The organism is Parafrankia sp. Ea1.12, assembly GCF_900465275.1.
Taxonomy (GTDB): domain Bacteria; phylum Actinomycetota; class Actinomycetes; order Frankiales; family Frankiaceae; genus Parafrankia; species Parafrankia soli.
In genome coordinates, this window is the sequence record NZ_UBIZ01000230.1 from 1 (window position 1) to 41,675 (window position 41,675).

Below are 41,675 nucleotides of genomic sequence, written 5' to 3' on the forward strand. Positions count from 1 at the left end.
GCTGTGCCCGCCGATGCCCGGTGACCGGGTGATCGGCTGGGTGGCCGCGCTCGCGGTCGACGCCGTCGACGGGCCGGCCGGGGACGGGGAGGACGAGCCGGCCGCGGAGGGGGAGTACGTCCCGGTCGGCACTCCGGCACCTGATCCAGCCGTGTGACGGTGGCGGCAACTCGGCCGTGAACGCCGCGTCAGCGGCTCCTGGTGAAGACATGCCGGGTGTGGGTGAAGGCGCCCTTGCCGAAGGCGAGGACCTTCCTCATCCAGCTGAGCTGGGCGGACTCCTGGCCCACCGGCACCCGCCCGGCCTTGAACCAGCCCGTCGGTATGCTCGCCCGACTATGCCCGAAGGCCACACTGTGCACAGGTTGGCGGCCGTCCACCAGCGGATGTTCCGTGGCCGGCCGGTGACCGTGTCGAGCCCGCAGGGCCGGTTCGCCGACGGCGCGCACATGCTGGACGGGCGGGTGCTGACCGAGGCCGAGGCGCACGGCAAGCACCTGCTGCTGGGATTCGGCGACGAGCAGATCCTTCACATCCACCTGGGTATCTACGGCACCTACGTACTCGGTCCCGGCCCGGCGCCCGTGCCGACGGGAGCCGTCCGGCTGCGGCTCACGGCCGACACCGGGTACGCCGACCTGCGTGGGCCGAACGTCTGCGAGCTGCTGGCACCCGGTGAGGTGAAGGCGCTGCGCGACCGGCTGGGCCCCGATCCGCTGCGCGCGGACGCCGATCCGGCGCTGGCCTGGCGCCGGATCGAGCGCAGCCGCACCCCGATCGCCGTGCTCCTGCTGGACCAGAAGGTCGTCGCCGGGCCGGGCAACATCTACCGGGCCGAGGTGCTGTTCCGCGCCGGGATCCACCCGCTGCTACCGGGCCGGGAGCTGACCCGCGACCAGTGGGCCGAGATCTGGGCCGACCTGGTCGCGCTGATGGCCGACGGGGTGCGGACGGGCCGGATCGACACCGTGCGCCCCGCGCACACCCCGGAGGCGATGGGCCGCCCACCGCGCGTCGACGACCACGGGGGAGAGGTCTACGTGTACCGCAGAACAGGCCATCCCTGCCTGGTCTGCGCCGTCGAGGTGCGCACGGTGCAGCTGGCCGGCCGGAACCTGTTCTGGTGCCCCGGCTGCCAGCCACCCGTTCCGGGCTGAGCGCCGATCCGGGCCTCAGGGGGCGACGATCCAGCCGGGGAACCACATGCGGTCGCGCCAGGAGCTCAGCGGAATCGTCTGGGCGGCGAGGATCGGGTAGAAGTAGGCGAACATCAGCACGACGGCGGCCAGGTAGAGCCCGAACGACAACGCCCCGATCATGCGGCGGGTGTCCGACGCGTCGCGGGGGCCGAGCGCGAGACCGGCGGACGCGGTGATCCCGAGGATCAGGAACGGCAGCGACGGCAGGGCGTAGAAGAAGAACATCGTCCGGTTGGGGAACGCCAGCCATGGCAGGAACGACGAGCCGAAGCCGACGAGTACCAGGGCGGCCCGCCAGTCGCGCCGGCTGACCCACAGCGCGAGCATCGCGACCAGCGAGGCTGTGCCGACCCACCAGACCGCCGGATTGCCCAGGGCCAGCACCTCGCGGGAGCAGCCGGCGGCGGCTTGGCAACCCCGCTCGCCGAGCTTCGGGCTGTCGTAGGCGTAGACCACCGGCCTGGCGAGCACCAGCCAGCTCAGCGGCGTGGACTGCGCCACGTGCGGCGCGCTCAGGTGCTCGTGGAAGTCGAGGATGTCCTGCTGGTAGTCCCACCAGCCGTGCCAGGCGGCGAAGAACCCGTCGCCGTACCTGTGCCGGTTGTAACCGCCGTCGGTGACGAACCAGCCCGTCCAGGTGGCCAGGAACGTCACGATCGGCAGCAGGATGTAACAGCCGGACCAGGCCGGCAGGTCGCGGCGCAGCGCCCCGCGCACCGGCCGCCGCGCGCCCGCGGTGCGCCGGGCACCGACATCCCAGGCCAGGGCCAGTGCGGCGAGACCGACCAGCGTGTAGAGCGCGCTCCACTTCACGCCCATCGACGCCCCGAGGCACAGCCCGGCGGCGATCCGCCAGGGCCGCAGCCCGGCGCGCGGCCCGTAGCGGACGAAGCGTTCGGTCGCCCTGGACGGCGCGCCACCGGACGGCGGGCCCGCGGCGACGCGCGCGGCGAGCGCGGCCCGGCCGTGATCGCGGTCGAGCACCAGGCAGGCCAGCGCGAGCACGAGCCCTGTCATCAGGAAGATGTCGAGGATGCCGATCCGGCTCTGGACGAACTCCAGCCCGTCCAGGGTCAGCAGCAGGCCCGCGAAGCAGCCGAGCACGGTGGACCGGAACATCCGCCGTGCGGTGCGGGTGAGCACCAGCACCGCCAGCGTGCCGAACAGCGCCGAGGCGAACCGCCATCCGAGCTCTGGGCTGCCGTGCGCGACGCCGGCGCAGTCGGTGTAGCCGAAGATCTTCTCGGAGGCGGCCATGAACCACTTGCCCAGGGGCGGATGCACCACGAAGGCGGGGCCGGTGCAGGTCTCGCTGTTCACCTCGTAGCCCGAGGTCATCAGGCCCCAGGCGTCCTTGGTGTAGTAGACCTCGTCGAATTTCATGCCCCGCGGCTCGGTGAGCTGCCAGAACCGCAGGATGCCCGCGACGGCGGTGACCGCGAGCGCGGCCACCCAGCCGATCACCCGGTCACCGGGCATCGGCGGGCACAGCCGCATCCGCAGCGCGTCGGCCGCGGACCCGGTCGGGCGCCGCCGGTCGGAACCGGCCTGGTCGGTTCCGGAGCGGGAGAAATCAGCTGTTGCTGCTGCCGTCACATGGCCAGGCTAGGGACTGCGCCGACGAGACGGACAACTGGTGGCACTCGGGTCCGCGCCGCACGCGGGGATCGCTGGTCTCCGCGTCGAGGAGGCCTCTCCGCGTCGTGCGCGGCCCGGGATGTGCCCTCGCGGCGGAGACGTCCGGACTGGTCTAATAGCAGCAGAAGGGACGTGGATGACCAGCTTGCAGATGAGGGCCGTCGCCGCGATTCTGCGGCTGACCAGAAAGCCGGGGACGGCCACCGTCGAACGGGCCCACCGGCGGATCGCGGCGCGGAAGCGGCCGTCGGCGCCGCCGGCGGCCCTGCGCCGGCGGCACTCGGTGAGCAGCCGGCAGGTCGAGGGGTTCCCCTGCCACACCGTCGCCCCGAAGGGCCGGCCCGCCGCGCGGGGGGCGGTCTACATCCACGGCGGCTCCTACATCAACGGCATGGCGCCACAGCACTGGACGCTGGTCTCCCGGCTCGCCGACGCCGGGGTGCGGGTGGACGTCCCCGACTACGGCCTCGCGCCGGGGCACACCTACCGCGAGGCGTATCCGTTCCTCACCACGGTCTACCGGCGGCTGCTCGACGAGATGGACCCGGCCACGGTCACCATCGCCGGGGATTCCGCCGGCGCCGGGTTGGCGCTGGGCTTCGCGCAGACCCTGGAAGACCACGGGCTGCCGCAGCCACGTGGCCTGGTACTCATCTCCCCGTGGCTGGACCTCACCCTGGGCGACCCGGCGGTCGCGGCGGCGGAGGCCCGCGACCCCTGGCTGACCCGCATCGGCCTGGTGGAGGCCGGTCGCGCCTGGGCCGACGGCGACGACCCGGCCGCACCGCGGCTCAGCCCGATGAACGGGCGGCTCACCGGCATCGCCCCGACGCAGGTGTACGTCGGCACCCGCGACCTGCTCTACCCCGACGTCCTGCGTTTCCAGAAGCGGGCCGCCGCCGAGGGCCTCCAGGTGGAGCTCACGGTCCGCGACGGTGCCGTGCACGTCTACCCGCTCATCCCGGTACCGGAGGGCCGCGCGGCGTCCCGCGTGATCGTGCGGGACGTCGCCAGCTGACCGTGGCGGCACCGCCGACCCCGCGGCCGGACCGGGATGGGACGATTTCCGCCATGCCCTCGAGAGCCGTGCCGCCGAGCCGGCGGGTGCTGCTGGCCTTCGCGGCGACCGCGGTCGGCGGGGGCCTCGCCGGATGCTCGGACGGCTCCGGTGCGCCCGCCCCGCCCGCGTCGCCCGCGTCGTCCCCGTCAGCGGCACCGGCTTCGGCGGCGACCACTCCGGTGGCGGGTGCGGGCACGCCGGCCGCTTCGGCGGTCGCGGCCGGCCCCGTGGAGGTCTCACGGGTGACCTTCGCGAGCGCGGCCAGGGGCCGGCAGGTCGGCATGGTGGTGATCGCGCCGGGCGGGTCCCGGGACGGGCTGCCGGCCTGCCTCGTCCTGCACGGCCGGGGGGACGACGCCGAGCGGTCGGTCAGCCTGCTGAACCTCGACCGGTATCTCACCGCGGCCCTGGCGGTGGGCGTGGCGCCGTTCGCCCTCGTCGCCGTCGACGGCGGCGAGACCTACTGGCATCGCCGCGCCTCGGGTGACGACCCCGAAAAAATGATCATTGACGAGGTGCTGCCCCGGTTCGCCGGGCTGGGCCTGCGGGCTACCCGGCTGGCGGCGACGGGATGGTCGATGGGAGGGTACGGCGCGCTGCTACTGGCCCGTCGCCATCCCGGACTGGTCGTGGCGGTCGCGGCGAGCAGCCCGGCGATGTGGCCGTCCTACGGGGCGAGCGCCCCCGGCGCCTTCGACTCCAGGGCCGACTTCGCGGCCCACCCGGTCCTCGGGACGCCACCCGTGCCGGGCGTGTCGTACCGAATCGACTGCGGCGCCGCCGACCCGTTCCTCGCCGTGTCCCGCCAGGCCGCCCGTGACCTGGCGGCGAGCGAACAGAACTTCGGCCCGGGCGGTCACACCCCCGAATACTGGCGTTCCGTCGTGCCGGCGCAGCTCGCCTTCCTCAGCGGCGCGCTGAGCCGCGCGGCCTGACGGACGCGCGGCCGGCGGCCGGCCTCGCCCCGCGATCGGGCGGGACGAGACCGGTGACGTGATCGATCAGGGAGCGTCGGCGTAGCGCAGGTAGGGCTTGGTCTCCTCGACGTTCTGGAACCGCTTCTTGGCGTCCTCGGTCGAGACCGAGATCGCGACGATCACGCGGTCGCCGGGCTTCCAGTCGGCCGGGGTCGCGATGGGGTTCGCGTCCGTGGCCTGGAGCGCGTCGATGACGCGGATGATCTCGTCGAAGTTGCGGCCCACCGACTTCGGGTAGGTGAGGGAGAGCCGCACCTTGTTGGCGGGGTCGATGATGAACACCGAACGCACGGTGGAGGTGTCGCCCTCACCCGGGTGGATCATGTCGTACAGCTCGGCGATGCGGTGGTCGGGGTCGGCCACGATCGGGAAGTTGAGCGCGCTGCCGGCGACCTCGGCGATGTCCGGCGCCCAGGCGTTGTGCTGGTCGACCGGGTCGACGGACAGCGCGAGAGCCTTGGTGTTCCGCTTCTGGAACTCGCTCTGCAGCGCGGCGGTGCGGCCCAGCTCGGTGGTGCACACGGGGGTGAAGTCGGCCGGGTGGCTGAAGAAGACCGCCCACGAGTCCTTCTTCCACTCGTGGAAGGTGATCTCGCCGTCGGTGGTCGTGGCGGTGAAGTCGGGAGCGGTGTCGCCCAGGCGGAGACCCACGGGCCGTCCTTTCGTCGTAGCGTCGGGTGGTTGTTCAGGCCAGGCCAAGGCTACGGTCGATCGGCCGCGACCGTATGTGCGAGACCTCATGTGGCCGCCGGACGAGCCTTTTCTTCCCGTGCCGGGGGAGCGTCGGTGGCTACTGAGCCGAGGTGACGCTCAGTGGCATCGGGACTTCGGCTGCGACCGGTGCCGGGCCCTGCGGCGCGGCCGGCGCGTCCGTGTCGAGCGCCCTGATCTCCGACTTGAAGATCCGCAGGGACCGGCCGAGGGACCGGGCGGCGTCGGGAAGCCTCTTGGAACCGAAGAGGACCAGGACGACCACTGCGATGATGAGCAGCTCGGGAGTACCGATGTCAGCCATGGAACCATCCTCTTCGGGACGAGTACGTGTCCGCCTTGCCGGGCCAGATCGGATGCTACGTGCTCCGGACCCGGGCCTGCTCTCAGCGCGCGGCCACCGCGGCGCGGCCGGCCGACGGCGCCAGCGCCCGCCGGAGAAAGGAGATCTGGTGGGCGAGCGCCGGCTCGTGCCACGGCTTGCCCGCGTGGAGATCGAAGTGGTCGCACGGGTAGTGCCGGACCTCGGCCCGGCCACGGACGCGGCCTTGGCCGTCGCGTGCGGCGGCGCGGCGCGGTCGAAGTCGGCTATCTGTACGAACCACCGGGTCCGCAGCACCTGGACCGCCGACCGGCCCGGCCGGAACGAACCGATCTCACTGCCCAGGGTGGCCGCGACCTCGTTGCGCCAGGTCGGCCCGGCGATCGCGAGGTAGTCGTCGTAGTAGCCCACCGGGGTGAGCGCCGCCGTCCTGCCGGGTGGCCCGACCACCGGGATCATCGGGGCCGGGCGGCCGGCCAGCGCCGTGAGCCGGGTGGCCAGGCCTGCGAACGACGGCGATGCCCGCGTCGCGCCCATCGGTCGAGGTGATCCGTTAGGTAATATATTGCCCATCGTGACCGGTGTTGCGCAGCGCGTGGCTTCCCTGCAAGCGGGGGCCGGGGCGGTGGACCTGTGGCCGTACGGTCGTCGGTGCCGGTGGTCGACCGGTCCGGTCCGCCTGATCCGATCCTGGGCTGACACGCCACGCCAGCTCGCGGCGGGCGCCGTGGCCGTCGCCGTCTGGTTGGCGCTGCTCTCGGGCCTCACGACCTTCGTGGCGTTGTCGCGGCACGCTGCCGTCAGCGATGCCCGTGACCGTGCGGGCCAGGTGGTCGTCGAGGCCCAGTTCGTTCGGGGCGAGCTGTCGAGTGCCGACGCGGCCGCCGCGGCGTCGGTGTTCAGGCACGCCCTCTTCGACGTCCAGGCCTCCGACGCGGCCGGGCTGCGCGCCGTGTACGGGCAGATGAGAGACGAGCCCCGGATCGACGAGCGGATCGGGGCGGCGGGGGAAGGAGTCGTCCGGCTGCAGCAACTCGGTGTGCGAAGCTGCCTGGACGCCGACCCGTCCGCCGGGTCGGCTGGGTCGTCCGGGTCGGCGTGCGCCGACGAGATCCTGACCGAACTGGGCCAGCTGATTCCCCGGTACGCGAGTCTGGTGAGCGCCGGCCAGGCCAACAGCCAGACGGGCGACTCGGTCGCCGAGGCGTACCTGCGGGCGGCCTCGGACCTCGTACGGGACCAGATCATCCCCAAGGTCGACATGTTGCTCGAGCTGGGTGGGCGCGACGTCGACGTGGACTTCCGGCGCGCGACCGACGATGCGGTCGAGACAGCGCTGCTCCTGCTCTTCGCCGGCGGAGGAGCCGGGCTCACCGCGCTCCAGGTCCACTACTGGCGGCGAAGCCGCCGGGTGTTCGAACTCCGGCTGCTCGCCGCGACGGTCTGCCTGTTGGCCGCGGGTGGCCTGTTCGCCGCCGGCGCGCTGGCTCAGCAGGCCCGGGTCCAACACGGCGTCGACGACGGTTACATGCCCATGGTGACCCTCGCGCAGGCGCGGGTCTTCGCGTTGCAGGCCCGGGCCGAGGAGAACCTCGATCTGATGTCCCTGGGAATCGGAACCGAGTACGACGAGGGCCTCGACACGGCGGTAGAGGCCCTCGGATACGACGCGGCGACCGGCGACCGGCTGCCGCCCGGCGCACTGCCCGGCCGCAGCGGATCCCTGGTCCTGGCGCTCCGCATGCTGCCTGGGGACGTCCTCGACCCGGCCGTCGAGGGCCACCTTCGGACGTGGCTGACCAACCGGAATGAGGTCGTGTCGTTGCTGGGGAGTACCGAGGGAACCGACGCGATCAGCTCGGGGGCGAACTCCTTCGAACGGGCGGCCCGGCTGACCGCCGGCCCTGGAGCGGACGCCTTCGGCGCGCTCGACGACGAGCTGGCCGGCGGGATGGAGGTCAGCACCCAGCGGTTCCGCGACCGGATGTCGACCGCCGCCACCCCGCTGACCTTCCTCGGGCTGGCGGCCGGCGTGCTGCTGGCCGTGGCGGCCGGCCTGGTCGTGTGGGGCATGCGGCGACGACTCCGCGAGTACCGGTAGTGACCGCCCTGCCGGGCGAGTCGCGTCGTCCGGGCGGTTCGCGTCGTCGTCGTGGTCGACGACGGCCGGCCGGGCTCGTCGCGGTGCTCACCGCGGCTGCCATCGCCGCCACTGCCGCCGCCTGCGGGACCACCAGCGCGGAGCTGCCGGATGATGCGCGTCCGGTCCCGTCGGCTCCGGCCGTCACCGACCGAGCCGCGGCGCCGGCCGACCCGCGTCCCGCCGGGCCGCCGGCCGGGCCGGACACCGGACAGGTCTGTGCCGATGGCCGGCCGGTACGGGCGAGCCTGCCACCGGTGGGGCCACTGCCTTCCCCCGGCTGGTTCCGCCCGGGTTCGACGATGGCAGCCATCTACGACGGCGGGAACGGCTATCTGGACGTCGGGATCACGACCGACGTGCCCCCGGCCGGTTCGATGAACTGGCGGACACTCAAAATCGAGGGCTTCGACGTCGACATAGCAGCACAGATCGCCACCGCGCTGTTCGGTCCGGCGGGCACCGACCGGATGAAGTTCCACGCGGTCACCACGAGCGAGCGCGGCATTCTCATCATGGACGACGCCGATCCCGCACACCCGGACGCGGATACGGCGACCGACTCGGCGTCCGGGCTGGATCTCGTCATCGCGACCTACACGATCACCTGCGAGCGGAAGGCGGACATCCTTTTCTCCGGGGTGTACTTCGAGTCCAGCTTCAAGTTGCTCATCCCGAAGAACGCCGGATTCCACTCGATCGGCGACTTCGCCGGCCTCACCGTCTGCTCCACCCAGGAGAGCACGTCGGTCGAGAAACTGCGCGAGGCGGCCGCCGGGGCGCCGGCGGCCACGCCGTCCCGGCCACCGATTCCCGGCCTGACGGTCATCGAGCTCCCGCGCGCCGCCGACTGCCTCGTCGCGGTCCAACAGGGCAGGGCGGACGCCGCGGCGACCGATGACGTCGTTCTGGCCGGCATGGCCGATCAGGACGAGTACCTCGAGGTGGCCCCGTCGGCCTTCGACAGGGTGTTCGGGACCGACTCCGCGACCCTGGACGAGCCCTACGGGGTAGCCCTGTGGCGCAGCGGGAATCAGGCCCAGGACGACGAGTTCGTCAGATTCGTCAACGGTGTGCTCAAGAACATGATGCTGAGCGGGAAGTGGGACCGGATCTACAACCTGTGGTTCGGCGCTCTCGGTCCCCGCGACAGTCCGCTCGCGCGGAATCCGTCCTGGCCGGAGGCGGTTGCGGCAGGGGCGGTTCCGTCACAGCGCGAGCATGCCAGCTGCGTCGGCCCGCCATCCGCCGGGCTGATCGGGGGCGTCCGTGGTTGTTAGATCGGCGTCGCTGGGAAAGGGTGTGGTTATGCCGAAGCAGGTCTCCGCGCAGCACCCGACGCCGCGCCGGTCACCGGCCCGCAGTGTCGCCGACCCGGGCGCGCTCGCGCGTGCCTTCCGGCGTCATGCCGCAGGCGTGACGATCGTGACGATGGCGGGGCCACGCGGTCCGGTGGGGTTCACGGCGACGTCTGTCGCCTCACTGTCCGAGCGCCCACCGCTGGTGTCGCTGGCGTTGTCCGTGCGGTCGTCCATCGCGCCCGTGCTCGAGGCCAGCGAGACGCTCATGGTCCACATGCTGTCGGAAGGGCAGCATGAGCTGGCGGCCCGGTTCGCGCAGCCGGGCGCTGACCGGTTCGGCCCGCCGACGCGGTGGCGGGCGCTCCCCGGCGGCGAGCCGCTGCTGCTCGACGCCGCGGTCTGGCTGCTGTGCCGCATCCGGCGCCGCACCGTCGAGGGCGACCATCATCTCGTCGTCGCCGAGGTGCTCGACAGCCAGACCGGCCGGGCCGAGGCCCCGCTGGTCTACCACGACGGCGCCTACGGCACCGTCCAGACGACGTCGGCGGGCGCGACGTCGGCGGGCACGGCGGCAGCGGGCACGGCGGCAGCGGGCACGGCGGCAGCGGGCACGGTGCCGACGAGCACGGCGCCCGCGAGTTCGACGCGAGTGTGTGCGAGGCCGGTGCCCTCGGCGGTGCTGTCGGCGGGTGGCGCGGGCCCTCGACCGGGTGCCGGAGAGCCGGATGGGACGATCGGCGACGGCGATCTGAGTATCCGCGGCGCGTGCTGAGGAGCGTGCGCTCCGCGCGGCTGACCGATCGACCGCCTCCCAGGCGTGCCTCCGCGTCAAGGCGCGCCGTCGACCAGCTCGTGCCGTGGTGCCGAGCGGAACCAAGGAGAACCGTCATGCGGACCCGCCCGCTGGGCAGTGCCGGACCAGCCGTCTCGATCGTCGGGCTGGGCTGCAACAACTTCGGGGCCCGGCTCGGTGCCGCCGAGAGCGCGGCTGTCGTCCACGCGGCCCTCGATCTCGGGATCACCCATTTCGACACGGCCGAGATGTACGGCGACGGCGCGTCGGAGGAGTTCCTCGGCGCCGCGCTCGGTTCCCGCCGCGACGCCGCGGTCATCGCGACCAAGGTGCGCCCGCGCCCGCGGGGCGAGGCGTACACGCCCGGCGCGTTGCGGCGGCGGATCCTGGAGGGGTGCGAAGGCAGCCTGCGCCGCCTCGGCACCGACCGCATCGACGTCTACTACCAGCACTTTCCCGACGCCGAGGCGCCGCTGAGCGAGGCGATGGAGACCTTCGAGGAGCTGGTGCGCTCGGGCAAGGTACTCAGCATCGCCTGCTCGAACGTCAGCGCCGAGCAGATCGAGGCGCGGGCGGCGTTCACCACCGAGCGGGACGTCGCTCCGTTCGTCGCCGCCCAGATCGAGTGGAGCCTGCTCCGGCGGGCCGTCGAGGCGGAGATCGTCCCGGCGGCGCTCAAGGCGGACATGGGGATCGTGCCCTACTTCCCGCTCGCCTCCGGGATGCTCAGTGGGAAGTACCGGGCCGGTGAGCCGTTCCCGGCCGGCAGCCGGCTGGCCTCCAGCTCCTACTTCGCCGCGATGGCGACCGAGGAGAACTTCGCCTACCTCGACGCCCTCATCGCGTTCGCCACCGACCGCGGCCGCTCCGTGCTGGAGCTGGCGATCGCCTGGCTCGCCGCCCAGGACGGCGTGGCGTCGGTGATCGCCGGTGCGACCAGCCCCGAGCAGGTGTCGGCGAACGCCGTCGCCGCCGGGTGGTCGCTGACGGAGGACGACCTGGCCGCGCTGCCCCAGCCCGCCGCGGGCTGAACAAGCCGGCGCCCGCCTGACCGGCGCGTGCTCGACCGGCGTGCCCGTTGCCGGCCTGAGTGCGCGCCGGTCCGCTCCACTCGATATGTCACCTATCGTGCACAGGTGGGAGGATCGGTCGCCCGGTGGCCAGGATGCCGGTTCGCGAACGAGTGGAGGGCCCTCGGATGAACGTGGGAGACCGGGTCGGTGACCTGTCCGGTGTCGACGAGACCGGCGCCGAACTGCGGCTGTCGGACCTGCTGGCGAAGGGGCCGCTGGTTGTGTTCTTCTACCCGGCGGCGATGACCCCGGGTTGTACCAGGGAGAGCTGCCACTTCCGCGACCTGGCGAGCGAGTTCGCGGCGATCGGCGCCGGCATCGTCGGCGTCAGCGCGGACGACACCGCCAAGCAGGCCGAGTTCAGCGCCAAGCACTCCCTCGGCTTCCCGCTCCTCGCCGACACCGGCCGGACGATCGCGGACGCGTTCGGGGTCCGCCGCAGGTTCGGCCCCAACAAGCGGGCCACGTTCGTCCTCGACCGGGACGGAACGGTCGTCGCCCGGATCGACTCGGAGTTCGCGATGAACCGGCACGCGGACAAGGCGCTCGACGCGCTGCGCGCACTCGGCTGAGGCCTGACGTCAGGGCCGGGTCGTGAGGCCTGAGGCCACGCCCGCGGACCGCCGCACCACCCGGTGAGCGGTCAGCCCGACCCCGCTCCGTCGTGCCGAGACCTGCCTCACGCCGGACGCGACACGCCTCTCAATCTGAACCGACCGGTTTCGTCGTCGATGCCGTGATGGAAATTTGGTCCTGCCTATGGGCTGGAGGCATCTCAATCTCCATCACCGTGGGCATCGGAATGAGGGCGGAGAGTGGAGAAATGCGGGCACTTGTGACGGACGGGTCAGCGGCCAGCGGGCTGCGGCTTGGGGAGGTGCCCGATCCGGTACCCGGGCCCGACCAGGTGCTGATCAGAACGGCGGCGATCTCGCTGGTCGACCGCGACACGGGCTATGCCGCGGCGATGCTCGGCGACGGCGGAGTCTGGGGGTTCGACGCGGCGGGCGGGTCGACGATGACCCGGGCGGTCGACCTGCTGGCGGAGGGCGGCACCGCCCTCGCGGTCGGCGCGATCTCCGGGGAGCGGATGGTCTTCCCGCCGGCGGCCTTCGCGAGCCCGCTGCGCCGACGTGTCCGCGGGTTCTGGGGCAGCTGGCCGGTCGGCGGCGACCTGGCCACGGTCGTCGAGCTGGTCGCCGCCGGGCGGCTGTGCCCACGGCCGGGCTGGCGCGGTGGCTGGGGTGAGGTCGCGGGTCTGCTCGAGAGCTTCGCCGCCGGCCGGACCCGGCGCCGCCGGGCCGTGCTCGACGTCGTCTGAGAACCCGCACCCCCTATCGTCACCGGGGCCGCGGCCGTCCCGTGCCGCGTCCCAGACGAAGGGCAGAGGCTGTGACCAGGCCGATCGACGCCACCGCCGACGAGATCTTCCACCCCGCGGGTGAGGACCCCTACTGGAAGGAAAGCGCCTGGTTCGGCTTCGCCATCCCCGAGCGGGGCATGAACGGCTTCGTCTACTACTTTCACGACGTCCGGACCGACGTCTCCGGTGGCGGGCCCGCGCTGTGGGATGCCAGTGGCGAGGAGACCTACGACTGCCGCTTCTACGACTGGCGCTGGACCCAGCCGGCCACCGGCCCGCTCGACTTCCGTGACTTCCGGCTGCCGAACAGCCTCCGCCAGGAGGTGGTCGAGCCGTTACGGAGCTACCGGCTGTCCTACGCCGAGCTCGGCCTGGAGCTCGACCTCGAGTGGACGGCGCTGATGGCGCCGCACGAGATCCGCTACAGCGATCTGGAGACGATGACCGGGGCCCGGCACTTCGACCAGCCCGGGCGCGCCACCGGGTGGCTGGTGCTGGACGGCGAGCGGATCGAGATCGACTGCTACTCGCTGCGCGACCGTACATGGGGCCCGCACCGCCCGGGCGCGTCGCGATCCGGGGACTACCTCTGGGCCATCGCCGCACCGGACTCGCACTGGCACGCGATCTCCATCGCCGACGACGAGCCCGGCGTGGATCTGGTGATGAACGGTTATCTCGTCCGCAACGGTGAGCTGGGCGAGCTCGTCCGCGGTGAGCGGCGGGTGCTGGAACGGCGTCGCGGCGCACCGACGAGGGTCGTGCTCGACGCCGAGGACGACCGCGGGCGGTCGCTGCACGCCGAGGGCGAGGTGGTGACCGCCCTGCGCTGGTTCGGCTGGCCCGGCAGGCTGGCGTTCTGGACGTTGACCGACTGGCGCTGGGACGGCCAGCAGGGCTGGGGTGAGAACCAGGAGTTCTTCCCGCGGGAGCAGGTCCGGTCGCTGCTCCGCCCCTGAGAGGCGGTGACGCCAGGCCCGGTCAGGTCAACGAGTGCGCAATGGATCGGCTATCGGTGGCGTGGCGTGGCGTGGCGCGTGGCCACCCGACGGTGCGCCACGGGGCGCCGTCGGTGTGGCCCGCCCCGGGTCCCGGGGCGGGCTGCGGCGGAGGTTCTCATGACAGAGCATCAACCCAGGTCAGCGGGTATCTGTTGAATCGCGACCGCTGTTTCGGTCATATTGTTCGCGTCCATCGGAGCATAGTGTCCATGCACGCCGGAGTGATCATTCGCGAGGTGGTATAGGCGCGCCGATTCATAGTTGTGAGCAGGTCGTTACCCATGTTGGACGTCCGGGATACGGTGGCTGCAAGAATCGGCTCGATCCCCGGGAGGCTTGCATGGCGACAACTCGTTCACTGTCGTGGTTGTCCGCCGTGCTGTTATGCGCCGCCGCTCTGACCGGCTGTCAGGGCGGCGCGGCGCAGAGCGCGACGTCCTGTACCACCGAGGGTGTCACCGCGGACGAGGTCAAGCTGGGGCTGTTGTTTCCGGACACCGGGCTCGGCGCGGTGACGTTCAGTGCCGCCCGGGCCGGAATCGACGCCCGACTCGGAGCGGTGAACGCGGCCGGCGGTGTGCACGGGCGCCAGATCGTCTATGACTGGCGAGACGACACGGCCAAGGTGTCGGTGAATCTCACGATGGCCCGCACACTGATCGAGCGGGAAAACATCTTCGGCATGCTCGAGACGAGCACGGTGGCCTCGGGCAGCGCCGCCTATCTCGCGGAGCGCGGGATTCCGGTGCTCGGGATCGCCGTGGAGGACGCGTGGGCGAAGTACCGGAACATGTTCTCCTTCAACTACAGTTTCACGGCGAAGGGCTCGGTCGACACGTTCGGCAAGTTCGTCCATGAGCGCGGCGGGACCAAGGCGATGATCCTGTACAACCCGCTCGACGCGACGGTGTCGACGCACATCGCCGAACAGTTCACCTCCAGTTTCCGGTCGGTGGGGATCGCGACGACCTCGGTCAGCACCGACAACAACCCCGTCACGGCCCAGGCGGACCAGCTCGCGCGGCAGATGGCCGAGGAGGGCATCGACACGCTGGCCGGCACGCTGAGCACGGAGGGCCTGGCCCAGGTCGTCGCGGCCGCGCGGCGCCAGGGCGTCCCGCTCAAGGTCATCCTCAGTAGCAGCCCCGCGCCGAACGCCGAGCTGTTGGAGACCTACGGCTCGCAGCTGGCGGGTCTGACGACGTTCGCCGCCTACATACCGCTGGAGACGAAGTCGCCCGCGCTCGACTCCTACCGCGCCGCGATGGCCACCCACGCCCCGCAGCTGCAGGACACCGACCAGACGCTGGCACTGGTCGGCTACATCATCGCCGACATGTTCATCCGGGGCCTGGAGGAGGCGGGGGACTGCCCGACCCGGCAGGGCTACATCGACGGCCTCCGGGCGGTGAAGGGCTACAACGCCGGTGGCCTCATCGGCGACATCGACCTCGAACGTGACTTCGGCAAGCCCGCCGAGTGCTACTCGTTCGTCGAGGTGAACCCCGAAGGCTCCGCCATCGAGATCGTCAGCCCGAACTACTGCGGACATCGGCTCGCCGACTGACGAGCCGGTGCCGCCCGCGTGCGATCCGTGTACTCCGAACGAAGGAAACCGCCCGACCATGAAACGTCATGGCCGCCGCCTGCGCTGCCTGGCCATCCTGCTTGCCGTCGGCGCTCTGGTCGCCGCCTGCTCGAACTCCTCCGACCCGAACACCGCCGCCCCCGCCTCGTCCGCCGGTGGCGGCGCGGTACCGGGTGTCACGAACGCCGAGATCCGGTTCTCCGTCCTGGGGACGCGAACCAACAACCCGCTGGGCACCTGCCTGCTGGACTGCTTCTCCCAGGGGATCAAGGCGTATTTCGACTACCGGAACAGCGAGGGCGGCGTCCACGGCCGCAAGCTCGTCGTCGCCCGGGAGCTCGATGACGCGCTCGGGCAGAACCAGCAGAAGGCGATCGAGATCGTGTCGGCGAAGGACACCTTCGCGACCTTCAGCGCCCCGCAGCTCGCCAGCGGATGGCAGAACTTCGCGGACGCGGGGATCCCGTTGTATGGATGGGACATCCACCCGGCGCAGATGATCGGCCGGAAGAGCATCTTCGGTAACGCGGCCCCGCCCTGCCTGGACTGCATGGACCGCACTTTCACCTACGTCGCAGAACTGGCCGGCACCAAGCGGATCGCGGCGCTCGGGTACGGCGTGTCCGACAACTCGAAGCAGTGCGTCACCCAGATCACCGACACGATCGAGCGGTACGGTGCGGCCACCGACCAGGAGATCGTCTACAAGAACGACACCCTGGCGTTCGGCCTGAGTAACGGGGTCGGTCCGGAGGTGGCCGCGATGAAGCGCGCGGACGCGCAGCTGGTCATCACCTGTCTCGATCTGAACGGCATGAAGACCCTGGCCCAGGAACTCGAGCGGCAGGGCATGGGCGACGTCCCGATGTACCACCTGAACACCTACAACCAGAAGTTCGTCGAGGAGGCCGGCGCGCTTTTCGAGGGTGACTACGTCAGCGTCGGGTTCCGGCCGTTCGAGGCCGATCCCGCGGACACCGCCATGGCCACGTTCAAGAAGTGGATCGGCAAGGTGGGCGGCCGGCCCGACGAGATGGCGATGTACGGATGGATCAACGCGGACCTCGCCTACCAGGGCATCCTCAAGGCGGGGCCGGCGTTCACCCAGGCGTCCGTGATCGACGCCACCAACCACCTGACCGACTACACCGCGGATGGCCTGACCGTTCCGGTGGACTGGTCGCGCCAGCACGGCCAGCGTTCCAAGGCCGACCCGGTCACCAACGGCTACAAGCTCGACTGCCGGGCGCTCGTCCGCGTACGGGGCGGGAAGTTCGAGATCGTCGGTGGAACGAAGGACAAGCCGTTCGTCTGCTGGCCGCCGAAGGACACCACCTGGTCCGAGCCGAAGCCGACGAGCTTCGGCTGAGGTGACGGGTCACGGCGGCGGTCCCGGCCGCCGCCGTGACGGGCGGTGTGCGGGGTCGGGATGTCGATCAGGAACGGGTTGCTCGCGCTGCTGGCCGAGCGCCCGATGTACGGCTACCAGCTGCGAGCGGAGTTCGAGTCCAGAACCGGGTCGACCTGGCCGCTGAACATCGGGCAGGTCTATACGACGTTGCGCCGCCTCGAGCGCGACGGGCTCGTCGAGGGTGCTGAGGACCCCGGCCCGCAGGCGCCCGCCGGTGGGGAGGGCCGGGGCATCGTCTACCGGCTCAGCGCGTCGGGCCACGCGGCCGCGCGGCGCTGGTGGACGACCCCGGTCAGCCGCCGCACGGTCGGCCGGGACGAGCTCGCCATCAAGCTGGCGCTCGCCGTCACGGTGCCCGGTGTCGATGTCGGCGGGCTGGTGCTGCGGCAGCGCACCGAGACGCTGCGGGCGATGCAGGAGCACACCCGGCTGCGCCGGCAGGCCGACGAGACCGGGGACGTCGCCTGGCTGCTCGTGCTGGACAGTCTGGTCTTCGCCGCCGAGGCCGAGATCCGCTGGCTCGACCACGTCGAGTCCCGCCTGGCGCGGGCCGCCGTGACGCGCACCCGCACCGACGCCGCTGCGCCCGGTGGTGCGTCTGCCGGTGGTGCGTCCGGCGGTGAGCGCCCGGGTGCCGTCACGGAGGCCCGCCGATGACGATCACACTGGACGGCGCCGTCCGGGAGTCGGCGGCCCGCCGCGTCCCTCGCGCCTCCGCCGCACCCCCACGCCCACCGCACTGCCGGCGGCGCGAAGGGCTGGCAGCGCGCGGGCCGGCGGACGCGGTTGGCACCGCGGTGGGGCCCGGCGAGACCACATAGGTGGCGGAGTCCGGCGGCTGCCGCCCCCCAGCGAACTAGCCCGAAATGACCAGCTGACAGGATGCATGGCGGGGGGATAGAGAAGGGACTTGTATGGCGTACCAGGCAGCGCCCGCCGACGTGGCCGGCCCGGCTTCACCCGAGTTCGCGCCACCGTCAGCACCGCCCAGCCTGGCTCCGCGTGAGCCGTCCGCGGTCGCGGCCCCGGCCGTCCCGGCGATCCCGGCGCAGGCCGTGGCCGGCGACACCCGCGACGCCTCCCCGGCCGGGATCCCGCCGCTGGACGGCGTCGACACCTGGGTCAGGGTGCCCGTCGCGTGGTGGAGGGCCGTCGCCGGACGGGTCGTCGGGGTCGCGATCACGCTGATCGGCGCGGTGTACGCGGTGTGGCGCGCCGGGACGCTGGACGGCACCGGCGTGGCCGGCCACCTGTTCTACGCGGCCGAGATCGTCAGCTACCTCACGATCGTGTGGACGGCGGTGATGACCGGCCGGATGCGCACCGGCTACGTCCGGCGCGCCCCGGCGCCGGCCGGCACCCTCGACGTCTTCGTCACCGTCTGCGGAGAGCCGGTCGAGATGGTCGAGGCGACGCTGCGCGCGGCGCTGGCGATCGACTACCCGCACCGCACCTACGTCCTCAACGACGGGCGGATCGCCGGCCGGCCCAACTGGCGCGACATCGACGCCCTCGCCGCCCGGCTCGGGATCACCTGCTTCACCCGCACCGACGGGCCGCGTGGCAAGGCCGCGAACCTCAACCACGGCCTGGCCCGCACCGACGGCGACGCGATCATGACGCTGGACGCCGATCACATCGCGGTGCCCGATCTCGGCGAGCTCGTCCTCGGCTACCTGCGGGACCCGAAGGTCGGGTTCGTCTGCACCGAGCAGCGCTTCGACGTCGGCCGCCACGACGTGCTCAACAACGCCGAACCGATGCTGTACAAGGCGGTGCAGCCGGCGAAGGACCGCGACAGCGCCGCGTCGTCCTGCGGGAACGGCACCCTGTACCGGCGGACGGCGGTCGAGTCCGTCGGCGGCTTCAGCGAGTGGAACATCGTCGAGGACCTGCACACCTCCTACCAGCTGCACGCCGCCGGCTGGCAGAGCGTCTACCACCACGGCCCGGTGTCCGTCGGGATCGCGCCGGCCACCGCGGCGGAGTACGCCAAGCAGCGCAGCCGGTGGGCGATGGACGGCCTGCGCCTGCTGCTGTTCGACAACCCGCTGCGCAAGCCCGGCCTGACCGGCTGGCAGCGGGCGCACTACCTGCACACCGGGATCGGCTACCTGGTGGCGTGCGCGCAGATGATGTTCCTGCTGGGGCCGCCGCTGAGCGTCCTGGCCGGGGTCCAGATCGCGGCCGGGGTGTCGCTGACCGCCTACGTGCTGCACGCCCTGCCGTACCTGGTCGGCTCGCTGCTGTTCATCGTCGCCTACACCGGGCCGCGCGGAGCCCAGCGGACGGTGGCCAGCACCCTGTTCAACGCTCCGCTGTACGCGCTGTCGTTCGTGCGGGTCGTGCTCTCCGGCCGACCCGACTCCGGCGCGACCGCGAAGACCGCGCTGCCGCGGATGTCGCTCCTGCTGCTGCCCCAGGTGCTTTTCGCCGCCAGTCTGGTGGTCACCATTCTCGTCGTCGGCGTCAGCCCGGACGTGGCCGACCTGTCCGCGCTGGTGTGGGCCGGGGTGCTGCTGTCGATGGTGGCCGGGCCGCTGTCGGCGCTCTCGGAACGCCAGGACCGGGTGGAGCGGGCCCAGCTGCCGATCCGGGCCGTCATCCTCGGACTGGTGCTGAGCTTCGCCGTCGTCACCCTCCTGGAGGGCTGACCGGGCTTACCCGAGAATGCTGGCGGTGCCGAAGCCGGCGGTCAGCTGATCGCCGGCGGTGAACCGGCCGGGGGCCGCCCCTCTCGCCGGCTCCGGCCCGTGTCAGCCGTTGGTGGCCCGGGGCTTGGGCCCGGTGGCGCGCATGTTGACCAGCCGTCCGAGCAGGTCGAACCAGAACGGGGCGCCGGCGGTGAGCGCGAAGCAGCCGATCGCGAGGCCGGCGATCTTCAGCAGCCAGCCGCCGACGGAGTCGGGGACCTCCCGCGGGTCGTCCCGCTCCTCCGAGTTGTGCACCCAGCCGATCGGGACGGCGAGTCCGGAGGCGTCCCGCACGGCCTGGACCGCCTGCTCCGCCGCCTCGCCGGCCGTGGGCTGGTCGGGCTCGGGCTGGTCGGGTGCCGCCGCGCCGCCGGAGGTCACCTCGACCTGGGCGGCCGCCACCGCGGCCTGGCGTACCGTCCCGTCCTGCCAGAACGCCCGGGCCAGCCCGATCGCGTCGAGGTTGAACGGGACGGCCAGCAGGATCGCGTAGCAGAGCAGGAAGATGGCGATACGCCGCCGGTACCAGCCGGAGAGGCGGTCCATGGCATCGTCGTACCAGCGGGCCAGCTCGGTGACGATCTTCTCGCGGTCCCCGGCGGCCTGGACGGTCGCCGCGATCAGGGCGTCCTTCGCCGGCGAGGGGGGGAGCGAGGCGAGCCCGTCCTCGATGGTCCCGACCGCGCCGGAGCCGGTGGCGGCGACGAGCGCGGCCGCCATCACCCGCCCGGCCGGGTGGTCCGCGGGCATCGCGGCGTACAGCGCCTGGGCGGTCCGCTCGTCGAGGGCGTGTCGGGCTTCGTCGTAGGCGCGCCGGTAGGCGGCCCGGGCCTCGTCGGTGACGTGGTCGGGCAGGGTCTCCGGGCGGAGCTGGGACAGCATGGCCCGGGCGGGCGGGTCGACCCGGTCGAGGAGCGCCTGGGCGAAGGCGGTCGACGGCACGTACGACGGCAGCCGCAGGCTGCGTGCCCGGCGCACCGCGGCCAGGGCCCCGGAGACGGGCGGGTGGTCCGCCATGGCCGGCGGGGTGGCGTTGCGGCCGGTGGCACGGGTGGTGCGCAGCGGGCCGTCCAGCAGTTCGGCGGCGACGTCCGGCGGGTTGCCGCCGTCGGGGCCGTCCTCAGGGTCGCCGTCGGGGGCGCCGGCTGGCCGGGCGCCGAGCAGCCGCCGCAGCTCGGCCTCGAGCTGGCGTCCCCGGTAGCGGAACAGGGCGAGCACAGCCTCGTTGATCCGGGACACGGCGAGGCTGAACACGGCGAAGAGCAGCGCCAGCCCGATCAGCACATCGAAAGCGGATGAGTCCGGCATGGCCCCCGGTTCCCGACCCTCGGCCGCCCGTGCGACCGCTCGCGGGGCACAGGACGCGCACACCGGGACTCTCCCGGCAGACCGCGCATTTCTACACGGTGGCGCAGGGCCACCACCGAGCGGCGCCACCCACCGCGCCGGATGGGCACCGGCAGCCACGAAGAGTGAGGGCGGAGCCGGGCGGCCGGGGCGGAGCCGCCGTCGCCGTCGCCGTCGCAGACCCCGAGAAGAATGGCCGCACAGCAAGCGACGGATGTGACGAGTAATCGAGTTGTACGGCGCATCGTCTGACCTATCTTCCGTAAGTGTCCGCATTTTCATGGCGGATGAACGGGAGGATTGACGGCCGACAGCTGCCGCGGTGCGTGCCGATGCTGATGTCGATGCCACGTGCCAGCCGCTCTCGGGGCCGCGCACCGGCGAGCGCGCCCCGCCGAACCGCCGCCCCCGCACGGTCCGATCTCGCCGTTGCTGTGCCCGCCGGTCAGGAGGCCGGGTGCCCGCGGGTGTTGTCGACCAGCAGAAACGGACCGTCGGTCCGGAATGCTGTTACGATACGGACCGTCAGTCCGCCTCCGTAAGGGGAGGAGCGCCGTGGCTCTCGAAAGAGCAGTGGCTCCGGAAAGATCGGACACCGCCTGCGGCCGGGCGGCGATCGTGGCGGCGGCCGCCATCCTGTTCGAGCGGGGCGGGGTCGAGGCGGTCTCGATGGAGAACATCGCCGAGGCCGCCGGCGTCGGCAGGTCCACGGTGCTGAGCCGCGTCGGTGACCGCGCGGCGCTGATCCACGCGGTGCTGGCCCCCCGCGCCGCCGCGCTGCGGGAGCGGATCGAGGAGGGGCCTGCGCCGCTCGGCCCCGGCGGCGAGCCCGTCGACGCCCTGAACGCCTACCTCGACGCCCTGCTCGAGTTCGTCTGGACCAACCGGGCCCTCATCCGCACCCTGGAGGATGACAGCCTGGAGACCTACTACACCAGCCCACTCAGCGAGTTCTGGATCGGCGAGCTGGCGCGGCGGCTGTCCGCCACCCGTCCCGGCGGTGACGCCGACGCCGACGCCGAATACCTGGCGCACGTGCTGTTCCCCGCGCTGCGGGCCAACGCCGTCGACTACCTGGTCTCGGCGCGCGGGATGCCGCTGTCGCAGGTCCGCGCCGGTCTGCACAGACTCGTCGCCGTCTGAGCCCGCGCCGCGGCCCGAGCCGCTCGGGGCCGTGCCCGGCCGCGCTGGTCGGCCTCACCAGCCGGGCGGCGCACGGTCCCGAGCCCCATCCGATGGGACGGCCCTGTTGGGACGGCCCGGCGCCGGTGGGCGCTACTTCGCCGTGACGATGTCGGCACGCAGGGGCGCGAGCGCCGCTCCGATCTGGCCGGTGGTCTCCGCCGGGACGCCGAGGCCGCTCAGCGCCGAGACCAGGTGGTCCACCACGGCGTCGAAGTTGGCATCGGTGATCCGGAGGCCGGAGTGCACCGAGGCGATCGCTCCGCCCTGGTAGACCTCGGGCCCGCCGATCGCCGCGGAGATGAACGCCTGCTGGTGCGCCTTGAGGTGCGGGATGTCCTTGCCGGCGAAGAAGGGCGCGAGCTCGGGGTCGGCCGTCACCCGGACGTAGAACTCGTCGACCGCGGCCTGCACGGCGCTCGCACCACCGATAGCGTCGTAGATACTCATCAGAGGTCTCGCTTTCGCAGGATGGGCCCAGTCGAGGTCGGTGACCACGTGCGTTTCCATGGGCCGCATTGGTACATTTCCGACACGTCCACTAAATCGCGCAGGTAACGCGTTCGAAAGAGCCGAATGTCGACGCGAGAGCGACGGACGGCACGCGGTCGGGGGCCGCCCGACTCCTCACGGCCACGCGTATCAGCAGGTGAAGCCGCCGCGCCGCTGTCAGCGCCGCTGTCAGCCGGGCGGCGCGCCGGCCGCGGCCGTACCGGCCGGCCGGTACGGCCGCGGACCGTTACCCCTGGGGACGGGAGACCTGTTCCAGTGCTGCCGCGATCTCGGTGGGGATCTCGATGCCCAGAGCCGCGAGGTGCTCGTCCAGCTGGGCCGCGGAGGCGACGTCGAGCGTGATCGAGGTGACGGGTCTCGTCAGTTGCCAGGCCAGCGACAGCTGCGTGGTCGTGCACCCGAGCTCCGCCGCCGTGGCCTCCGTGGCGGCGACGGCGGCGTGCCCGTGCCCGTGCCCGTGGGAGCGGAGTGAGCTCGTGCTGATCAGGCCGAGGCCTTCCTCCGCGAGCAGCGGGAGGTGCTCGTGTTCGAGCTCCCGCGAGAGCAGGCCGTACGGGCCGCGGAACGAGATGAAACGGGCCCGGCCGAGCCGGTCGCTGACCGACAGCGCCTTCATCACCCGGTAGACGTGCAGGTTGGCGACGCCGACGTAGAGGACCTTCCCGGCGCGCACCAGGTCGTCCAGCGCGTCGATCGTCTCCTCCAGCGGGGTCGTCGGGTCGTCGGCGTCGAGTTGGAGGAGGTCGAGATAGTCCGTCCGGAGCCGGCGGAGGGTCGCCTCGCAGGCGGCCCGGATATGACGGCGGCTGTTCCCGCCGTCGTGGGGGCCCTGCCCGCTCGGCCGCCCGACGCTCGAGGCCAGGACGACGCTCGAGCGCCTGTCCCGAACGGCACGGCCGCAGAGTTCCGCCGCGGCGCCGTCCGGGTCCGTGCCGCCCCGGCCGATGTCGCCCGCGGCGGTGGTGTCGAGGAGGCTGCCGCCGGCGTCGAGGAAGCGGTGGATGACGCCGATCGCGGCCCGCTCGTCATGGCCCGCGGGCCCGGCGCCGAGAGCCGCGACTCCCAGCGCGAGCCGCGAGACGTTCAGCCCGCTGCGGCCGAGCCGCCGGTACTCCATCGGCCAGCTCGCACGCGGGACGGCCGGTCCCTCCCCGGCGGGCCTGGCGGCCTCGGCGGCCTCGGTGGGCCTGGCAGCCTCGGTCGGGTGCGGGTCCGGCATGGTCTCCGGCCTGGCCAGGACGCCGTTGAGGAAGAGGCTCACCGCGTGGTGGAGGTGCTCCTCCTCGACCTCGGGGGTCCGGTAGATGCCGTAGGCGGCCAGCCACGCCGGCATCGCGCCGACCATGGCGAAGAACTGCTCGGCGGCGAGGTCGACGTCCCCGACGACCACGGTGCCCGCGCTCTCGTGCCTGCGTAGCAGATCAATGATCAGTTGCACCCGCGGTGACCAGGTGACGGCCTGCGAGCTCGCCGCGAACTCGGGGAAGCGCGCGGACTCGGCGATCGCCATCCGGCTCAGGCGGACGATGTCGGGGTCGACCGAGCGGGCCAGGATCGCCCGCGCGATCACGGTCAGGCTCTCGGCGAGGTCGTCGGGCAGCGGTTCGAGGACGCGCTCGTCGCGCTCCTGGCGGGTGAGCGCCCACGAGCTCACCGCGATGAACAGAGTTCGCTTGTCGGGATAGCGGGCATACAGGGTGCTCTTGGTGATTCCCGCGGCCTGCGCGACGGCCTCCATCGTGGTGCCGTCGTAGCCCGACTCCAGGAACGTGTCGACGGCGGCCCGCCGGAGCCGCTCGGTCAGCCTGGCTGCCTCCGTTGCCGTCGGGCGCCCGGCCCGTGAACGCTCGCCACCCGCCCTGGACTCCATCCGCTAAAGCTACGGATGCGTCGGATTCTGGTCAAGGTCGACGGCGGTGCCGTCCGGGCGCCCTCATGGGAGGCGGGCGCGGCCCTGGTCCGCCCGTTGCCGCCGGCTGTTGACCAAAACCATACGGACTCGTAGGGTTCATTCTCACGCGGCTGGAGAAGCAGCACGCGGATGGATCGTTTCGGAGTTCGCGGCGGCCCGTAGCCACGTGGCTCGTACGTGCATCGGCTCGGAGGTAGACGGATGGCGCACTTCCCGAAGCCCGCGGAGGGCAGCTGGACCGAGCACTACCCGGACCTCGGTACCGGGTTCGTCTCGTTCGAGGACTCGATCTCGCCCGAGCACTATGAGCTGGAGCGCAAGGCGATCTTCGGGCGGACCTGGCTCAACGTCGGTCGGGTCGAGCAGATCCCGAGGACCGGCAACTACTTCACGAAGGAGATCCACGCCGCGCGTGCGTCGCTGATCGTCGTCCGCGACGCCGAAGGCGAGGTCCGCGCGTTCCACAACGTCTGCCGGCATCGCGGCAACAAGCTGGTGTGGAACGACTTCCCCCAGGAGGAGACGCACGGCACGGCACGGCAGTTCACCTGCAAGTACCACGCCTGGCGTTACGGGCTCGACGGCTCCTGCACGTTCGTCCAGCAGGAGTCGGAGTTCTTCGACCTCGACAGGTCGCAGCTCGGTCTGGTACCGGTGCGCTGTGAGCTGTGGGAGGGCTTCATCTTCATCAACCTCGACAGCGAGGGCACGACATCGCTGGCCGAGTACCTGGGGCGCTTCGCGAAGGGACTCGAGGGCTATCCCTTCGGTGAGATGACCGAGGTCTACAAGTACCGGGCCGAGGTCGGGAGCAACTGGAAGCTCTACATCGACGCGTTCGCGGAGTTCTACCACGCGCCCGTCCTGCACGCGAAGCAGTACGTGGGCGACGAGTCACGCAAGCTGCTGGGCTACGGCTACGAGTCACTGCACTACGACATCGACGGTCCGCACTCGATGCAGTCGGCGTGGGGCGGGATGTCGCCGCCCAGGGACCTCAACATGGTGAAGCCGATCGAGCGGGTCCTGCGCAGCGGCAACTTCGGGCCGTGGGACCGCCCCGACATCGAGGGCCTGAACCCGCTGCCGTCGGGGGTCAACCCGGTCGGCCATCCGGCGTGGGGCCTGGACTCCTACGTCTTCTTCCCGAACTTCATGATCGTGGTGTGGGCGCCGGGCTGGTACCTCACCTACCACTACTGGCCGACGGCGTACAACCAGCACATCTTCGAGGGCACGCTGTACTTCGTGCCGGCCCGGACCGCGCAGGACCGCATCCGGCAGGAGCTTGCCGCGGTCACCTTCAAGGAGTTCGCGCTGCAGGACTGCAACACGCTCGAGGCCACGCAGACCATGCTCGAGTCCCGCGCCGTCTCGCGGTTCCCGCTCAACGACCAGGAGATCGCCATCCGGCACCTCCACAAGACCGCGGGCGACTACGTCGCCGGGTACCAGGGGTAGCACCGCACGTCGGCGGCCGGGCGCTGCCCCGTAGGGCGCGTCTGGCCTGGTGCCGAACCGGTCCGGCTCCGCCGGGTCCGCCGCCGCCCCCTTGACCTGAAGTCCACTTCATGTCGGAGGCTGGCGGCATGGACTTCACCGAGACCGAACGTGCGTATCTGGCCAGTCAGCGGCTCGGCCGGCTGGCGACCGTCGCCCCGGGCGGCGCGCCGCAGAACTCCCCGGTCGCCTTCCGCGTCAACGAGGCGACCGGCACGATCGACATCCACGGGTACGACCTGGGCGCCAGCCGGAAGTTCCGCAACGTCGCGGCCACCGGCGTGGTGTCCCTCGTCGTCGACGACATCGCCTCCGTCGACCCGTGGCGGGTGCGCGGCGTGGAGATCCGGGGAACGGCGGAGGCGCTGACCGATCAGGACCCGCCGCAGCGTCATCTCAGCCGCGAGGTCATCCGCATCCACCCCGTCCGGATCATCAGCTGGGGTGTCGATCCGGACGGGGCGGCACTGCGGGCGCGCGGGGTCAGTCGGATTTCTGCTGGAACAACGTGACGCTGTGGTCGCCGTTCGCGCTGCCCACGTAGTGGTCGGCGAGGAACGGGGTGCCCATGACCCCCTGCGACCAGTCCACCGACTGCCCGAAATCCCGGAACCAGTCGTAGAGCATGGTGCGGTGCGCGATGCGCCACTCCCCGTCCCGCTTCTCCAGCCGGTCGACGTAACGGCCGCCGATCACGACGTCATGCTCCTGCTCACCGAAGTCGATCCGGTGATAGGAGGTGACGTGGGTCTCGGCCACCGCGGTGTCACCCGTGACGTCGATCAGGGTCTGGCCCAGCGTGTGCAGGGTGACGGGAATCGAGGGCGCGCCGGGCACGACCCACGCCAGGTACTCCTTGAACGTGCCGCGGAAGATGCCGTGGTCGTCGGTCGCGTCCGGCCAGTACGCCCCGCTGATCAGGTCCGCGTCGCGCCGGTCCTCGCCCCTGGCCAGCCGGGCGAGGACGTCGCGGATCTGTTCCCGGTCGAGGACGAAACTCAGGTCGTCGGCGCTGATAGTCATATCCGGCTCACCTCGTGGTCGGCTGGGGGTGGAACGGGCGGTGGCCGCCCCGGGCTAGGGAATCTGCGGCTTGCGGGTGTTGATCAACGGCCGCCGGTAGGAGGGGTCCTCCTTGCCGCGGGCGGGAGCGCCGTCGAGGTGGATGTCCGGCACGTCGGAGAACGGGATGTCCATGGTGGGCACCAGGCCCGACCACTCTATGGCGTTGGTGCGCAGCGCGATCCGCCATTCACCCGCGCGCCGTTCCAGCCGGTCGATGTAGCGGCCACCGGCGATCCAGTTGGAGTCGTCGCGGTTGCGCCCGACGAACAGGTAGTACGTCTCGGTGTGCGCGGTGTCGCCGTCGATGTCGATGGTGACGTTGAGCAGGTTGTGGTGGGTGGCCACCTGGCCCTGCTCATGTCCGGCGGACGCCCAGTCGTACAGCTCGACCGGGCCGCCGACGAACGGACCGGCGGCGATCACGGCGTCGGGATGGAAGGCGGAGAGGAAGAGCTCGCGGTCGAACCGGTCCATGCCCCGGCTGAACCGGGTCAGGGTGTCGTGGATGTCCTGCCGCTCGAGCAGTCGTTCGAGCCGGGCGAGCTTCTCGGCGGTGATGGGCTGGCTCATCGTTCCTCGCGGTTGCTGTGCCGACGTCGGCGTCGACGCCGGGGGTGGGGATGCGGGTCGTGGGTGTGGTGGCGTGCGCTCTGCGATGCTGTGTGCGGCGTAGCTGGTTCAGGGAACGCCGCTGGTTGGGGACCGCGCCTCTGGTTCAGGGGGCGCCGGCGGTTCGCGGGCCGCTAGACGGGGGACCAGAGCGGGGCGCCACGCTGGGCCCGCAGGGACGGGATGACCTTCCCGTCGAGGTCGGTGACGCCGTACTCCTGGGCCAGCTCGGCGGTGATGAAGGTGCCCCCGGAGTGCCGCATCAGGTCCGTGTCCTGGACGAGCGCCGCGATGACGCGGCCGGGGAACTCCGGCGAGCAGCCGATCGTCGGGTTGGTGACGAGCTGCTCCTTCATCGTGGGGTTCAGCGAGATGTTGCGCTCGGCCCGCTCGGTGAAGGTGAGGCCCTGCCACAGCGAGATCGACGCGATGTTGTGCGGCTTGAGCTCGACGGCCATGTCCCTGGCCATGCGGTCGACCGCGGACTTGCAGGTGCCGAAGACGACGCCGTAGGTGTAGGTCACTCCCACGTAGCCGGAGATCGCCACGATGAGGCCGGCCCGGCGCGGAACCATGAGCCGCGCCGCGTGCCAGGCGGCGACGAAGTTCGACCGCACCCCGACGTCGACCATCTCCCAGTTCGACAGCGGCTTCTCCCAGAACGGGTTCGGCTCCGTCAGGTCCTCGGGCAGGGAGAAGGCGTTGTTGACCAGGATGTCCAGCCGGCCCTGCTCGCGCTCGACCTGCTCGAACAGCGCGGCGACCTGGTCGTCGTCCCCGTGGTCGACCTGCACGGCGATGCCCCGGCCGCCCCGGCGGTCCACCTCCGCCGCGGTCTCCCCGACCGTGCCGGGAAGCGGATGCGAGCCGGGGGACACCGTCCGCCCGGTGACGTAGACCGTCGCGCCCTCGTCGGCGAGCGCGAGCGCGATGCCCTTCCCGATGCCCCGGCTGGCGCCGGTGACGACGGCGACCCGGCCCGAAAGTAAACCCATGCGAACTCCCAGCTGGTGTTCATGGCTGTGGTCCGGCCGGCCGCCCCAACGGCACCGTGGTGGCCGGCCGGACCACGGGCGGGGGACCTACCCCGCGAGGTTCATCAGGCGCTGCCGCTCAGACCGCGGCCGGGACCTTCATGAGCTGGGCGAGGTTGCCGCCCATGAGCTTGCGCACGAGCGGTTCCGGCAGGTGGGCGAGCTCGTCGATGTAGCTGACCGGGTTCGCCAGCCCCTCCGGATGCGGATAGTCGGACCCGAACAGCACGTGGTCCTCACCGAGGACCTTGGTCAGCGCGCCGAGGTCCTCCTCCCAGAACGGGCTGACGTAGACGTTGCGCCGGATCACGTCGAGCGGGTTCTCGGGAAAGTCGTGCGGCATCTTCTTGTACAGGTTCTTCATGGCGTCCATCAGCGGGGCGACCCAGCTCATCCCGTTCTCGACGACGGCCACCTTCAGCCGGGGGAAGCGGGAGAGCGCGCCGTGGCAGACGAGCGCCGAGACCGCGTCCTCGACCGGCCGCCAGGCCTGCAGCATCTGGAACGGGTTCGGCTGGAACGGCAGCATCTCGCGGTTGGCGCCCATCCACTCGCCGCTGTAGCGGGCGTACCCGCTGTCGGACGAGTGCAGTGCGACGAGGATGTCGGCCTCCTGCACACGGGCCCAGAACGGGTCGAACTCCGGCAGGCCGAACGAGCGCGGCCCGCGCAGGCCCGGCACGGGCGCCGGCCGGACGAGGATGACCCGGGCGCCCCGCTCGAGGACCCACTCGAGTTCCTCGACGGCCTTCTCCACGATCGGCAGGGTGATCACCGGCGTGGTGAAGATCCGGTCCTGGTAGTTGAACTGCCAGGTCTCGTACAGCCACTCGTTGAGCGAGTGGATGACGGCGTGGACGAGGTCCGCGTCGTCGCGCATCCGCTCCTCGATCAGGCTGGCGAGCGTGGGGAACATCAGGGTGCGGTCGAGCCCCTGCTCGTCCATGACCTTGATGCGCGCGGCCGGCTCCCGCCAGGCGTCGATGGACCGCACCGGCTTGCCGAAGATCTCCCGGTACGTCTTCCCCTCGGGGTTGCCGTGCCGGTAGTAGTCCTCCTGCGCCCCCGGGCGGGCGACGACCTCGAAGGTCGGGTTCGGGATGTACTGGCTGATCTGCCCGCGCACGACGATCTTCGTCCGGCCGTGCACGTCGACGTAGTCGATCGCGCCCCGGTAGCGCGCCGGCAGGAACTTGGTGAGCGCGTCCTGGGTCTCGTACAGGTGGTTGTCGGCGTCGAACACCGGAATGTCGTGGGTGGGCATCACACCTCCTGGTCAGGAGCGGCCGGATCCCCCGCGGGGTACGTCGCGGAAGGCACGGTCACGGTCGAGGGCGGGCTCGCGGGGCATGCCGAGGACACGCTCGCTGATCACGTTGCGGGCCATCTCGGTGGTCCCGCCGCCGATGCAGGTGGTCTGGCGCAGGAGGAAGTCGTTCCCGCACTCGGCGACCGCGCCGTCCTCGGCGCTCCAGGCCGCGCCCGCCGAGCCGGCGATGTCGTACGCCATGCTGGTGACGCGGGTGGAGGCGATGCCGGCGAACAGGCGCCCGATGGCGGCCGACTGGTCGGGCATCCGGCGGGAGACGACGCCGCGGCCGATCCGGCCCTGCAGCGACTCGCGGACCAGGTCGAGCACCCGGCCCTCGCCGATGAGGTCCCGTACCCGCGGCTCGTCGAGGCGGCCGGCGTCGCGGGCGACGTCCACCAGGACGGTGGCGTCGACGCCACCGTAGGACCAGCCGGCGGGGACGGTGACGAACGGGGAGTTGTGCAGCATCCGCTCGTGGAACATCCACCGGGTGCCGACGGTCCAGCCGTTGTCGACGTCGCCGATGCGGTCGGTGTCGGGGACCCGGACGTCGGTGATGAACTCCTGGCAGAACTCCTTGTTGCCGTTGAGCATCTCGATGCGCTGGACGTCGATGCCGGGCTGGCGCAGCGGCATGATGAACACGGTGAGCCCGCGGTGCTTCGGGACGTCCCAGTTCGTGCGGGCCAGGCAGAGCGCCCAGTCCGACCACCAGGCCCCGGTCGTCCAGATCTTCGAGCCGTTGAGGATCCAGTCGTCGCCCTCGCGCACGGCGGTGGTCAGCGCGCCGGCGACGTCCGAGCCGCTGCTCGGCTCGGAGAGGAACTGCATCCAGATCTCCTCGCCCTTGAGGATGGCGGGGAGGTGCCTGCTCTTCTGCTCCGGTGTGCCGAACTCGAGGAGCACCGCGGCGCACGGCGAGAACGTCGGCGCCTGCAGCCGGCCCGGGTACTCGAAGCCGGTGATCTCCTCGTTGAACGCCCGCTGGTGCTCCGGGGACAGGCCCTGACCGCCGTACTCGCGCGGGAAGCAGATGCCGGCGAGGCCGGCGTCGAACAGCATCCGCTGGATCTGCCGCTCGCGGGCGACGGCGGCGAGCTCCTCCTCGTCCGTCGTGTCCGCCCGCATGACGCCGGCGCCCTCGTTGTGCTCGAGGGGGCGCAGGTTGGCGCGGATCCACGTCCGCGCCCGCCGGCGGAAGTCCGCGACGCTCTCCGTGGCTTCCGCGTTCGCCGCGCCGGCGGCCGAGCCGGTGCCGGTGCTGATGTCGGACGTCATGCCCGCTCCTTGAGGTGCTCGACGACGGCGGCGACGCGCTGGCGGTGCTCGGCCGGCGTGCCGCACAGCGCCCGGTTCACGGTGACGCGGCGCAGGTACAGGTGCAGGTCGTGCTCATAGGTCACGCCGATCCCGCCGTGCAGCTGGACGCAGTCCTGCAGCAGCTCCGTCCCGTAGTCGCCGATGAAGGACTTCGCCGCGCTCACCAGCTCCCCGGCGTCGGGTGAGCCGGCGTCGACGGCCGCCGCGGCGCTGTCGTTGACGGCGTGCGCGCCTTCCAGCCAGGTCTTCATGTCGGCGAAACGGTGCTTGAGCGCCTGGTAGGACGCGAGGGGCCGGCCGAAGGAGTAACGCTCGAAGGCCCAGCGGACGGTCATGTCGAAGGCGGCCTGCATCGCGCCGACGGTCTCGGCGTTGAGGATCACGATCGCGCGCTGGAGCTGGCGCTCGATCTGGTCGGCCGCCGCGCCGACCTCGCCGACGACGGCGGCGCGCGGCACCCGGACGCCGTCCATCCGGACGGCGAAGAAGCGCCGGGTCAGGTCGACCGTGCGCAGCGGCTCCACCGTCACCCCGGGCGTGGCCGCGGGCACCAGCAGCTGGGTGAGCCCCTCCTCGCCGCGGGCGGCGACGAGCAGGTGCCCGGCCTGGGCGGCCGACTCGACCGGGCGGCTCACCCCGTCGAGGACGAGGTCGTCGCCGTCGACCCGCAGGGCGAGGCCGACGCTGTCGAGCCGGTCCAGCGGCGGCGGCCCGCCGAGGCACCACGCGGCCACCGTGGCACCCGACAGGATGTCGGCCAGGACCTCGGAATGCGCCGGGCCCGCCGCGCCCAGCGCGGCGGCGACGACGTTGGTGGCGGCCAGCGGCCCGGGCGCGGCGCGCAGGCCGAACTCGTGGGCGACCAGCGTCAGGTCGACCAGGGCGGACCCGCTGATCGACCCGCCGCCCTGCTCCTCACCGACCAGCAGGGACGTCCACCCCAGCTCGGCTCCGCCCTGCCAGTAGTCGGCCTCGAAGCCGGCGGGGTCGTGGCGCAGGCGGCGGACCGCCTCGGCCGGGACCCGGTCCGCGAGGTATCTCGCGGTCGCCTCCCTGAGGACCTCCTGGTCGGGACTCAACTCCAGCAGCACGATCCGTCACCTCGCGTCATTCGGCTCCCTTGCCCGACGCCTGCCGCGGCTCGGGTCGCGCCGCGTGGGCTCCCGTCCGACCGCGGCCGCACGGGGCGGTGCACACCGTGGGGTGCGCGCCCGTGGTTCAGGACCGGTCCGGCGGACTAGGCCGTCACGATACGGACCGGCGGTCCACATACGCAAGAGGGTGGTTCGGGCATGATTCGGGCGCCGCGGGCTGACGTCGGCGGTCAGCTGCCGGCGAGGCGGTGCAGGCCGGCGCGGACGCGGTCGGGGTCCATCCGGCGGCCGGAGACCAGGTAGTCGATGACGTCGGCCCGCAGCGCGGTGAACAGGACGTGCGTCAGGTAGTCGGTGTTCTCACCCGGGCGCACGGCGTTGAGGCGCCGGGCGAGCTCGCTGATCCAGTACTGGCTGGACGGGTTGGCGTAGTAGGCGTACGGCCCGTGGTGTTCGAGCGCGCGGATGAGGGTGCGGTTCGTCCAGACGAAGTCGAGCAGCGAGTCGAGGTAGGCGTGCAGCGCGGCCACCGGCTCCCCGCCGGGGCCGAGCGGGGGAGGCCCCTGCTCGACGAGGGTCAGCATCGCGGCGACCCGCGGGTACAGGACGGCCTCGATCAGCGCGGTGCGGTCGCCGAAGCGGCGGAACAGGGTGCCCTTGCCGACCCCCGCGGCCCGGGCGATGTCGTTCATCGACACCTGCTCGGCGCCGTCGCGGTCGAACAGGTCCGCCGCCGCCGCGAGGATCGCCGCCCGGTTGCGGGCGGCGTCGGCGCGCTCGGACCCGGCCACCGCTGCACCTCCTCGCGCCGATGTGCTCGGACCTCTTGCCGATGTGGACCGCCGGTCCGTATCGTAGCGGCCTAGTTCGCAGGACCGGTCCGATCGCGGGTAAGGCGATTCGGGGCGCAGGGCGGACCAGGCGTCGGACCGTGGCGGGGAATGGCGCCGAACGCTGCGGACAACGGGTCATTCGCTTCAGGGCCAGCGGGACACGCGCACAGCGGTGTCGAAGGGATGCGGTGCAGACGGTGAAGAACATCGAGGCGATCGACTTCTTCCGGGGTGACGAGCTCGTCGCGGACCCTTATCCCTATTTCCACGCGCTGCGGGAGCAGTGTCCGGTCCGCCGCGAGCCGCACCACGGCGTGGTGATGGTGACGGGCTACGAGGAAGCCGTCTCGGTGTTCCACGACTCCGACAGATTCTCGTCGTGTACCTCGGTAACCGGGCCGTTTCCCGGATTCCCGGTCCCGCTCGAGGGCCTCGAGGGCGACGACATCTCCGAGCTGATCGAGCGGCACCGTGCCGAGCTGCCGATGAGCGACCAGCTCCCAACGTTCGACCCGCCGATGCACACCGATCACCGCGCGCTGCTGATGCGGCTGATCACGCCGAAGCGGCTCAAGGAGAACGAGGAGTTCATCTGGCGGCTCGCCGACCGGCTGCTGGACGACTACCTCGCCAGCGGCGAGGGCGAGTTCATCCGCGGGTTCGCCGGCCCCTTCGCGCTGCTCGTCATCGCCGACCTGCTCGGCGTGCCCGAGGAGGACCACGAGGAGTTCACCGACCGGCTGCAGCACCGGCCGGCCGAGGGCGGCGGCGTGGGCAGCACCGGCGACCACTCGATGGAGCACTCCCCGCTGCAGTTCCTCTACGACCGCTTCACGACCTACATCGAGGCCCGTCGCCGGGAGCCCCGCGACGACGTCCTCACCGGGCTGGCCACCGCGACGTTCCCGGACGGCTCCACCCCCGAGGTCATCGACGTCGTGCGGGTGGCCGCGAACCTGTTCTCCGCCGGCCAGGAGACCACCGTCCGGCTGGTCAGCACCGCGGCGAAGCTGATCGCCGACAATCCCGGCCTGCAGCGCCTGCTGCGCGCCGAGCGCGACCGGATCCCGAACTTCATCGAGGAGACGCTGCGGCTGGAGAGCCCGGTCAAGGGCGACTTCCGGCTGGCCCGGGTGCCGACCACGGTCGGGGGGGTCGACATCCCCGCCGGCACCACGGTGATGGTCGTGAACGGGGCCGCGAACCGCGACCCCCGCCGCTTCGCCGACCCGGACACGCTCGACGTCGCCCGCCCCAACGCACGTCAGCACATCGCGTTCGGGCGCGGCATCCACAGCTGCCCCGGTGCGCCGCTGGCCCGGGCCGAGGCCCGGGCGGGAATCGAGCGGCTGCTCGACCGCACGGCCGACATCCGGATCTCCGAGCGCGTGCACGGTCCCGCGGGCGCCCGCAACTACCAGTACCTCCCGACGTTCATCCTGCGCGGCCTGACCCACCTGCAGCTCGAGTTCACGCCGGCGGCGTCCGACTCCCGGTAATGGCCCTCCCCGGTGAGAACCGGTCCCGGTGAGACCGGCCCGCGGCGTGGGTCGACATCCCGCGCGGGCCGGTAGCCGAAATTCTTCATCTCAACGACGAGGTTCGGGAGTCCGTCACCATGTTGTCGCAAGGGGCGCGCTACAGCGCCGCATCCATCGGCCTCGCCGAAGGATGGAGCCTGGACCGGCTCACGTCGCCGAGCAGACTTTTCGGCGCGAACGGATTACGCACCGGCCCGGACGGCCGCGTCTACGTGGCGCAGGTGACCGGCAGTCAGATCAGCGCACTCGACGTCGAGACCGGCCAGCTGGAGACCATCAGTGCGAAGGGCGGCGCGATCATCGCCCCCGACGACGTGGCCTTCGGTCCGCAGGGCGACCTCTACGCCACCGAGGTCATGGACGGCCGGGTGAGCGTGCGCGGCGCCGACGGCAACACCCGGGTGCTGCGCGACGATCTCCCGAGCGTGAACGGCATCACCGTCCACCAGGGTCGGCTGTTCGTCAACGAGTGCCGGGTCGGCGGTCGCCTGATGGAGCTCGACCTCAACGGCGGCGAGCCCCGCGTGCTGCTCGAGGACCTGGCGATGCCCAACGCCATGGAGGTCGGCCCCGACGGCCTCCTGTACTACCCGGTGATGGGGACGAACGACATCTGGCGGATCGACCCGGAGGGCGGCGAGCCGCAGCGGGTCGTGGGGGATCTCGGCGTCCCGGACTCGCTGAAGTTCGACCCCGAGGGCTTCATCGTCTCCACCCAGGTCGCCTCCGGCGAGGTGCTGCGGATCAACCCGCGCAACGGCGAGCGCACCGTGCTGGCCGCCCTCACGCCTGGCCTGGACAACTGCACCTTCGTCGGCGACCGGCTGTTCGTCTCGAACTTCACCGGGTCGATCACCGAGATCCTCGGTGGCGGGGCGACCCGCGAGACGCTGCCGGGCGGGCTGAACTGGCCGCTGGACCTGACCGTGGGTGAGGACGGCAACCTCTACATCGCCGACGGGACGTACTTCTACCTCCTGCGCCCCGGCGGCAAGCCGGAGACGCTCGGCATGCTCTTCTCCCCGGGCTACCCGGGCTTCGTCCGCGGGGTCACCGCGGTCGGCGCGGGCGAGTTCATCGTCACCACCTCGGGCGGGCAGGTCACCCGCTACCGGCCGGCGAGCGCGGAGAGCGAGGTGCTGGCCGACGAGCTCGACCAGCTCTACGGCGTGGCGGTCGCCCCGGGCGGCGACGTCGTGGCCGCGGAGCTCGGCAAGGGCCGCGTGCTCTCCATCCGTTCCGGCCGGGTCGAGGAGCTGGCGTCCGGGCTCAACGATCCGCTGGGTGTCGCGTTCGGCCCGGACGGCACGCTCTTCGTCTCCGAGTCGGGCGCCGGGCGGGTCGTCACGATCTCCGGCTTCCGCGTCGACACGGTGGTCGACGGCCTGGAGCAGCCGCAGGGAATCCTCGTGCGCGGCGGGCAGCTCCTCATCGTCGACGCCGGCACGAAGCAGCTGATCAGCGTCGACCTCGGCACCGGGGCCCGGCAGACCATCGCCCGTGACCTCCCGGTGGGCGCCCCGCCCGGCGTGACGCCCAAGCCGCTGCGCGGGCTGCCGCCCTTCTCCGGGCCGCAGGGCCCGTTCGCGGGCATCGCCGCCGGACCGGACGGCACGCTCTACCTATCTGCTGACGCCGAGGGCAGCGTGCTCGCGCTGCGGCGGGAGGGCTGAGGCGACATGACGAACGACTTCCTCAACCTGGACGGGCGCATCGTCATCGTCTCCGGCGCGGGCGGCGGCGGCATCGGAACCTCGGTGGCGAGCGCCGTGGCGCGCGCCGGGGCGACCGTGCTCGCGGTGAGCCGCTCCCAGGAGAACCTCGACACGCACATCGGGCCGCTGGTGAAGGAGGGGCTGCCGGTCGTGCCGGTCGCGGCGGACGCCTCGACCGACGAGGGCATCGCGACGGTGCTGAACGCGGCCTCGCGGACGGACGGCGACCTGTACGGGCTGGTCAACGTCGCGGGAGGTGCCGCCCCCGCGACGTGGATGGCGGCGACCCGGGTGACCCGGGAGGACTGGCGCGCGCTGTTCACCCAGAACCTCGAGACGATGTTCTTCTTCAGCCAGGCGGTCGCCGCCGAGCTGAAGTCGCAGGGCCGCCCCGGGTCGATCGTGTCGGTCTCCTCGATCAGCGGTATGAACACGGCGCCGTTCCACGTCGCCTACGGCACCGCCAAGGCGGGGGTGGTGGCGGCGACGCGCACGCTGGCCGTCGAGCTCGCCGGGGACGACATCCGGGTGAACGCCGTGGCGCCCGGGGTGACCGAGACCCCGTCGTCGGGCGCGTATGTGGACGCCGACCCCGACCGCGACCGCCGTGCCATCACCGCGGGCCGCCGCGGCCGCCCGGAGGAGCAGGCCGGAGCGATCCTCTTCCTCCTTTCGGACCTGTCTTCGTACATCACGGGGCAGACGATTCTCGTGGACGGCGGCCTGAACCTCAGGTGGACCCATCTGGGCGCCGACAACACGTCGCTGTTCCTGAAGGACGAGGAGTTCCGCGCGTCCCTCCTGCGCTGACGCCGAAGCGATTCTGTTTGTTTTCTGCCAGATCCCGGACCTAGGCCACACCCGAACCCGATTACCCCGTGACGCGGGTTGGAGAATGTCATGAGCGAGACTCTCGACAACATCCAGGAAACAGTTTCCACTCCAGTCGAGCCGCTGTCGGAACCGCTCGAGATCGGCGTGGAGGCGTACCTCTCCCCGGAGTACGCCCGGGCCGAACGGGACAAGCTGTGGCGGAAGGTCTGGCAGCAGGTCGGCCGGGTCGAGGAGATTCCGCGGGTCGGCGACTTCCTGACGTACGAGATCCTGGACGACTCGCTCGTCGTGGTGCGCTCGGCGCCGGACCGGATCCGGGCGTACCACAACGTCTGCTCGCACCGGGGCCGCCGGCTGGTCGACACCCCTGAGGGGGCGCGCGACGCCCGCGGCCAGCTGCGGCAGTTCGTGTGCGGTTTCCACGGCTGGCGGTACAACCTCGACGGCGAGAACACGTTCGCGGCCGAGCGCGAGGACTGGCCGTGCGGTCTGACCGACGAGAAGGCCGGGCTCAAGGACGTCCAGGTCGACACCTGGGGTGGCTGGATCTGGGTGAACCTGGACCCGGACGCCGAGCCGCTGCGGCAGTACCTGGAGCCGGCGGCGTCGCTGCTCGACCCCTTCCAGCTCGAGAACATGCGCTACCGGTGGCGCAAGTGGCTGGTCTTCGACTGCAACTGGAAGGTCGCCCTCGAGGCGTTCATGGAGACCTACCACGTGCCGTACACCCATCCGGAGTTCATGAACTTCGGGAACTTCCTGGGCTGGGCGCGGGCGCAGGGCCGGCACAGCAACATCGGGTACGACGCGCCGAAGGGCATGGAGGAGAACCAGGCGAAGCTGCGGATCGGCAGCGGCCCGGACGCCCGGCTGTCGACGATCGAGCTGCAGAACTTCACCTGGGAGAACGCGAACACCAACACCACCCGCACCCTCGTCGACGCCGCCCAGCGGCTGACCGAGGAGCTCCCGGAGGGGACGCCCCCGGGCGAGGTGCTGCAGCACTGGCTCGCCTCGGCCCGCCGGGACGACGCCGCCCGCGGGGTGGTGTGGCCGACGGTCCCCCCGGAGATCGTCGCGAAGAGCGGCACCGCCTGGCAGATCTTCCCGAACTTCCAGATCGGGCACGCGCTGAACAACATGCTCTGCTACAGCGCCCGGCCCTACGGCTACGACCCCGACAAGTGCATCTTCGAGGCCGCCGTCTACGAGCTCTACCCGGCCGGCGGGGAGCCGGAGACCAAGTGGGAGTTCACGCCGCCGGAGGACCCGGGCTGGCGCACGGTGCTGCCGCAGGACTTCGCGAACATGTCGGCCGTGCAGCAGGGCATGAAGTCGGGCGGTTTCTCCGGGCCGAAGCCTAATCCGTACCGCGAGCGCAGTGTCGTGAACCTGCACCACAACCTGGCCAAGTACATGGGAACCGGCGAGCCTCACAAACTCGCCTAGACCCAGCCTCTCCCGCGAATCCCGCCGCGGCGCCTGACGAGTGACCCGAGCACCAGCCCAGATCCGAGGAATGTGCATGCAGAACTGTGCCCCGACCGAGACGCCCGAGGTCGACCATGACGCGCTCCGGACGAAGTATCTGGGAGAGCGGGACAAGCGCCTGCGCCGTGAGGGCCAGAAGCAGTACGTGGTGACCGAGGGCGACTTCGAGGAGTTCTACGAGGCCGACCCGTACACACCGGTCGTGCCCCGGACGCCGATAGTCGAGGACATCGACGTGGCGATCTTAGGCGGTGGCTGGGCCGGCCTGGTGGCCGCGGCGCGGCTTCAGCAGCAGGGCGTCACCGACTTCCGGATCATCGATCTGGCGGGCGACTTCGGCGGCGTGTGGTACTGGAACCGGTATCCCGGCATCCAGTGCGACACCGACAGCTACTGCTACCTCCCGCTGCTCGAGGAGGTCGGCTACATCCCGAAGGAGAAGTACGCCCGGGGCGACGAGTGCCTGGAGCACGCCCAGCGCATCGGGAAGCACTTCGGCCTGTACGAGCACGCCGTGTTCAGCACGCTGGTCCGCTCGCAGGAGTGGGACGAGCAGACGAAACGCTGGAAGATCACGACGAACCGGGGCGACGAGATCAGCGCCCGGTTCGTGGTGATGTGCCAGGGGCCCTTCAACAGGCCGAAGCTGCCGGGCATCCCCGGCATCGCCGACTACCAGGGCCACACGATCCACACCGCCCGGTGGGACTACGAGTACTCCGGCGGCGACCTGCACGGCGGGCTGGACAAGCTCGCCGGCAAGAAGGTCGCGGTGATCGGGACCGGGGCCAGCGGTGTGCAGGTCATCCCGTACGTCGCCGAGACCGCCGAGCACCTGTACGTGTTCCAGCGCACCGCCTCCTCGATCGACGAACGCGGCGACGTCCCGACCGACCCCGAGTGGGCCAGCACGTTGCAGCCGGGCTGGCAGGAGGAGCGGCGGCGCAACTTCCACGCCGCGGCGTACGAGGCGTTCGCGCCGGGACAGCCGGACCTGATCTGCGACGGCTGGACCGAGATCAGCCGTAACCTGCAGGCGCAGCTGGACGCCACCAACGGCTGGGCGGCGCTGGCGGACCCGGCGAAGTTCATGGAGCTGCGCGAGCTCGTCGACTACCAGGTGATGGAGCGGCTGCGGCAGCGGATCGACGCGATCGTCGAGGACCCGGCGACCGCCGAGGCGCTCAAGCCGTACTACCGGTTCCTGTGCAAGCGGCCGTGCTTCAACGACCTGTACCTGCCGACCTTCAACCGCCCCAACGTCACCCTGATCGACGTGGCGGAGACCAAGGGCGTCGAGCGGATCACCGCGAAGGGCATCGTCGCGCACGGCGTCGAGTACGAGGTCGACTGCATCGTGTTCGCCAGTGGCTTCGAGATCACCAGTGACCTCGACCGCCGGCTCGCGATCCACCCGTACGCCGGCCGCGAGGGCCGGTCGCTCTACGAGCACTGGGTCGACGGGTACCGCACCCTGCACGGGATCATGACCCACGGCTTCCCGAACCAGTTCTTCACCGGCTACATCCAGGGCGGCGTCACGGCGGCCGTGCCGGCGATGTTCGAGCAGCAGGCCGTGCACATCGCCCACATCATCTCCGAGACCCTCGCCCGTGGCGCGGTGACCGTCGAACCCACCTTCGACGCGCAGGAGGGGTGGGTCGCGGCGGTCCGGGCCGCGGAGATCGACAACACCAACTTCGCGCGGGAGTGCACGCCCGGCTACTACAACAACGAGGGCGAGCAGCAGATCCGGTCGGTCCTCGGCGACCCCTACTGGGCCGGCTTCTACGCCTTCGGCGAGCTGCTGCAGGAGTGGCGCGACTCAGGCGATATGGCGGGGCTCGTCCTCGGCAAATGACGACCACCCGCCTGCTCACCCATGTCGCGAGAGGACCATTGAATGTCTGAGGCCACACTGCCCGCAGCCCGGTTCGATGACCGGGTAGCCGTGATCACCGGTGCCGGCCGGGGGCTGGGGCGCGCGTACGCCCTGCTGCTCGGCTCGCTGGGCGCCAAGGTCGTCGTCAACGACCCGGGCGGCAGCATGAGCGGGGAGGGCCTCGACACCGGCCCCGCCGAGCAGGTCGTCCAGGAGATCATCGCCGCCGGCGGCGAGGCCGTCGCCTCCACCGACTCGGTGGCCACGGCCGCGGGCGGCCAGGCGATCATCGACACGGCGATCGACAGCTTCGGCCGGATCGACATCCTCATCCACAACGCCGGGACGCACCGCCCGGCGCCGCTGGCGGAGATGACGTACGAGGACTTCGACGCCGTCCTGGACGTCCACCTGCGCGGGGCGTTCCACGTCGTGCGGGCCGCGTTCCCGCTGATGGTCGCGGCGGGGTACGGCCGGATCGTGCTGACCTCCTCGATCGGCGGGCTGTACGGCAACGCCGGGGTCGTCAACTACGGCGTGTCCAAGACCGGAATGATCGGGCTGTCGAACGTGGCCGCGCTCGAAGGGGCCGCGTCGGGCGTGAAGAGCAACATCATCGTCCCCGCCGCGATCACGCGGATGGCGGAGGGGATCGACACCTCGGCCTACCCGCCGATGGGGCCGGAGCTGGTGGCTCCCACCGTGGGCTGGCTCGCGCACGAGTCCTGCTCGATCACCGGGGAGATGCTGACCTCGATCGCCGGCCGGGTGGCCCGCGTCTTCATCGCCGAGACCCCGGGCGTGTACCAGCCGTCCTGGACGGTCGAGCAGGTCGGGGAGCAGCTCGAGACCATCCGCGACACGAGCGACCCCTGGATCCTGCCGGTCGTGCCCTCGGCGCACGTCGACCACATCGTCAACAGTTTCGCGATGGCCGCGAAGGGCGCCGCGAACGCGTCCTGACCACCGCACCACCCGCACCGCACCACCGCACTGACGCAGCACCGCAGACACGGACCAGCGCACACCCGGATCGGAAGGGGGATGGGAAACCGTACCGCGGGCCGGTACCGGCGTTCCCTGACTACCAATGGCGGTAAAAGTCTACGAGCGCATCCTCCAGTTGTTCGAAGCCGAGGGAATCAAGACGATCTTCGGTATTCCCGACCCGAACTTCGTGCACATGTTCCACCTCGCCGAGGAACGCGGCTGGACCGTGGT

The 41,675-nt window shown here is 71.5% G+C and carries 38 protein-coding genes and 1 pseudogene; 24 read left to right on the plus strand and 15 right to left on the minus strand.

Annotated elements, in window-relative coordinates:
* Window positions 1-188: 188 nt before the first annotated feature.
* Entirely contained in the window at window positions 189-362 is a 174-nt protein-coding gene (locus tag FMEAI12_RS37065; RefSeq protein WP_200835232.1) for a hypothetical protein, read from the minus strand.
* On the opposite strand from FMEAI12_RS37065, the gene FMEAI12_RS08845 reads away from it, so the two are divergent.
* Window positions 339-1,157 (plus strand): Fpg/Nei family DNA glycosylase, encoded by an 819-nt coding sequence (locus FMEAI12_RS08845; RefSeq protein WP_112105641.1) that lies wholly within the window; start codon window positions 339-341, stop codon window positions 1,155-1,157. The two genes, FMEAI12_RS37065 and FMEAI12_RS08845, sit on opposite strands and share 24 nt — an antisense overlap.
* A 15-nt stretch (window positions 1,158-1,172) precedes the next feature.
* Here FMEAI12_RS08845 and FMEAI12_RS08850 read toward each other — a convergent pair whose 3' ends face one another.
* A complete protein-coding gene (locus FMEAI12_RS08850; protein ID WP_112105642.1) occupies window positions 1,173-2,795 on the minus strand; it encodes a dolichyl-phosphate-mannose--protein mannosyltransferase in 1,623 nt (540 codons plus the stop codon).
* 178 nt (window positions 2,796-2,973) lie between these two features.
* On the opposite strand from FMEAI12_RS08850, the gene FMEAI12_RS08855 reads away from it, so the two are divergent.
* Together FMEAI12_RS08855 and FMEAI12_RS08860 are read left to right on the plus strand one after the other, a co-directional pair.
* The gene (locus tag FMEAI12_RS08855) at window positions 2,974-3,855 is read left to right on the plus strand and encodes an alpha/beta hydrolase fold domain-containing protein (protein ID WP_112105643.1); all 882 of its coding nucleotides are present in this window, start codon (window positions 2,974-2,976) and stop codon (window positions 3,853-3,855) included.
* Between the two features lie 53 nt (window positions 3,856-3,908).
* Window positions 3,909-4,832, plus strand: coding sequence for an alpha/beta hydrolase family protein (locus FMEAI12_RS08860; protein WP_112105644.1), 924 nt, complete (start codon window positions 3,909-3,911; stop codon window positions 4,830-4,832).
* A 66-nt stretch (window positions 4,833-4,898) separates the two neighbouring features.
* Here FMEAI12_RS08860 and FMEAI12_RS08865 read toward each other — a convergent pair whose 3' ends face one another.
* From FMEAI12_RS08865 to FMEAI12_RS39810, 3 genes and pseudogenes are all read right to left on the minus strand, one after another.
* Window positions 4,899-5,525, minus strand: a complete 627-nt coding sequence (locus FMEAI12_RS08865) for a peroxiredoxin (RefSeq protein WP_071066274.1) — start codon at window positions 5,523-5,525, stop codon at window positions 4,899-4,901.
* Window positions 5,526-5,664: 139 nt separating this feature from the next.
* Entirely contained in the window at window positions 5,665-5,889 is a 225-nt protein-coding gene (gene tatA / locus FMEAI12_RS08870; RefSeq protein WP_071066273.1) for a Sec-independent protein translocase subunit TatA, read from the minus strand.
* A gap of 82 nt (window positions 5,890-5,971) precedes the next feature.
* Window positions 5,972-6,366: pseudogene (locus FMEAI12_RS39810) on the minus strand (alpha/beta hydrolase); the annotation flags it as partial.
* A 268-nt stretch (window positions 6,367-6,634) separates the two neighbouring features.
* Between FMEAI12_RS39810 and FMEAI12_RS08880 the strand changes: the two are divergent.
* From FMEAI12_RS08880 to FMEAI12_RS08935, 12 genes are all read left to right on the plus strand, one after another.
* A complete protein-coding gene (locus FMEAI12_RS08880; protein WP_235013838.1) occupies window positions 6,635-8,008 on the plus strand; it encodes a hypothetical protein in 1,374 nt (457 codons plus the stop codon).
* A gap of 341 nt (window positions 8,009-8,349) precedes the next feature.
* The gene (locus tag FMEAI12_RS08885; protein WP_235013839.1) at window positions 8,350-9,327 is read left to right on the plus strand and encodes a transporter substrate-binding domain-containing protein; all 978 of its coding nucleotides are present in this window, start codon (window positions 8,350-8,352) and stop codon (window positions 9,325-9,327) included.
* 28 nt (window positions 9,328-9,355) lie between these two features.
* Window positions 9,356-10,120, plus strand: coding sequence for a flavin reductase family protein (locus FMEAI12_RS08890; RefSeq protein WP_368672061.1), 765 nt, complete (start codon window positions 9,356-9,358; stop codon window positions 10,118-10,120).
* 116 nt (window positions 10,121-10,236) lie between these two features.
* Window positions 10,237-11,172, plus strand: coding sequence for an aldo/keto reductase (locus FMEAI12_RS08900; RefSeq protein WP_112105646.1), 936 nt, complete (start codon window positions 10,237-10,239; stop codon window positions 11,170-11,172).
* A gap of 167 nt (window positions 11,173-11,339) precedes the next feature.
* A complete protein-coding gene (locus FMEAI12_RS08905; protein WP_112105647.1) occupies window positions 11,340-11,786 on the plus strand; it encodes a peroxiredoxin in 447 nt (148 codons plus the stop codon).
* 251 nt (window positions 11,787-12,037) lie between these two features.
* Window positions 12,038-12,535 (plus strand): hypothetical protein, encoded by a 498-nt coding sequence (locus FMEAI12_RS08910; RefSeq protein WP_112105648.1) that lies wholly within the window; start codon window positions 12,038-12,040, stop codon window positions 12,533-12,535.
* A 71-nt stretch (window positions 12,536-12,606) separates the two neighbouring features.
* The gene (locus FMEAI12_RS08915) at window positions 12,607-13,536 is read left to right on the plus strand and encodes a hypothetical protein (RefSeq protein ID WP_112105649.1); all 930 of its coding nucleotides are present in this window, start codon (window positions 12,607-12,609) and stop codon (window positions 13,534-13,536) included.
* A 382-nt stretch (window positions 13,537-13,918) separates the two neighbouring features.
* Complete coding sequence (locus FMEAI12_RS08920) at window positions 13,919-15,145, plus strand: ABC transporter substrate-binding protein (protein ID WP_112105650.1); 1,227 nt, start codon at window positions 13,919-13,921, stop codon at window positions 15,143-15,145.
* Window positions 15,146-15,203: 58 nt separating this feature from the next.
* A complete protein-coding gene (locus FMEAI12_RS08925) occupies window positions 15,204-16,535 on the plus strand; it encodes an ABC transporter substrate-binding protein (RefSeq protein WP_112105651.1) in 1,332 nt (443 codons plus the stop codon).
* A gap of 60 nt (window positions 16,536-16,595) precedes the next feature.
* Window positions 16,596-17,234: a PadR family transcriptional regulator gene (locus FMEAI12_RS08930; RefSeq protein WP_112105652.1), complete on the plus strand. Its 639-nt coding sequence runs from the start codon at window positions 16,596-16,598 to the stop codon at window positions 17,232-17,234.
* Complete coding sequence (locus FMEAI12_RS36560) at window positions 17,231-17,398, plus strand: hypothetical protein (protein WP_157904353.1); 168 nt, start codon at window positions 17,231-17,233, stop codon at window positions 17,396-17,398. The genes FMEAI12_RS08930 and FMEAI12_RS36560 overlap by 4 nt, the downstream gene beginning before the upstream one ends.
* Window positions 17,399-17,491: 93 nt before the next feature.
* The gene (locus tag FMEAI12_RS08935) at window positions 17,492-19,231 is read left to right on the plus strand and encodes a glycosyltransferase (RefSeq protein ID WP_112105653.1); all 1,740 of its coding nucleotides are present in this window, start codon (window positions 17,492-17,494) and stop codon (window positions 19,229-19,231) included.
* 102 nt (window positions 19,232-19,333) lie between these two features.
* On the opposite strand, the gene FMEAI12_RS08940 is transcribed toward FMEAI12_RS08935, so the two are convergent.
* Entirely contained in the window at window positions 19,334-20,578 is a 1,245-nt protein-coding gene (locus tag FMEAI12_RS08940; RefSeq protein ID WP_112105654.1) for a hypothetical protein, read from the minus strand.
* A 594-nt stretch (window positions 20,579-21,172) separates the two neighbouring features.
* On the opposite strand from FMEAI12_RS08940, the gene FMEAI12_RS08950 reads away from it, so the two are divergent.
* Window positions 21,173-21,760: a TetR/AcrR family transcriptional regulator gene (locus tag FMEAI12_RS08950; protein WP_112105656.1), complete on the plus strand. Its 588-nt coding sequence runs from the start codon at window positions 21,173-21,175 to the stop codon at window positions 21,758-21,760.
* A 132-nt stretch (window positions 21,761-21,892) separates the two neighbouring features.
* Here FMEAI12_RS08950 and FMEAI12_RS08955 read toward each other — a convergent pair whose 3' ends face one another.
* A complete protein-coding gene (locus tag FMEAI12_RS08955; RefSeq protein ID WP_112105657.1) occupies window positions 21,893-22,249 on the minus strand; it encodes a group 1 truncated hemoglobin in 357 nt (118 codons plus the stop codon).
* Between the two features lie 289 nt (window positions 22,250-22,538).
* The gene (locus tag FMEAI12_RS08960) at window positions 22,539-24,182 is read right to left on the minus strand and encodes an aldo/keto reductase (RefSeq protein ID WP_112105658.1); all 1,644 of its coding nucleotides are present in this window, start codon (window positions 24,180-24,182) and stop codon (window positions 22,539-22,541) included.
* Window positions 24,183-24,425: 243 nt separating this feature from the next.
* On the opposite strand from FMEAI12_RS08960, the gene FMEAI12_RS08965 reads away from it, so the two are divergent.
* Together FMEAI12_RS08965 and FMEAI12_RS08970 are read left to right on the plus strand one after the other, a co-directional pair.
* On the plus strand, window positions 24,426-25,685 hold the full coding sequence (locus tag FMEAI12_RS08965) for an aromatic ring-hydroxylating dioxygenase subunit alpha (protein ID WP_112105659.1): 1,260 nt from the start codon (window positions 24,426-24,428) through the stop codon (window positions 25,683-25,685).
* 128 nt (window positions 25,686-25,813) lie between these two features.
* Window positions 25,814-26,236 (plus strand): PPOX class F420-dependent oxidoreductase, encoded by a 423-nt coding sequence (locus FMEAI12_RS08970; RefSeq protein ID WP_112105660.1) that lies wholly within the window; start codon window positions 25,814-25,816, stop codon window positions 26,234-26,236.
* Here the strand turns inward: FMEAI12_RS08970 and FMEAI12_RS08975 are convergent.
* The 7 genes from FMEAI12_RS08975 to FMEAI12_RS09005 form a co-directional block, all read right to left on the minus strand.
* Entirely contained in the window at window positions 26,208-26,747 is a 540-nt protein-coding gene (locus FMEAI12_RS08975) for a nuclear transport factor 2 family protein (protein ID WP_071066257.1), read from the minus strand. The two genes, FMEAI12_RS08970 and FMEAI12_RS08975, sit on opposite strands and share 29 nt — an antisense overlap.
* A gap of 54 nt (window positions 26,748-26,801) precedes the next feature.
* Window positions 26,802-27,359: a nuclear transport factor 2 family protein gene (locus tag FMEAI12_RS08980; RefSeq protein WP_071066256.1), complete on the minus strand. Its 558-nt coding sequence runs from the start codon at window positions 27,357-27,359 to the stop codon at window positions 26,802-26,804.
* A 173-nt stretch (window positions 27,360-27,532) separates the two neighbouring features.
* Window positions 27,533-28,393, minus strand: coding sequence for an SDR family NAD(P)-dependent oxidoreductase (locus FMEAI12_RS08985; RefSeq protein ID WP_112105661.1), 861 nt, complete (start codon window positions 28,391-28,393; stop codon window positions 27,533-27,535).
* A 118-nt stretch (window positions 28,394-28,511) separates the two neighbouring features.
* The gene (locus FMEAI12_RS08990) at window positions 28,512-29,696 is read right to left on the minus strand and encodes an amidohydrolase family protein (RefSeq protein ID WP_112105662.1); all 1,185 of its coding nucleotides are present in this window, start codon (window positions 29,694-29,696) and stop codon (window positions 28,512-28,514) included.
* Window positions 29,697-29,708: 12 nt separating this feature from the next.
* Complete coding sequence (locus FMEAI12_RS08995; RefSeq protein ID WP_112105663.1) at window positions 29,709-31,022, minus strand: acyl-CoA dehydrogenase family protein; 1,314 nt, start codon at window positions 31,020-31,022, stop codon at window positions 29,709-29,711.
* On the minus strand, window positions 31,019-32,155 hold the full coding sequence (locus tag FMEAI12_RS09000) for an acyl-CoA dehydrogenase family protein (RefSeq protein ID WP_071066253.1): 1,137 nt from the start codon (window positions 32,153-32,155) through the stop codon (window positions 31,019-31,021). Before FMEAI12_RS09000 ends, FMEAI12_RS08995 begins: the two co-directional genes overlap by 4 nt.
* 233 nt (window positions 32,156-32,388) lie before the next feature.
* Window positions 32,389-32,949 carry a TetR/AcrR family transcriptional regulator gene (locus FMEAI12_RS09005; protein ID WP_071066252.1) on the minus strand — a complete coding sequence of 187 codons (561 nt, stop codon included), beginning with the start codon at window positions 32,947-32,949 and terminating at the stop codon, window positions 32,389-32,391.
* A gap of 239 nt (window positions 32,950-33,188) precedes the next feature.
* On the opposite strand from FMEAI12_RS09005, the gene FMEAI12_RS09010 reads away from it, so the two are divergent.
* The 6 genes from FMEAI12_RS09010 (at window position 33,189) to FMEAI12_RS09035 (ending at window position 41,417) form a co-directional block, all read left to right on the plus strand.
* Entirely contained in the window at window positions 33,189-34,490 is a 1,302-nt protein-coding gene (locus FMEAI12_RS09010) for a cytochrome P450 (protein WP_071066283.1), read from the plus strand.
* A 56-nt stretch (window positions 34,491-34,546) separates the two neighbouring features.
* Complete coding sequence (locus FMEAI12_RS09015; RefSeq protein ID WP_255565669.1) at window positions 34,547-36,205, plus strand: SMP-30/gluconolactonase/LRE family protein; 1,659 nt, start codon at window positions 34,547-34,549, stop codon at window positions 36,203-36,205.
* Between the two features lie 6 nt (window positions 36,206-36,211).
* The gene (locus tag FMEAI12_RS09020) at window positions 36,212-37,057 is read left to right on the plus strand and encodes an SDR family NAD(P)-dependent oxidoreductase (protein WP_112105665.1); all 846 of its coding nucleotides are present in this window, start codon (window positions 36,212-36,214) and stop codon (window positions 37,055-37,057) included.
* Window positions 37,058-37,147: 90 nt separating this feature from the next.
* On the plus strand, window positions 37,148-38,530 hold the full coding sequence (locus FMEAI12_RS09025; RefSeq protein WP_112105666.1) for an SRPBCC family protein: 1,383 nt from the start codon (window positions 37,148-37,150) through the stop codon (window positions 38,528-38,530).
* 76 nt (window positions 38,531-38,606) lie between these two features.
* Complete coding sequence (locus FMEAI12_RS09030) at window positions 38,607-40,433, plus strand: NAD(P)/FAD-dependent oxidoreductase (RefSeq protein WP_112105669.1); 1,827 nt, start codon at window positions 38,607-38,609, stop codon at window positions 40,431-40,433.
* Window positions 40,434-40,475: 42 nt separating this feature from the next.
* Window positions 40,476-41,417 carry an SDR family NAD(P)-dependent oxidoreductase gene (locus FMEAI12_RS09035; protein ID WP_112105667.1) on the plus strand — a complete coding sequence of 314 codons (942 nt, stop codon included), beginning with the start codon at window positions 40,476-40,478 and terminating at the stop codon, window positions 41,415-41,417.
* The last annotated feature ends 258 nt before the right edge of the window (window positions 41,418-41,675 follow it).

Excerpts from the sequence above, each read along its gene's own strand:
- FMEAI12_RS08845 (WP_112105641.1), top strand. The coding sequence starts at position 339 with ATGCCCGAAGGCCACACTGTGCACAGGTTGGCGGCCGTCCACCAGCGG.
- FMEAI12_RS08855 (WP_112105643.1), top strand. The coding sequence starts at position 2,974 with ATGACCAGCTTGCAGATGAGGGCCGTCGCCGCGATTCTGCGGCTGACC.
- FMEAI12_RS08860 (WP_112105644.1), top strand. The coding sequence starts at position 3,909 with ATGCCCTCGAGAGCCGTGCCGCCGAGCCGGCGGGTGCTGCTGGCCTTC.
- tatA (WP_071066273.1), bottom strand. The coding sequence starts at position 5,889 with ATGGCTGACATCGGTACTCCCGAGCTGCTCATCATCGCAGTGGTCGTC.
- FMEAI12_RS08885 (WP_235013839.1), top strand. The coding sequence starts at position 8,350 with ATGGCAGCCATCTACGACGGCGGGAACGGCTATCTGGACGTCGGGATC.
- FMEAI12_RS08890 (WP_368672061.1), top strand. The coding sequence starts at position 9,356 with ATGCCGAAGCAGGTCTCCGCGCAGCACCCGACGCCGCGCCGGTCACCG.
- FMEAI12_RS08900 (WP_112105646.1), top strand. The coding sequence starts at position 10,237 with ATGCGGACCCGCCCGCTGGGCAGTGCCGGACCAGCCGTCTCGATCGTC.
- FMEAI12_RS08905 (WP_112105647.1), top strand. The coding sequence starts at position 11,340 with ATGAACGTGGGAGACCGGGTCGGTGACCTGTCCGGTGTCGACGAGACC.
- FMEAI12_RS08910 (WP_112105648.1), top strand. The coding sequence starts at position 12,038 with ATGCGGGCACTTGTGACGGACGGGTCAGCGGCCAGCGGGCTGCGGCTT.
- FMEAI12_RS08920 (WP_112105650.1), top strand. The coding sequence starts at position 13,919 with ATGGCGACAACTCGTTCACTGTCGTGGTTGTCCGCCGTGCTGTTATGC.
- FMEAI12_RS08925 (WP_112105651.1), top strand. The coding sequence starts at position 15,204 with ATGAAACGTCATGGCCGCCGCCTGCGCTGCCTGGCCATCCTGCTTGCC.
- FMEAI12_RS08930 (WP_112105652.1), top strand. The coding sequence starts at position 16,596 with ATGTCGATCAGGAACGGGTTGCTCGCGCTGCTGGCCGAGCGCCCGATG.
- FMEAI12_RS36560 (WP_157904353.1), top strand. The coding sequence starts at position 17,231 with ATGACGATCACACTGGACGGCGCCGTCCGGGAGTCGGCGGCCCGCCGC.
- FMEAI12_RS08935 (WP_112105653.1), top strand. The coding sequence starts at position 17,492 with ATGGCGTACCAGGCAGCGCCCGCCGACGTGGCCGGCCCGGCTTCACCC.
- FMEAI12_RS08940 (WP_112105654.1), bottom strand. The coding sequence starts at position 20,578 with ATGCCGGACTCATCCGCTTTCGATGTGCTGATCGGGCTGGCGCTGCTC.
- FMEAI12_RS08955 (WP_112105657.1), bottom strand. The coding sequence starts at position 22,249 with ATGAGTATCTACGACGCTATCGGTGGTGCGAGCGCCGTGCAGGCCGCG.
- FMEAI12_RS08960 (WP_112105658.1), bottom strand. The coding sequence starts at position 24,182 with ATGGAGTCCAGGGCGGGTGGCGAGCGTTCACGGGCCGGGCGCCCGACG.
- FMEAI12_RS08965 (WP_112105659.1), top strand. The coding sequence starts at position 24,426 with ATGGCGCACTTCCCGAAGCCCGCGGAGGGCAGCTGGACCGAGCACTAC.
- FMEAI12_RS08970 (WP_112105660.1), top strand. The coding sequence starts at position 25,814 with ATGGACTTCACCGAGACCGAACGTGCGTATCTGGCCAGTCAGCGGCTC.
- FMEAI12_RS08975 (WP_071066257.1), bottom strand. The coding sequence starts at position 26,747 with ATGACTATCAGCGCCGACGACCTGAGTTTCGTCCTCGACCGGGAACAG.
- FMEAI12_RS08980 (WP_071066256.1), bottom strand. The coding sequence starts at position 27,359 with ATGAGCCAGCCCATCACCGCCGAGAAGCTCGCCCGGCTCGAACGACTG.
- FMEAI12_RS08985 (WP_112105661.1), bottom strand. The coding sequence starts at position 28,393 with ATGGGTTTACTTTCGGGCCGGGTCGCCGTCGTCACCGGCGCCAGCCGG.
- FMEAI12_RS08990 (WP_112105662.1), bottom strand. The coding sequence starts at position 29,696 with ATGCCCACCCACGACATTCCGGTGTTCGACGCCGACAACCACCTGTAC.
- FMEAI12_RS08995 (WP_112105663.1), bottom strand. The coding sequence starts at position 31,022 with ATGACGTCCGACATCAGCACCGGCACCGGCTCGGCCGCCGGCGCGGCG.
- FMEAI12_RS09020 (WP_112105665.1), top strand. The coding sequence starts at position 36,212 with ATGACGAACGACTTCCTCAACCTGGACGGGCGCATCGTCATCGTCTCC.
- FMEAI12_RS09025 (WP_112105666.1), top strand. The coding sequence starts at position 37,148 with ATGAGCGAGACTCTCGACAACATCCAGGAAACAGTTTCCACTCCAGTC.
- FMEAI12_RS09030 (WP_112105669.1), top strand. The coding sequence starts at position 38,607 with ATGCAGAACTGTGCCCCGACCGAGACGCCCGAGGTCGACCATGACGCG.
- FMEAI12_RS09035 (WP_112105667.1), top strand. The coding sequence starts at position 40,476 with ATGTCTGAGGCCACACTGCCCGCAGCCCGGTTCGATGACCGGGTAGCC.